Source organism: Arthrobacter sp. NPDC080031 (assembly GCF_040702485.1).
Classification (GTDB): Bacteria; Actinomycetota; Actinomycetes; order Actinomycetales; family Micrococcaceae; genus Arthrobacter.
Genome location: NZ_JBFBLA010000007.1, coordinates 1 through 57,671, shown reverse-complemented (window position 1 = coordinate 57,671; position 57,671 = coordinate 1). Strand labels below are relative to the sequence as shown.

Below are 57,671 nucleotides of genomic sequence, written 5' to 3'. Positions count from 1 at the left end.
CCCCGAGGAGGCACGTTTGCTCTTCGTCAGCAGGTTCTGACAGCCCGCGAGGTTAGACCATCGATATTACTAACGGGTGCTATGATCGCCTTTGTCCGCTCAGCGGACGGTTTATTGGGGGTCGACGGGGTTCTTTTCCGTCGCCAAAACGGAAAAGGAACCCAAATATGCGATTGCCCATGCCATTTCACGTCCCGGGGGGAAGCCGAGGCGTTTTAGCCCGGATCCTGTCGGTCTTAATAGTCGGATTTATTTTGTCCGGAGCGCTGCCGGCGGCCAACGCTGCGACAAACACCGGCAGCATCAGCGGCACGGTAGGCGGGGCGGCAGGCGTGACTCCGTCGTTAGCCGTCGTGGAATTGTTCTCGACGGCGTCCTTCGGTAGTCCGGGGAGCTTTACGTCCACCGCGTTCCCCGCGCAGGATGGAACCTATCAATTGGGCAATGTTGCTCCCGGGACTTACAAACTCCTCTTTGACTCGGGTCAGAGCAACGGATTGAGCCAGTGGTATGGGGGCTCTTCCTTTGTCACTGCCGCCACCATCACGATCGGTTCGGGCCAGTCACTGGCGGGTTTCAACGCGACGCTGCTCAAAGGTTCGATGATCAGCGGGACATTCACCCTTCCTGCTGGCGCAGACTACACGAGTAGTTCCGGCAGCCGGCTGTCCCTGTTCGACGCATCCTCCGGCACCGAGATCAATATCGGGACCGACGAAGGCTACAACGGCTCAAGCACCGTCCTTTTCGACTTCAAGGGTCTTACAGCAGGTTCGTACAAACTGCTGTTCCACGGCGGCGCAAGCGGGGCGAAAGACCAGTGGTACAAAAACGGTGACTCCCTCCAGGCAGCGGACACCATTCGCGTTTTAGCTGGCCAGGACGTGGCGTTAACTGACTGGACCCTGGGGCTGGGCGCAACCATTAGCGGGACGGTGACCCTACCCGCACGTACAGACCTGCCCGCGCCCGACCCCACCGGAGTCGCCGTCAGCGCCTACCCGGCCAACGGCACCGATCCCGAGTCCCAACCGGGTTCCGGGTTCAACCTGACCCCTCCCGTCCGTACCGCTATGGTCCGACCTGACGGAACCTATCAACTTAAGGGCCTATCCACCGCGTCCTACAAGCTGAAATTCACCGCCGACGCCAACACGATACCCCAGTGGTACAACGGGCAGGGATCCTTTGCCACGGCAACACCGGTCGCCATCACCGGTGTCTCGGACACCCCCGGCATCAATGCCACCCTGGCGCGACTGTCCACGGTCAGCGGAAAAGTCACGGTGCCTTCCGGAGAGGATCCCACCAACATCTACGTTGATCTTCGTCTGGCAAATTCCCCATCCACGTCCTACGAGACCGGCGTGGCAGCGGATGGCACCTACAAGTTCAACGCCGTCTCAGCGGGATCCTACACCCTTAGCTACAGCGACCGGTCCGCCGTGAGCCTGCGGCAGTGGTGGAGCGGTGCCCAGACATCTGACAGCGCCACAGTGCTCAAGGTGCCCGCAAGCCAAGGGGTAGCAGACATCAACGCAACGCTCATCAAGGCTGGAAGAATCAACGGGAAAGTCTCGGCCCCGGCGGGCACCAGCCTGTCCATGCGCTTCACGTTCTACAAAGACGATGCAACCCAAACAATGGCAGGCTGGGGATGGACCCAGAACGACGGGACCTTCACCATTGCGGGGCTGGTCGCGGGGAAGTACAAGATCGCCTTCGGATCCAACCCTCAGATCTGGTACCAGAACTCAAGCAATTTCGCGACGGCAACTCCCGTGACGGTGGTCGACGCGCAGGATACGAACATTGAGTTCACCGTGGCCCCGTCTGCGCCTTCTTTTACCGACGTTGCCACAGACAACCCGTTCTACAAGCAGATCAGCTGGCTTTCAGCCGCCGGCATTTCCACCGGCTGGACAGCAGCCGACGGGACAAAAACCTTCCAGCCCCTCAGCCCGGTGAACCGGGACGCCATGGCCGCGTTCTTGTACCGCCTGGCCGGAAGTCCAGTCTTCACTCCACCGGCCGTGTCGCCGTTCACCGACGTCGCCACCGACAACCCGTTCTATAAGCAGATCACTTGGCTTGCAGACAAGGGCATCAGTACCGGGTATGCCGGACCGAACAATACGAGGTCGTTTCAGCCTCTCAGCCCGGTGAACCGGGACGCGATGGCCGCGTTCCTGTACCGGTTCGCCGGTACACCTGCCTTCACCGCCCAAGCGGTATCCCCTTTCGCCGACATCCCCACGGCCAGCCTTTTCTACAAAGAGATCAGTTGGCTCGCATCGACAGGCATCAGCACCGGATGGACCGCACCCGACGGGACGCGCACTTTCCAACCCGTCACAGCAGTACACCGGGACGCGATGGCCGCTTTCATGTACCGGTACAATAACCTCCCCAAGTAATCCGACAGAACGAGCGCCTCTGCGGAGGCCCAGTCCTCGCCTTGCATCTGCCGGTCGCCGCAATCTGCGGCGGCCGGTATTTTCGTCGCGGAATTCCATCCACCGCGCGGTGATGATCGCACTGTGGAGGCGAGGTGGACTTCGTCCGCACCGCTCCGGCGCCGTGGCGGTTCCTGCGGTCTGCGCCGCTCACAGGGGGTGTCCCCATGTTTTTGGTCAAGCAGCCGGGGCGGGTTTCTCCTCGTAGAGGTTGCCGCGTTTGAGCATTGAGTAAATGACGTCACCACCGCCCAGCCGTGATGACTCACAGCGCGTGCCCGTGAGGCTACTTCGGCATGCCGGAGCCTCGAGAGAGGCATCGCTGCCCCCAATCGGGGACAATTCCGTACGGGTTATCCACCGCTACGACGGCCGAAGGGAGCTTCTTTGTTGCTCCCGAATTGCCCGCTAATCGTGGACACACCCGGCGCGACGAGTGCGCAGCGCGACCGGGGAGCGCTTGCATCAGTTGACGCAACCGCAACCCGAAAATCCCCTTAGACAACGAGCGTTCATGCCTGGACCGGATCAACAACAAAACCCGTCAAGCGCCTGGTCCGGGACTTAACTTATCGGGAACCTGCCGTTCCGACCTGGACGGGAGCGGCTGAATCGGTGGTGGTGCCGTTCCCGAGTTGACCGTAGTGATTGTTGCCCCAGGCCCAAACGCTGGTGTCGGCCCTCAATGCATACCCGGAAACAGCACTTGCACTCAAGGCCTGTATGCTGCTTAGCCCTTTGAGCTGTGTTGGCGTAGCCGAGTTGATGGTGCCGGCACCAAATTGGAGGGAGTTGCTGTTGTTGCCCCAAACCCAGATGGTCCCATCGGACTTCAGGGCTGTGGCGGAGGAACCTAGGGTCGTGACGCTTTGGATACCGGCGAGCCCGGAAACCTGGACGGGTGCGATTGCGCCGGTGGCGGTGCCGTTTCCGAGTTGTCCGTATAGGTTGTCGCCCCAGGCCCATACTGTTCCGTCACCTTTCAGGGCGGTCGCCCATGTGCCGCTGCTGGAGATGGAACGTACGTCGGACAAACCGGCCACTTGAACAGGGACTGATGAGTTTGCCGTGCTTCCATTTCCGAGTTGCCCGTAGGCGTTCCATCCCCATGCCCAAGCGGTGCCATCGGTTTTTACCGCGAACGCGCTGGAGCCATTGATCGAGATGCTCGCGGTGCTGGACATGCCCGTAACGCGAACCGGAACAGCGGAACTTGCAGTGGTTCCAATGCCGAGTTGGCCGGCGACGTTGGCCCCCCAGGCCCAGACGGTTCCGTCGGTCTTGAGCGTCAGGACACTTGATCCGTTGCTGACGAGGCTCTGGACGCCGGTCAGACCGGGCACCTGGACGGGCACCGAGGAACTGGTAGTGGTTCCGTTGCCGAGCTGACCGTCGGCATTCCACCCCCAGGCCCATACCGTTCCGTCGGTCTTGACTGCTAGGACGCTCGAACCAGTGCTGGCAATGCTCTGCACGCCGGACAAGGCAGCGACTTGGACGGGAACGCTGGAACTGGTGTTGGTGCCATCTCCTAGCTGTCCCGAGCTGTTGGAGCCCCAGGCCCAGACTGTTCCGTCGGTCTTGAGCGCATAGGTGGAGTTGCTGCCGGTGAAGACCGTTTGGACGCTGTTCAGGCCGTGGGCCTGAACGGGCATAGCCGAATCGGAGATGGTGCCGTCTCCCAATTGTCCGGAGCCGTTGTATCCCCAGCCCCAAACGGTTCCGTCTGTCTTCACGACAAACACCGAGTACACGGACGAACTGCTGGCTGTGACGCTCTTGGCCCCCATCAGACCCGCCGGAGCCGCTTGGATGTCGAGGTGGACGGTCCCTGTGGCGGTGGAGCCGGCACTGTCGGTCACGGCAACGGTGAGGTCGCTGCTGCCCGGCCCGGTCGGAATACCGGTGATGGCCCCGGTGCTTTGTTCCAGGCTGAGTCCGGCGGGAAGTGCCCCATTAACCCGCCAAAAATAGGGTGCAGTGCCCCCTGCTGCGGATAGCGCCGAACTATAGAAGGTGCCGGCAGTGGCCGGAAGGAGGCTGGTCGTCGTGATAGTCGGCGGTGTAGGGGTCGTTGACGGCGGAAGTGGTAGTCCGGGGAATTCGGTGGCGTAGTCCAGGGTCCAGGACCCGAGGCTCCATCTTGCGGTCAGGTTGATCAGGGTGGCATCGAGGAGGACTTTGTCGATGACAGGAGCGGCGAGTTTGACGCCAACGCTGATGCTTCCTTCGAGGAATGCGGTGATTTTGAATTCGGGTCCGGTTGGTGCGATCGTGGCTTCTCCGGTCGCGCCGACCTTGGCACCAATGGTGAAGACGGGGCCGGCGACGTCGTAGATCTTGGATGTCAGATCGATGGTCGGGCCCATTGATGCATCGATCTTTCCGGTGATTGACGCTCCGCTGTCCGGTCCGAAGAGCGGGTTGGACAGGGTTGTGACGGGTGCGGTGGTGGCGTCGTGGATGCCGTGGTCGGTGCTGTAGTGGAAACCGTAGTCCTGGGTCCGTTGGACGTTGGACTCGACGTGTATGGCGGTTTCGGCAGTGAGTTCAGAGTTGAAGGTGATGGTCGCGGTATTGAGCACGATGACCGGCACGGGACCGGCCAGGAAGTTAAGGGGCGGAAGGTGGATCAACGCGATGGTCTTTTTGATCTCTTCGGCGGTTTGGACTTTGAGGTAGGCATCGGCTGTGATGCCGGTCTTGGCGTTGGTTGAGAGGATCACCGAAAAGTCGTCGACTTTGACCGATGGGATGCCCCAGTTGAAGTGCATGCTGATCATGAGACGGAAGTGGATTCCGATCCCGATTTGGGATTTCGCTTCGGCTGTTACGCCGCCGGAGGCCCTGATCGTGGCTTTGGTCGTTGTGGTGGCGGCATCGTCGGCGCTGGAGTAGTCGGTCTTGTGCCCGTTGGTGTCGAAGGCGAATTTCGCTGCGATGGATAGTGTGCTTGTGTAGCTGCTGTCGACCCCTACGCTGTTCGCTGTCACTTTGGGTGGGGTCGTGAACGCGCTCATTGCCGCGGGGAGGGTCTGGGGGCTGCCGGGGCTCGGGAGCGGGGCGAGGTCAACGGCAGTGCCTGTTGCCGTGGTCACGGCAGGTCCGGTGCCGGCGACGGTGACATCGGGGGTGTCGTCGGGGGCCGGTGGTGTGTTTGTGCTGATGGCGGTGGGGTCGAGGCTGGTCAGGGGCACGGTCTGATCGATGCTTGCTTGGTGGATGGCATCGGTGAGCGCCGCCGGTGCGGTATCGGCGACCCATCCGGTTGAGGTTTTGTTTATCGCGGTGACTGTGCGCAGGATGCCCGCGGGGGCGGCGTTGGTCGGGGCGGAGACGATAACCTGCCCGGGACGGACGTCAGGGGCTTGGGCGAAAGCAACCTTATCGGCGGTGACCGTGGTGAGCTGCTGGCTGGGTCTGGTGTTGTCGAGGACGACTGCGCCCGGGGCGGTAAGGGCGGTGCTCGCAGACGGGAGGACCGCGTTGACCGTGACCGTGGCCGTGCCGGTGCTTCCGGCGCGGTCTGTTGCATTGACCGTGAAAGATGTGGTGCCGGACTGGGGAATACCTGTGCGGTATGACCAGGAAGTGCCGCCCGGGGTTTGCTTGACGACGGCGGATCCGATTACCGACCCTGCGGTGGAGATCGTCACGGATTTCGTGGCGACAGTAGCGTTGGTGAGGGTTCCTTTCAACTCGATTGTTCCTGTGGTGGACAGGTCCACGGTGGACCCGTCGGTGGGGGCGGTGATTTGCACTGTGGCGGGACTGGTGGCGGTGGGGGTAGCGGAAAGGATGTCACCGACAGGTTCCATGGTGACTGTCGTGTTTCCTGCTGCAAGGGACGCGGCAGGCTGGCTACTCTCGGGGATGAGGACGAGTTGGGGTCCTGCTCCGGCGGCCGCGTCGACAAGGATTCCCTGCCCGCGGGTTGTGGCACCGTTGTCCGTCCCGATAGCGAGCCGCGCAGTCGAGCGGGATCCGGTGGCTGCGACTAGTGCGAGGGTGTATGAGCGGTCGGCGAGACCGGGCATGTTGACGGGTGTCGGCGTCCCGGAGGCGATCGGGAGATCGGACGGGACCGGGGTGACGGCGGGCACGAAGCTTCCGGGGACGTTGACGTTGCCAGCATCCTGGACGGCGTCCGGGGTGTAGCCGCGCACGTCGAGACGGAGGGAGCCGCTTCCGGCGCCAAGACTCGCGCTGATGTTTCCCCCGTCGTCAGGAGTCACCACAGTGGTGACCGTGCTGCTGCCGGCCGGTATGGGTAGCGACTGCGCCCCGATGGCCAGGGTGGTGGGCGCGGACGCCTGCACGGTCGCGGTGGCATAAACGGCTCTGACTCCGGTAGATGGAACCCCGCCCGAGCCCGTGAGCCCGATGGTGATCGGGGTGGTGGAGAGCTGGTTCCCGCCCAGCCCGTTGGCGGTATCCGCCCGCGTGACGGGCTGGGGAAGGACAATCGTGGAGCCCGGAACGGCCGGTGTACCGTCGAAGGTGGCCAGAAGTTCCATTTTGACGGCCACCGCGGTGCTCGCCGAAACTCGGGCTGTTTCGCCGGCCAGGGGCACAAGGACCGTGGTGGAGGCTGCAGTCCCGGCCCGGGCGATAAAGGCCGGTGTTCCTGCCGCGGAGATGACGGTGTCCAGGGTAGGGGCCGTGGTGCTGAGACGGATCAATGCAGAGGCATGGCCGGCGCCGGCGGGTCCCACATTGATGGTGTTTCCGGTGGTGGTCACCTCCTGCGCCCTTCCGACGAAGCGGTACATGAATGCAGCCATCGCGTCACGGTTGACCGGAACCACGGGGCGGTACGTGTGATCCGCATAGCCGGTCGAAATGCCCGCACTGGCCAGCCAGCTGATTTCGCTGTAGAACTGCGAGCCGACCGGCGCGTCCGTGAAGGCACTGATCGCGGGGGGAGTGTAGGAGGGCTTGCCGGCGAGCCGATACATGAAGGCGGCCATGGCATCGCGGTTGACGGGCTGGATTGGTCGGTAGCTGCGTGACCCGTTCGCTTCTGTCCAACCGGTGGAAACTCCCTGGTCCGCGAGCCAGGTGATTTCCTTGTAGAACTGCGTGGTCGGTGTGACGTCCGTGAACGGCGAAACCGGCGGAGCGGTGAATTCCGGTTTGCCCGCAAGCCGGTACATGAAGGCTGCCATCGCGTCGCGGTTCACGGGAACCACTGGCCGGTAGGTGTGGTCGGTGTAGCCGGTGGACACCGCGGTGCTGGCCAACCAGCTGATCTCGGCATAAAAAGGGTTGGACGAGTCCACATCAGCGAACGACGGGGCTTGGACTCCTGCCGGCTGCGCCGCCGTGAAACCGGCGGTAGGGGTCGGGGACGGATCAAAGCCGGGCATGGCCGCCGCCGTGGAACCAGTGGGTGCGGCCATTGCGGTCCCGGCGGGCAGCAAGCCGAACAACAGCACCAGAGCCACGAGCAACGCGCCATGGCCCGTGAACGAGCCCCTCCGGAACGAAAAGCTCATTAGAGATCCCCCAAGTTGCACCGCGGCTAAACGATCCGCCCCCCAGTATCCGTCCACCATGGATGCGCTGATCATACTCAGACAGACCGGGGCCAAGCTATTGTGAAGATGCGACCCGCCGGGTTCGCGCGTGACCTTGCCGGTTTCTGCTACTTGCCCGGGAATGATTTTTCCGAAAAGCCGACCCCGGGACCAATCCCGGGCCCCAGATCAACTCCCCGCTCCGGGCATGACGCCGGGCAGCCAAAGCCCGCGCGGGAATACCAGCCGAGACGTCGCCCCCAGTGGCCGCCCCCAAGTCCCGTTTCTCGGATAACCAGCACCGGCGACCTTCCGGCAAGATTGCTGGCTATGTGCGGAAAGCCGATCCCGTCTGAGGTATCAAAGACGGTCTTCTCCTGTTCCGTCAGTTCCCTGCGGGGCACCCCGGAGACGTTTCCTCTGCGTCCAGCTAGCCGATAGTAGGGTCCCAGTTGCGTGGGCGCTTCTGGTTTCCGGCGTCTCCGCGGGTTGACATACTCAGGGGTCCCGGGGTGAGTGCAGTACTAGTGCCCCATTGCAATCAGCGCTGTGGGTTACGGCCAGGACGGGTGCGTTTCGTATCCATGCAGGGAATCAGCCGTGGAATACGGTGTGGAACCGGTACATGAATGCGGCCATTGCATCGCGGTTGACCGGCTGTAGCGACTGATAGGTCCCGTCCGTGTAGCCCGTGGAGAGCCCGCTGTCGTACATCCAGTTGATCTCTTTGTAGAACTTTGTGCCGGGTTGCACGTCCTTGAAATGGGAGACGGCAGGCGCGGCGTATGCGGGGCTGCCTGCAAGCCGGTACATGAAGGCTGCCATCGCGTCCCGGTTCACGGTTCCGAGTGGCTGATAGCTCTGATCGGCGTAGCCGGTGGAGACACCGACGGAGCCTGCCCAGGTGATCTCGTTGTAGAACTGGGTACCGGCAGATACATCAATGAAGGTTTTGGAGGAGGTGTAGGAGGGTTTGGCCATCAGCCGGTACATGAAGGCTGCCATCGCGTCCCGATGCACAGGCTCCAGGGGGCGGTAGGTGTAGTCGCTCCACCCCGTCGAGATACCCGCTTCATACATCCAGACGATTTCATTGGAGAACTGGGTGCCCGGCGGTACATCGCGGATGGACAGACCGGGCCGGACATCAACGGGAGCTGTAGCGGGAGAGACCGCAGTCCCGTGGTTGTATCCGGGCTTATATGTGAGCACCTGCAAGCTCAGGTGCTTCCCAATGTCCTCGACGGTTGTCACGTAGCCGGTACCGTGACTGATCGGCGAGTCAACGGGCATCCCGTCACGAAGCCAACTCAGGTGGGTGCCGTTGTTGAGATCGAAGTTTGTGCTGTCGGTGACGAAGAGAGTTCCGCCGACGGTCGGCGTCCCGAAGGTTCCGAGGCCTGTGGGTACGGGAGCGACGGGGATTGGAGATCCGGCTGGCAGGACCACGGTGCCGGCCTGGGAGGCTCCGTCGTACGAGTCGACGGTGGACGCCGGTACGGACGCGTGGACGCCGAGGGTGATCTTCTTGCCCTGTTCTGCGGCGGTGAGAGTGAAATGATCATCGACTGCGCCGGGAATATCGACGCTGTCGGCGCGCCACTGGTAGGTGATCGTTACGTTCACCGCTTCAGGCTCAAGTAACGTATTGGTATCACTGTCCCAGAGCTGGAATTGGTAACGGGGGAAGGGAACAGGGTGCAATGTGTTCCCCACTACCGGAGCCCCGTCAATCTGGGGGCTCTGCGAACCTACGAGAAGGAGCCCGACCCGGACGGGATAGTACGTCTTCCAGCCGTCGTTGCTGCAGTACTTCTCGAAACCAACCGGCTCGGTGCAGACTGAAGCAGCCAAGACAGGGGTGGCACACGCCAGTCCGGCGGCGGTAAGCGACGTGATAAGCGCCGCGGTCAGCGCAAGTTCCCTAATCTTCAATTTTCCCCCAATGTGTTCCCGCATGATGAGACCGGGTGCGGCCGGGCAGTCCACTCACTCCTCTGAATCCTAGCTCAGACATGCCTAAGCTTGATCCGGCACTTGACAACGCAGGCAATGACGAACCGTCACGGGATTGTGAGGCAGTGCCGTGTTCAACCGATCCCGATAGGCTTGTGATGTCTTGTTGAGTGATGGCACGGCCATTCCGGTCAGCTAGGCTGGTTCGTCTTCCTCCGCGATCCATCTCGTTGCTCAGACGCCGTCCCTGAAAAAATCCTGACGAGCGATGAGGCTGCCGAACGAGACTTAGCCAGAGGCTCATGGAGCAAGGTCTGGGCTTCTCCAGAATGCTTGGCCTCAGGTTTCCAGCCAGCGGAGTGCGCGGTCTTCAGAGGTGAAGAGAACCTTCCTGGCCTTGTTGCCGGGCGCCGTGAGAGGAAGGCGGCGGCGATGACACCGTCCACGGGGGTGGCACCGTGCAGGTCGCCCGCTTTTCCGTGGTCCCGGGTTGGTGAGGTTGGATTTCCGGTGATGTCGACCATCAAGGGAGTTTCCCTTCGCTGATGAGGGTGCCGGACAGCTTGGTCGGCCACCATTCCTGATTGCCGGCAAGGATGACTGGCGGGGGTTGTAGGGCGCACCCAAGAGCTGGTCTGGGGGGCAACTCCGGAGGTGCAGCACTTGGCAATCGCCGTGCACGGTCATCTCGCGGACGTCGATCACGTAGCTGTCGCGGACGGTGTCTGTGCGCGGGATGAGTCGGCAGTCGATCCGTCGTTCTTGTGGGTGGGTGTGCGCGGGCGAGCAGGTGGTCTTGCTGAAGACGCCGACCTGGATGGGTGTGTCGAGGATGTGCCACCGATTGCCGTTCGGTCGTTACATATCCGTTCGACTGGGACTCCGTTGACGTAGCGGAGTCGCGCTGTGCTTTGGTCGACCGCCACTCCTGAATGTATTCGAATATAGGTTCGAAAAGGAGGAGGCTCTCGATGTCCCGAAGTCGCACGCCATGGCAAGGACCTCCTGCGGTCGTGGCCATTGCACGTTGGGCCTCGCCAATCCTGCGCATACTCCGTAATTACCCGAGGGTCCCTCCGGTCGGACGTCGAATCTGTCGCCTGAATGAGGTCCTCAGGTCCGGGGACCGAGACTGTTATTTCGCGACCACGCCTCTTGCAGATCGAGGCAATAAGGTTCCTGGGATGGAGAATTGGCCTGTGTCTGATTCTTGTGCTTTCTGCGGTTCGATGGGTCCGTTGACTCGTGAGCATGTCTTCGGCCAGTGGGTGGGAAAGATCGGTTTGGACGGTGAGCCGGTTCCGCACGCTGCTGGGCCGCTGAATCGCCTGCACAAGCAGATGGGAACCCGCCCTCCGTACCAGCAGACGGTGAAGAACTTCTTCGTAGGATCGCGCTCCACGACGTCGCCAAGAGTATCGTCGATCAGTTCAAGCGCTTCGCGCCCTAGAACCAGCTCGGCAGCTTTGACTGTGTCGTCGAGCTGTTCGGGGCGGCTGGCGCCGACAATCGCTGCGGAAACGTTCGGGTTGGCCAAGACCCAGGCGACGGCAAGAGTGGCTAACGGTACGCCGAGATGCTGGGCTATTGGCTTGAGCTTCTCCACGCGTTCCAGCACCTCCGGCTGCATGAACTTGTGCTCGGTGTTCAGTCCGCCGTCATCGTCGCTGAAACGGCTGCCGGCTGGAACCGTGGAAGAACCGTATTTGCCGGTCAGCACGCCTTGTGCCAGGGGCGACCAGCACACCTGGGTGATCCCGAGTTCTTCGCAGACCGGCACTACCTCGGGCTCGATCACGCGCCAGAGCATGTTGTACTGCGGTTGGCTCGACACGAACCGTATGCCCAGTTCGGCCGCCAGCGCTGCGCCGGCCCGGATCTCTTCCACGGTCCATTCGGACACGCCTATGTAGTGGGCTTTGCCGGCATGGACGATGTCCGCGAAGGCGCCCATGGTTTCCTCCAGTGGGGTTTGGTAGTCGTAGCGGTGCGCCTGGTAGACGTCCACGTAGTCCGTCTGCAGTCGCCTCAGCGATCCGTTGATTGATTCCATGACGTGTTGCGGGACAGGCCGCGGTCGTTCTTGCCCGGTCCTGTGGAGAAGTACGCCTTGGTCATGATCTCGACGCCTTCGCGGCGGACTCCCTTCAGGGCTTCGCCGAGCATGGATTCGGCCTTGGTGCCTGCATAGGCGTCAGCGGTGTCGAAGGTGGTGATGCCAAGATCCAGCGCTTTGCGGACGCATTCCGTGGCGAGGTCCTGGTTCACGGTTTCGCCATGCGTGGCCCAGTTGCCCAGTGCTATGGCGCTGACGCACATGCCGCTGGTGCCGAGTTTGCGGTATTGCATGAAGTTTCCTTTCAGGGGGTGGCAGTTGAGCGCAGGGCACGGGGGGCTGCGGCAGTCTCCCGCACGACCAGGCGCGCCGGACGCACGAGGGTGGCAGGGGCCCGTCCATTCAGGATGTCCCGAAGGATCCGGGCGGCGCCCTGTCCTTGTTCGGCTACTTCGTGGTCCATGGTAGTCATGTCGACGACGTCATGTTGGGTGTGGTTCAACCTGATGGCAGCCCCGTGGGTACCCGCTCTACGCAACCTGTGTGATGTGCAGGTGGTTCACGGTTGCTGTTCCGCCGGTTGCGTAGACGGCCACGTCGGTACTGGTGTCCGCCGGAAAGATTAGCTCGGTCATGGTGACCTGACCGCCTTGGGCGAATATTTCAACAGAGCAGCGGTCCACGAAGATTGTGAGGTGATAGCCCCCGTCCAACGGTTGTATGGGAGCGGAGTCGCAAGAGGGGAAGGTTTCATGGAAATCTGTAATCCCTGATTCCCGGCGGTCCACAACCAAGGAGTCTTCTCCGGGCCGGATGCCCACCCGCGTCCCCTGCACGCCATCTCCCCGGACGATAAGACCGAATTCCTCCCCGCTTCCGGGCGCGAAAGTAGCGTCAATGCGCTGGACCGTTCCGGCCGCGCCGTCCAAAACCATCGTCATATCGGAAATGGTAGTTTCTGAAAGGGTGAAGGACTTGGACGGGTCGGCCAGCGCTGCCCAATCACCCACGGGTTGCTGTATCAGGCTCAAATTGCCGTCGCAGGCAGTGAGTGCGATTTCGCGGGCGAGGCTCATGGGGCTGCGCCAGGGTGTGGTGGGGATGTGGTTGGCGTATTCCCAGTTATTCATCCAGGCGATCATGAGGCGGCGGTTATCCGGGGCGTCGTAAAAGGAGGCGGCGGCGTAGTAGTCCCGGCCCCAGTCCAGCCACTGGTATTCGCCCAGCCGGTCAGGGTCCTGGAGGTTTTCGCCGACAGTGCTGGCCGAGATGAATGATTTCCCGTCGAAGTCGCCAACGAAGTATTGGCCGGCTGAGCCGTTGTTGGGTCCGCCGGGGTTGAGGTTGACGGTTAGGACCCACTTGAGGTTTTCCGGGTCGCCGTCCACAGGTAGGGGGAACAGGTCCGGGCATTCCCAGATGCCGCCGGTGGCGTTCGCCGGGCCGAAGGTACTCAGCAGTTCCCAGTTCTTCAGGTCGTCGGATTTGTAGAAGACCACCTGGAAGTCTTTGGCTTCGACAGCGACCATCACCCAGTAGGTGCCCGCGTCGCCGTCATACCGGATGACTTTGGGGTCGCGGAAGTCGGCGGACCCGCGGTTGAGCACGGGGTTGCCTGTGTGTTTGGTCCAGGTGTAGCCCCCGTCCAGGCTATGAGCAAGGGACTGGGCCTGGACACCCTCATGCTCGGAGCCAGGTTTGTAGGCGCTGGTGTAAATGGCCACAAGGGGGGCAACGGATTCGGTGCCGAATCCGCTGGTGTTGTCGCGGTCATAGACGATGCTGCCGGAGAAGATCTCTTCGTTCTCATCACAGGCGATGGCGACAGGGTGTTCGGTCCAGGTCAGCAGGTCCGTGGAAGTGGCGTGTCCCCAGGACATGTTTCCCCAGACGTTTCCCTGCGGGTTGTTCTGGTAGTAGAGGTGGTAGACGCCGTCATGAAAAATCAGGCCGTTTGGGTCATTGAGCCAGGTATTCCGGGCTGCGTAGTGCAGGGCCGGCCGGAAGGTCTCAGTTATCGTGTCGGTCGCGGCAGTCATGAAGTAAGGTCTCATTTCTTGGGCAGGAGGGCTCTCTGCAGGTCCCGTGGGAATGCCGGCAGGTGGATGAGTGGAGCTGGTGGGCGGATGGGGGAGACGCCGACTCACCGCTGAGGACAGTTAGGGGGGCACTTCTTGTCGTTGTCGTGGGCCGCTTGTAGTCCTCGACAATGTCGACGCCGACTTTCTCGGGCCGGGAGACGTAGCCGTCCCATTCCTGATCGTCTCTCTCCGGTGGGCGAAGGTGCCCTCCGGGTTGTACTGGTAGAAGAGGTGATAGGCGCCGTTCCACTGGCTTACGCCGTAGTGACCTTGGCGCCAACCGGCAGCGGAAACCAAGTAGAAGCGGTTGCGAGCGGGTGGCTCTTTTCTGTCATGGGGTTTGCTTGGCTGTAGGTTCAGTTGCCAGGGCGTGGCCGCCGGCTCCGGCCTGCGGGCGGTAGAGGTGGCAGCGCACCCAGTGGCGGTTTTCAGGGTCGCCGGCAACGTGGCGAACGGGTTCCTCGGCCGAGCAGGCCTGGTTTGGGTCGCCGTTGAAAGCGCAGGTGGTCGAAGCCATCACAGCCTGCCGCAGCTCGGCCCGGCGGATTGGATCGTACGAGCCTGCACGGGCGGGGTCCGGGACGGCTGAGACCAGAAGCTGTGTGTACGGGTGCGCAGGATTGGCCAGCAGATCCATGGACTCGCCCTCTTCGACGAGTTCACCGGCGAACATCACTGCCGTCCGGTCGGCCAGGTAGCGGGCCGAGGCAAGGTCGTGGGTGATGTAGAGCATGGAGATGCCCTGTTCGTCGCGGAGTTTGCGCATCAGGTTCAGCACACCGATCCGGACCGAAACATCCAGCATGGAGGTGGGTTCGTCGGCGAGGATGACCTGTGGTTCCACAGCCAAGGCCCGGGCAATGGCAACACGTTGGCGCTGCCCTCCGGAGAGCTCGTGCGGGTAGGAGTTGAGCATGTCCGCTTGCAGGCCGACGGTGGTCATAAGCTCCTCGAGTCGCTGCTCTGTCTCTGTCTGGGAGCTGCCGCCCTTCCGGTGGATCGTTAGCGACCTCCGCAGGAAATGCTCCACTCTGTGGGCAGGATTCAGGGAGCCGAAGGGATCCTGGAAGACCATCTGCAGTTGGGAGCGGAAGGCGCGCGATGCCTGGAAGCGGTCGCGCTTGAGGACGTCGACGCCGTCGATCAGGATCGCGCCTGAGCTCGGTCGTTCCAGCCGGGCGACGCACCGGGCCAGGGTGCTCTTACCCGACCCGGACTCTCCCACGAGGGCCACGATTTCTCCGCGGCCAATGGTCAGGTCTACCCCGTGCAGGGCCCGGACGGACTCCCGGGAGAACAAACCACCTATAGGGAAAGACTTTCCTAGTCCGCGGACCTCGAGGGCTGGAGCTTCGGTGTCAGCGGAGGGGCGCTGGGATGACAGTACAGCGTGGCTCATCGTGCGGCTCCTTCCAGGACGACTGCTTCAGCGTCGGCACTGACAGATGCCACGAAATGGCCGGGTGCTGCTTCGGTGAGGTCCGGGATGTTCCGGAACTTCACGCCGTCGGGCAGTCCGGTTAGCGGAACCCGCGGACCGGTGAGCGGCGGGAACGCACCCATGAGGGCCTGGGTGTAGGGGTGGCGCGGGTTTGCGTAGACGTCCTGGGCTTTTGCGGTCTCCACGATCCGGCCCCCGTACATCACGGCCATGCGGTGTGAGAGCTCCACCATGAGGGACATGTCGTGGGTGATGAAGAGGACGGAGAAGCCCAGTTCGCGTTGGAGTTCCTTGATTTGTGCCATGATTTCCTGCTGCACCACGACGTCCAGCGCGGTGGTGGGTTCGTCGAGGATCAACAGGGACGGCTTGAGCGCAACGGCCATGGCGATCACGGCGCGCTGCCGCATGCCTCCCGAGAGCTGGTGTGGGTAGGACTTGAGGCGTGCGGGGTCGATCCTCACCAATTCGAGCAACTCGCCGGCGCGCCGCAGCGATTCCTTGCGCGAGTGGCCCGCATGGGTAGTGAAAATATCCACGATCTGCTCGCCGATGGTCAGCACCGGGTTGAGCGAGTTCATGGCCGACTGGAACACCATGGCGACGTCCTGCCAGCGGAATCGCCGTAGCTCGTCCGGGCTCATGGCCAGGACATCCTTGCCGCCGAAGGAGACGCTGCCGCCGGTGATCTTCGCGGGATCCTTCAGGATGCGCATGATCGAGTTGGCGATGGTGGACTTCCCACAGCCGGACTCGCCCGCCAGCCCGAACACCTCACCGGTGCCTATGCTGAAGGAAACACGGTCGACGGCGGTGGTGGAGCGGGTGTCGCCGATGTACTTGACGCTGAGGTTCTTGATGTCCAGGACGGGCTCGTGGGAGCCGAAGGAAACTTGGGAGACTGTCACTTGGCGGCGCTCCTTTCGGTAGTCTTTGGGGTTTTGATGTTCCGTAGCCGCGGATTAGTGACCTCGTCCACGGCATAGTTGACGAGGGCCAGTGCGAACGCGACCAGCGCGATGCAGACACCCGAGGGAACGAAGACCCACCAGTTGCCGGTCAGTAGGGCGCCCTCGTTGCCGGCCCAGAAGAGGTTGTTGCCCCAGGAAACGGTGCTCACGTCGCCCAGGCCAAGGAATTCCAGGCCTGCCTGGGCGCCGATGCCGTAAATCACGCAGCCGAGCAGGGTTCCCATGACGATCGATGCCATGTTCGGGAGGATTTCCCGGAACATGATGCGGCCCGCCCGTTCGCCGGACACTACGGCCGCGGCCACAAAGTCCTTTGAGCGGATGGACAACGCCTGGGCGCGCAATACACGTGCCGACCCGGCCCAGCCGGTGACCACGAGCACCAGGATCACGGTTCCCAAACCCGGCGGCAGGAAAGCTGCAAGGATGACAAGGAGCGGGAGTCCGGGCAGGAGCAGGAAGACGTTGGTCACCAGGGACAGTGCTTCGTCAATGAACTTGCCAAAGTACGCCGACGCCAGGCCCACCAAAATGCCGATGAAGGTGGATGCGAAGCCCACCGTCAAGCCGACGAACAGGGAACTGCGGGAGCCATGGACAGTCAGGGCAAGCACGTCCTGACCTTTGGCCGTCGTGCCGAGCCAGTGCTCGGGAGACGGCTCCAGCGAGGCCATCGCGGTGATCCGCGACGGGTCTCCGGGGAACAGCACGGGGGCCAGCAACGCAAGCGCGATGAACACGAGCATCACGATCATGCCCACCAGGGCCTTCTTGTTGGTGACAAGTCCGTGGACGAAACTGCGGTTGGGCTTGCGGGCAGCTGTGGGCTGAGTGGGCTCAGTGGGCTGCTTGAGAATTGCGGTTGTCATGATGGGTCCCTCAGTTGCTGCGCACACGCGGGTCGAGGCGGACGTAGAGGATGTCCACCAGGAAGTTGGCCAGCAGCACGGCGGCGGTGATGGTCAGGAACAGGCCCTGCATAAGCGGGTAGTCGAGGCCTTGGACGGCGTTGAGGAGTTGGTAGCCGACGCCGGGATACGCGAACACCACCTCGGTGAGCATTGCCCCACCGACCACGAAGCCCAGGCTCATGCCGAAGCTCGTCACCGACGGGAGCATCGCGTTGCGGGCGGCGTAGCGGAGCATGATGCGGCCCGGCCGGAGACCCTTGGCCTCGGCCATGGTGATGTAGTCCTCGGCGTTCGTGGCGATCATGGTGTTCCGCATGCCCAGCATCCAGCCGCCGATGGACACCATGACGATCGTCAGCGCCGGGAGCACAAGGTGCGCGCCGACGTCGCCGATGAACTCCGCGGTGAAGGCGGGCTCCAGTCCATCCGTGAAAGCGTGGCGGATCGGGAACCAGCCAAGCACTACGCCGAACAGGTACAGGGCTCCCATGGCCAGCCAGAAGTACGGGAAGGATCCGATGAAGATCAGGAGCGGCGGCAGGGCGGAGTCGATCGCGCCGCCGCGTCGCCAGGCGGCCAGGATGCCGAGGAGATTGCCGATGATGGCGGCGAACACCAGGGCGGTTCCGCCCAGCAAAAGTGTCCAGCCGATCTGGCTGGCGATGACCTCGGTGACCGGGGTGGGGAAACGCGAGATCGAGACACCCATCTGTCCGGTCAGGATGTTGTGCATGTAGTCGACGTACTGTTCCCAGAGCGGCCGCGTATCCACGCCGAGCATCTTGCGCAGGGCTTCGATCTGCTCGGGCTGCATCTTGCCCTGGGTACGGGCGAACATGCGTGAGACGGGGTCTCCCGGCATGAAACGCGGGAGCAGGAAGTTCAGGGTGATGGAGGCCCAGAAGGCGATCAGGTAGAAACCCAGGCGGCGCAGGATGAAGCGCACGGTTGCTCCGTTCGGAAAGGGGGGCCGGGACGACAGTAGTCCCGGGCAGGAAAGATGAAAAGGTTCCCGGCCGGTGGGAACCGGGATATGGCAACGGCAGCCACCGGCCGGGAACTGGGGCCGGCTACTTGCGCGGTTCCAAAGTGGTCAGGACCAGGACCGTGGTGGGGGAGCGGTCAGAGAGCGTTGCGTAGGGGTTGTCCTGAGTGGGCCATCCCGTGAAGTGAACGTCCGTGTAGTCGCCCCATTCGGGGCCGGAGAACAGCGGAACCGTCGGGGCCACCGCGTTGTATTCTGCCTGAAGCTGGTTCGCGATCTGCTTCTGCGCGGCTTCGTCGCCGGCAGCAGCGAACTGCTGCAGGAGATCATCGGCTTTTGGATCGCCGAAACGGTGGTAGTTCTCGGTGGCCTTGGCGCCCACCGGCTTGACGGTGGAGGTGCCCATGGTGGAGTTGAAGTACTTGAACGGGCTGGGGTCGTTCGCGCTCCAGACGATGCCGGTGTCGAACGTTCCCTGCTCGTAGCCGGAGACGACGGAGGCCCAGTCAGGAGAGTCCACCTTGGCGGTCACGCCGATGGCCTGGAGGTTCTGGGAGATCACGTTGGCCACGGAGAGCCAGTCGGAGGAACTGGCGCCCACCGAGATCTTGAACTCGAAAGGCTTGCCGTCCTTGAGGGTGCGCTTGCCGTCCGCGCCCTTGGGGTAACCGGCGGCGTCGAGCATCTTGTTCGCTTCGTCGACGTTCAGCCTGGTCCAAGTGCAGTTGTTCGCCACATCGGCGTTCTTCCAGCTCGCGTAGTTGCCGGAGAGGCCTGTGCAGTCGGCCGGAGTGGCGTAGCCGCTCATGCCGATTTTGGTGACCTGGTCGCGGTCAACCGCCATGCTCAGGGCCTTGCGGACCGTCGCGTCATTGAACGGCGCCTTGCTGGTGTTCAACTGCCAGTTGATCATGGCGCCCGTCGGCGGGAACCAGAAGTGGCGGTGGTCCTTGTCCTTTGCGATGAAGGTCTTCTCGATGTTCGGGATGAACTGGGTGGACCAGTCCACATCGCCGTTGACGCTGGCCAGGTTGGCGGCATCGTTTCCGGACATCGCCAGCATCTTGATGCCGGCGATCTTCTGCTTCTCAGGCTGCCAGTAGTTCGGGTTCTTCTTCAGCACGAAGGACTGGGACTGGAAGCTGTCCACCTGGGTGTAGGGGCCGGTTCCCACGGGGTTGGCGTTGGTGTCCTTCGCCGGATCGGCGATGGATGACCAGATGTGCTTGGGGAGGATGGGGAGCTGCCCGATCTCATAGAGCGCGGGGGACCAGGGCTTGTTGAAGGTGAATGTCACCTTGTCGGTGCCGGCCGGGGTGACGGAATCCAGGTACTCGAAGCCGCCCTTGAGCTTCTTCTGCAGCTGGAAGGTGTAGGCCACGTCATCGGCGACGAAAGGCTGCCCGTCGGACCACTTCACTCCCTCACGCAGGGTGAAGGTGACGGACTTGCCGTCCTTGGCAGCGTCCCAGGAGGCGCCCAGCCAGGGGACGGTGTTGCCTTTGGTCGGGTTGAAGACCAGCAGTGGTTCGTAGATGGCCTGCTGGACCATGGGGTTCACAGTGGGGGCGAAGGGGTTGAAGCTACGGTCGAAGGTGCTCATGTCCTCACGCGGTATGGTCAGGAAGGCGTTCGCGTTGGCTCCGGCGTCGGTGCCTGCGGACTTGTTGACGGTGGCAGCGCAGCCAGTCAGCAGCATTGCACCCACGGCCAGTCCGGCCGCTGCAATGCGGGCAGACCTCAAGAATCGGGGTTGTGTCATGATGGGTATCTCTTTCCTATCTTCATCAGCAAGGTGAAGGGGTGGGTAAGGGTTTGCTCTTCGGCATTGATTTCGCGGTCAGACCGAAGAGCGTTCTAGCAGCGGACAGTCGACCAACTGCTGGTCGGCAGTGATCGGCTGTCCTGCTGTGAGAGCTGCGAGCGTCTGGACTCCCAGTGCGCCCATTTTTTCGAAGGGCAACGCAACCGTGGTCAGCTTTGGCCTGAGGTAGGCCGCAATCAGTTCCTGGTTGTCGAAGCCGATCACGGCGATGTCTCCGGGGATGGTCAGTCCCCGTTCCTTGATGGCGTCATAAGCGCCCATCGCCATCCGGTCATTGAGGCAGAACAGGGCGGTTGGCCTTTGATCTTTTGGATAGCGGTCCAGAATTTCGCAGGCCGCATCGTAACCTCCATCCGCCGTCGCATGCCCGGACACCACCAGCTCCGGATCCAGTTCGAGCCCGGCGCCGGCGAGTGCTTCACGGGCACCCTTCAACCGCCCGACGGCCGCGGGAATGTGCGGGTCCAGGTTGATGACTCCGATCCTGCTGTGGCCGGCCCGGAGCAAACGATCGACGGCAATCCTGCCGCCCGCGCGCTCGTCCGGGACGATCGAGGGCAGCTTCCCGTCCGCGTCGAAACAATTGATCAGGACGGTGGGAACCTCGTGGGCGCCTTCCGGAACATGCACGCCGCGGTGGTACGTTGCCGCGTACAAAAGTCCTTCCACTCGTTGTTCCAGCAGCTTTTCCGTTGCTGCATCTTCCAGGCCTTGATTGGGTCCTACGGCATCGGCCTGGTCGGAAGGCGCGATGAGCAGGAACCGGTGGTCAAGCCAGGCCTGATCCTGGGCGCCCTTGATGATGTCCACCGCAAACGGGGCCGTCACGATCTCGGTGACGAGTCCGTACCAATCACTGCGCTGGGAAGCCAGTGCGCGTGCTCCGGCGTTCGGGCGGTAACCCAAAGCCTGCACGGCGTCGTTGATGCGGGTGCGCGTTTCCTCGGAAATGCTGGCGTTTTCGCGGTTGCTCAGCACGAACGAGACCGCTGTACGAGAGACACCGGCGTGCCGGGCGACATCACTCATGGTGACGCCTCGCTGCCGCACAGCTGCGGCTTTCTGGGGAGTCGTGGTTTTCGCCATTGAATGCTCCGGTGGTCTTCGTTGGTCCCGGGTGTTGTGCCAGGGTTCGGTCTGAGTGTCCCGCGTTTTGCGGGTGAGTAACGCGAGTTACTTACTGCAATGTGAGCGAGGTTACACGCGTTACCTCGTAGCTGTCAACGACTTCCACCGACATGCCGCCCCACACGGGCACGCGTTGAACCTCGTGGGGGCTTGGCTGGCCGCTTGTTGGGCCAGTGTGTGGGCGAGGCGGTAGATCCGAAGGATCGGAGCATCCGAGTGGGAGATGACTCGTTGGATTAGGCTTGGGAAATTGCCGCTCTTGCTGTGGTCAGGGTACTGGGATTGATCTATCCACCAAGCGGTAAGGGCGCCGGTTGATGTGTCTGCATCGCATATCCTTCCCTGTGAGAGCGACAGCGAGGCCACCCCGGACTCGGCGGGCGATGAATGTCCGCCGGATGGTTTGTGATTCGCGGACTTGGACTCCGGGGCACACTCCAGGCAGCGGACGGTCTTCGTTCCGGTTTCGTAGATCGCTTCCTTGCGGGGTGGAGGCACCGCACATGCGGCATGCCCCGGCGCGCTCGGGGGAGGGACGTTCCGCGTGCAGGATCGCCTTCGCCGGAGGTCGGGCCGGCATGCGTGCCATCGTCGAGTGCCTCTCCTTTGCCATCCTGAACATGGCTGGGTAACCCGAAAGAATTGAGGCGAGACTCGGAAAACAATCTCGCAAGCGCTTGCGACATTGGAATTCGATCGTTTAGGCTCGACTCATGTTGCCTTCCGTTCAAGCTGTTGCCGAGCGTGCAGGTGTTTCTGTTTCGACTGTTTCCAGGGCGTTGCGCGGCGTTGCCGGCATCTCAGAGTTGACCCGCAAGCGCGTGCGGGACGCCGCCGATGAAATTGGTTATGTCGCGTCGCCGAGCGCCTCGCGGCTCGCCACCGGGCGCACCAGTACGGTCGCGGTCGTGGTCCCGCTGCTTTCCAAGTGGTTCTTTGCCGAGGTGATCGCCGCGGCAGGCCGGATCCTGAGCGGTGAAGGCTACGACGTCCTCCTGACCGAGCTCTCCACACCTGAGCTGCGAAGAACTTTCTTTGCCAGTCCACGGCTGCACGGCCGCTCGGACGGTGTCATCGTCGTCGCTCTCCAGCCCACGCAGGCGGAGATCGAGGTGCTCGAAGCCCACGGGCAGGCCGTCGCACTCATAGGCTCGGAGCACGCCGGAACGTCCTCCGTCCGCGTCGATGACCGTGCCGGTGGCCGGGCCGCGACCCGGCACCTGCTGAACCTTGGCCATGGACGCATCGCCTTCCTCGGAATCCAGGACGCACCCGGGTCACCGCTTGGCGGCGTCCCCCCGGCTGAACGTCTCCTCGGCTACCGGGAGGCCCTTGCCGAAGCGGGCATTCCGGCCGACCCGCTCTACGAACCCCGTGTCGAGAACACGGTCGACGCCGGCGCCGCGGCGATGGCGGAACTCCTCACCGCGAAGGAACCGCCGACAGCGCTCTTCGCTGCCTCGGATGAACTGGCTTTCGGGGCGTTGTCGACGTTGCGGAGCGCCGGCCTGGGCATCCCTGCCGATTTTTCCGTCGTTGGCTACGACAACCATGAACTGGCCGGCGCGATCGCGCTGACGACCATGGACCATGGCGTGGCCGCTCAGGGACGCCTCGCCGCTGAGGCACTCGTTGCCGCACTCACGGGTGGCAACGCGGCAACCGGACGTATCACACCCCGTCTGGTGGTACGCGGCACAACTGCCCCTCCCCGCAGTCTCCGGGCGCAGCCCCCGGTCCCGCACGACTGAACCATCCCTCACGGCTGAACCATCGAAAGGAACCCCATGGAATACCGCAAGCTCGGAAACTCAGGGATGTACGTGAGCGAAATCGCCTACGGCAACTGGATGACCCACGGAGAGCAGATCGACCAGGACGCCGCCACCGAGTGCGTCAAGACGGCACTCGACCTGGGCATCACCACCTTCGACACCGCCGACGCGTACGCCGGCACGCGTGCCGAGACCGCTCTCGGGGAGGCGCTCCACGGCGTGCGGCGCGAGAACCTCGAGATCTTCACCAAGGTCTTCTTCCCGACCGGGGAAGGGAAAAACGACCGCGGCCTCTCCCGCAAGCACATCATGGAGTCCATCAACGGTTCCCTTCGCCGGCTCCGCACGGACTACGTGGACCTCTACCAAGCCCACCGCTACGACTACGAGACCCCACTCGAGGAAACCATGCAAGCGTTCGCGGACATCGTCCACGCCGGCAAGGCCCACTACATCGGCGTCTCGGAGTGGACGGTTGACGAGATCCGCCGCGGCGCCGCTCTCGCGAAGGAGCTCGGCATCCAGCTCATCTCCAACCAGCCGCAGTACAACATGCTCTGGCGCGTCATCGAGCCCGAGGTCGTGCCGCTGAGCGCGGAGCTCGGGCTGGGTCAGATCGTGTGGTCACCCATCGCGCAGGGCGTGCTGACGGGCAAATACCTTCCCGGCGCAGGCGCGCCCGCCGCGTCCCGGTTCTCCACCGACGACGGCGGTACCAAGACCGAACACCGCTACATGCACCAGGCCGTGCTCGAGGCTGTCCAGGGGCTCAAGCCCCTCGCAGATGAGGCCGGCCTGTCGATGGCGGCATTCGCCGTCGCCTGGGTCCTGCAGAACCGGAACGTCGCCGCCGCGATCGTCGGGGCCTCCCGCCCGGAGCAGCTCAAGGACAACGCCACGGCAGCCGGCGTCGTCCTCGCACCGGAAGTCCTCGACCGAGTCGACGCGGTCCTCGGCGACATCATCGAGCGCGACCCGGCCAAAGTCGAATCCTTCCCCGAACGCCCCTGAACCCAGTGACCACCGAGGCCACGTCCGAGACGTCGGAGCCCAGACCGATCGTCCGGACGCCGCGCTTTGCGGCGATCCCGCCAGCTGCGGGATGATCGTCACGTAGCATCAATTGGCTTGGTCTGCCTGGAGATCGGGTTGGGCGCAGTCGGAGCCCTCCCAGCGTTTCGTCCCGCGCGGTGCACATGCTTACTGCCCGGGACGCAATGGAGCGGATCGGGGACACGATCGCGGGATCACTCGGCCCCCTTCAGGACAATCCGGCGGTGGGGGCCGCTCTTCTGAGCAAGCTGAAGACTGGTTGAGCGTGTGTCCCTCGCTGATACAGCTCTTGGGTTTGTATGACCTGTGGTTGCATCGTCGCTTTGGTGTGGAATGTTGACGTGGAGCTGGTGGAGGCGCGGCTGCTCACGCTCGATCAGGACTCGTACGAGCAGGTGGTCGCTGCGTTGGAGCTTCTTGCCGAGCGTGGTCCGCAGCTTGGACGTCCGCTCGTCGATACGGTGGGACTATCGAAGAGATGCTGGCCAAGCGGCCTGTTGACCGGGTAGCTGTGGACGCCCGTAAAAAGCACCTGCTCGATGAGGTCCGGGCGTACCGGCTTCGGGAGCTCCGCGAGGCCTCGGAACTGACGCAGGTTGAGTTGGCTGCACGGCTGCACGTGAGCCAGAACAGGGTCTCCCGCATTGAGCACGGCGACATCGACCGCGCCCAGGCCGACACGCTGCGGAAATACGTTGAAGCGGTCGGCGGCCGGCTTCGTGTCGAGGTCGAACTCGGCGACGAACGCATCCAGATCGCCTGACCGGCAACCCGTTCCGATACGTTTGAACAACTTGGTAGTGTTCGCGAGCGGGTTCAAAAAGTGGGAAAGAGGGTGTGTTGACAGTGTCAACACTTTTGCCGTCGGACTGGGCCGTACATCGGCCGGACTAGCCCGGATTCGGCATGTTTCCTGGACTTCCCTGTGTTTGGGGGCCCGGAATGCAGTTAGAGTCCCACCTCGGGCACGTTTTCCCACGTCAGGGGCCCTTTTGGGCCTCTGAGTGGGGACACATATTCACGAATGGGCCCCGTCGGGGGCCCTTTCTTGTGCCGGGGTTCCTCGCCTTCCTTGCGTTGGGTGGCAGATTCCGTGGTCTTGCTTCTTCATGGTAATTCCGGAGCCAAACGACATGACATAAACCAGGACACCTGCTGACGTCCGTGCCCGGGGCGCCGACCGGGGCAGTGGAAGCAGTAACCGATCCCGGCAATGTGCCAGATGAGAGCTGGTGGGCGCGGGCGGTCGAACCCATGGCGTGATTGCCCTGATCAGGGCTGCTCGAGACTCAAGAGAGAGGGGTGGCGTCTGCCGTTGCCACAGGGATTCCGGCGGCGAGACCGAGGACAGTCAAGAGGGTAAGGACTGGAAGATTGACGATTCCGCGGCGGGCGTAGCAGTAGCGCGGGGCGCGGCGAAGGGCGGTCGTGGAACATGGCGTGAGACCTCTCCGGGCAACCCGGTTTGAACAAAAAATATGACACATATATGATCGTTTACCGCCCTATCAAATACGTAGAGGTAGAGCTTCCCCCTTCTCAGAGGTTAAGGTCACCGCCACCGGGACACCATCGGCGGCGAGATCCGGGACCGGCGGGTAGGTCTGTGGTCTCCCTGAGACGGACCGGAGGCCTGATCCCCGAGGAGGGCGTGACTCGGGGTGTTTTCCGACCCGCGCGGTGGCTTGAAAATGACTCGTCCACACCGGTCCGCGGCCTCCTCGACCTACAGGGATGAGTTGATCAGAAGACTGTCCATCTTTGGTGCATCGAGTTACGTGTGGTTCTCTGAACGACCACAGCAGGCCATGCTAGGTTTGGCGATGGCTTGGACGCGGCGGGTCGGAGTCAGCATCGGTTTCGACGATGGTGCCATTGGATTTTAGCTGGGATGTACCCTGGCTCGTTTCTGCGGCCGCTCAAGGTGCAACCTCTCGGGTCCCAGTTGTGTCGGTAGGCAATGTATCCATCGCCGCGGCAGTTGGCGCGTAGACCACCCTCGAATGGAAACTGTAGCGCATGATGAAGGCCACAGTGAGGGTTCCGAACTGGGCCAAAGGGCTCGCGACACCCATTTTGTCCACAAGGAGCCAGAGAAACGGCACCCGGGCCAAGGTCTCAGCGTTGTTGAATCCGAATGAATGCAGGAACCTAATCGCCTTTGACCGCCCGAGCGGGCCCAAGCCAGCAAATACGAAACGCTCCTGCATCAGAAAGTTGGACACGATGGTGGTTTCCGTAGCAATCAGCGCCGCGATCAAATAATTGACACCCCAAGTTATCAGGACGGTCATAATGGCGACGTTCACCCCGGTGCCAAAGGCTCCGATCAAGGCGAACTTTGGCATACGTCCGCACAGTCTTTGCCTCGTGCGAATCAACCGATTGACTAGTGTCATGGTTGAACCCCGTCATGTGCTGGCACTGGTGGCGCTTCCTGGCTCGTGATGACCTTTCGGATATGCCATGCCCCGAAGGACTGGACGATTCTGGAATGGTCGAGGGTCAACCCGGCGTTGGTGAGGTTCAAAAATTTGATGTTCGGCTTCACGGTGGGGCCTTCGATAACCCATTGGACTTCTTGCCAACCGTGGGGGTGATGTACCGCGACGGCACTGTCGAGGTCCATCTTTTCCAAGGCAATAACCTGCCATGGGCCGTTCCATCCACTGGATCTGAGGTCCTGCCACATCGAATACGGCGTCAACACCGTTTCGCTCCTCGGCACGTTGGTCTTAGTCCACTCCAGGGCCAAGTACCAGTCCGAGTTGTTCTGGCTTGCCAGCAGGGTCGCATCCTGTTCGAACCACTGGGGCAGGGCCATCACCAGCAGACCGCCGACCATTGAGGCTGCGGTGAGCCCGCTGACAGTCCTGCGCAGCACGGATCCAGACGGTCCGACGCGGCGCGCGGCGCTCCAAAGAATGTCTGCCGCCATCGCGATGGCCAACACCAGAAGCGGGATGGCGGCGATGACATACATGGTGGGCAGGTATCCGGTGCCCAGCACGACGGGGAGCACAAAAAGCGCTATTCCAGCCGAAAGCCAGCGGGACCGCTGTCGGAACAAGGCGATGACTGCAGCTACCAGGCCCGCCACGATGAGGTACTTGTCGTAGTACATCCAACCGTCCACCAACTGCGCCCTGCCCGAGCCCTGCTCCCAGAGGTTCCCGGACCCGGACCGGGAGAAGAACTGGTAGACGAGCGCGTCTTGCAGGGATACGTGCCCGGCACCGGCCAGAAGCTCGCCGCGGAGCAACGCGACGAGGGGGTAGAAGGAAAGGGTCAGGGCGCCCACGGTCAGGAACCCCACGAGGGAGAACGCCCGGGTCCGCCACTGGGATCGGTGTAGGAGGGCAATCAGCAAGGCCGGCCCAAAGATGGCTAGCGTTTCCTTGGACAACACGGCAACAGCGAAGCACAGTCCGGCTCCGACGTGGAGCCAGAGCGAGAGGCGGGGGCTAAGTGCCAGGTAGAAGGCCAGCAGCAGCCACGGTGTACCAATGTTGTCCAGAAACACCTGGCGACCAAGTACCAGGGAAAGCGGGGAGAGGCAGCCGAGTGCGACCGCCAGAAGCGAGAACGCCATCCGGATCCGCAGCCTGCGGGCAATGAGGAAAATGAGAACGGAATTTACGACGAAGAAGATCGACATGACGTAGCGCATGTTGCCGATCTCTGTGCCCGAATCGAATCCGAATAATCGTTGGATCCAGGCCAATGCGCCCAGCTGGATCCAGCCGAGCGGCGGATGGTCGTACCAATAGGTGTACGGCGCCAGGCTGCCTTGGGTCGTCGAGATGGCCTGCGCGGTGTAGGTGCCCTCATCGTCCTGGTAGTCGGGGGCGTTGGTGACGTTCCACAGGCTCACAACAGCCGCTCCCAGCACTATGAGAACAACCGCGATACCCTCTGCGGACAGGAAAAACGCACGTCCACGGAAGCCCAACCACCTCAGCACTGAAGCGCCTCGGCGTGGGTGCGAGTCCGGCGTCGGAACGGCCCCAGCCGGCGCCCACGCGGCGCTAGCCAACGGCTGCGCCGTTCAGATAGCTGAGGTGGGCTCCGGAATGCCCTGTCTTCTCCCACTGGAAGTCGCTTCTGACGAATTTCGACAAGGCGCGCACCGCAGCGATCGCCAACAAGATCTGGTAAAAGGGCGTGCCGATCACCAGCCGGAGATAGTCGTAGAGGCGGATCCGGTAGCCGTGGTCCCGGCCGAATTCGCGGAGCATACACAGGTCAAACGCCATCGATGCAATGGTTGGCACCATGGGAACAAAGGCAATCACTGTCACCTGCAGCGGAAAATTTCCGTAAACGACGGTGAAGATCGCGACGGGGATGCACACTCCCGCGAAAGCCATGAAGTGCTGCTGCATCAGCGTCCACCATGCAACGGCACGTTGCCGGAAGGTGGGCAGAGCTCTCCAGTCACCTTTAGCAAAGACCTGCATGAAACCCAAAGACCATCGGGTCCGTTGCTTGATCAACGCGCGGATGGAGTCCGGAGTTTCTTCCCGGGTAACCAGGCGTGGTGAATACGCCACGACAATCCTGTGGTTGAGGACCGACAGCCGGACCCCTAGATCGCAGTCCTCCGCCAGGCAACTCGCATCCCAGCCGCCAACCGCCTCCAGCAAGTCATGTTTAATGAACACCGTGTTGCCGCCCAGGGGAATAAACCCTTGGTGTGCGTGGGCGTGCAGTCGGGAACGAAACCAGGTGAAGTATTCAAGGCAGTTCCGCAGCGAATACCAGGTGTCACGGTAGTTGATCAGCTGCACCGCGCCCTGGACCACATCGGCGTGTTTAGCTTGAAAGCAACTGTCAATGTTCACCAGCAGGTCCGGTGCTGCAACCGATTCAGCGTCAAACACGCCCACGATTTCGTTCCGGCATTTCGCCAAAGCGGAGTTCAATTGGCGCGGCTTGCTCTTGACTTTGCTGTAATCAACGATCACGCGCACAACGTCCGGCGTCTGTGCCGCTAGCTTTCTGGCGATTGCGACCGTTTCGGGGTCGTCATGGCCAACGGAAATGAGAATTTCCTGGCGCGGGTGCGATTGAGCGAGCAGGTGGCCGACAGTGGTCGCCATGACAAGTTCGCTTTCGTGGCGGCAAGGCACGATCAGCGAAAATGAGTGTTGCAGTGTGGGTTGCAGATCGGCATAGAAGGTTGATTCCTGGGTTCGCGGGTTCCACCATGCGTAGGTTGCCAGGCACAGGGTGGATGCGGCGATGGCAAAGAGTGCCAGAGCCGAGAATGTGGCTAGGGTGTCAACTACCGCGTCAATGAACATGATTGTCTCGATTCAAGGGAAGGGTAGGCCGCCGTTCGGCCAGGGTGGCTTGGGCTGTGTGAGTCTGTGGCCGGCTCTAATCAGCGATTCCGCAGGCAATACCGTCGCCATTGGAGTCCAGATGCTGCGGGTCTGCGCCTTTCTGTCGCACGGATATACCGTGGGGGAAGTACACACGCACCTCGGCGCAGGTCCAGTTGTGCGGCATGCTGGCAGGATCCAGTCCTGCATCTTTCATCTGCTGAAGGTGTCCGGCGAGGCTCGGCGGCACGACCGGCAGGCACTGCCCGGCGTCGCCGTATTGCTTGAGACATCCACCCAGCGACTGCGAAGCTGTGTCGAGGACCTGCGAAGGAGCGACAGTGCCGCGCGGGGCAGGCGCCGGGTTCGGCGCTCCCGTGTGAAGGCCCAGACCGTGCGGCTCGGCGGCAGCGTCGCTTAGTGATCGCTGACTGCTGTCCGCCGCCGCGCTCCCGCCGTCGGCCCGCGGACTGATAGGCGGCCCGTTGGGGCTCTGGCGGGACGATGGATTGAGGACGCTGGCTGAGGACCCCTTGTCTGGCTGCCCTGTTGGTGCTGCTCCGCTTTGCGTTGAGGCGCTCTGGCCGCCGGCAACCTTGGCGACAGCCAAGCCCGACGTAGCCGAGGAATGGATGTGTCCTCCTCCTGCTGCAGCCGAAACAGCTTGCGCACCGTCCAGCAACGACGCGTGGACCAGCAACGACGCGAGGGCAAAGCAGCATATCACGACGAAGGTGAGTCTCAGGTAGAAGAAGAATCCCTTGGGCGAGCTCTTTTTCATCGCGTCTCCCTGCGAAGTTTGTGCTGACGTGCCGGGACATATAGTGCTGTCGAGCTCATGAGATCCACACCCACTTGGCGACGCTTGGCACGTTGTTTGTGTCGAGCACGGTCAGCATGTAAGGGCCCGGTGGAAGTAGGTTTGAACTGGTGGGCACGGTCGCTGTGATCGAAGTCCCGCTTCCGGTGATGGGCAGGTCGACCAGCCTGGCGTTGGTATCGGTCTGATGCGTCGCGGACATCGGCGACATCAGCGAAGCCGACTTGATAGTCCCTGATACCTGGAGTCCGAAGGACTGCCCGTAGGTAGCAGATGCCGGCGCTTGGGTAATGCTTGGGCGCCCGTTCTGGAATAGATAGGACGGGCTGTAGACGGAGATCCGGAGTTCGAAGGTGTTATCCAGCGGGTTGGAGCCGAAGACGGCCACGCGTCCGTCTGGCAGCAGGATCGCCGATGAATGGTAGTTCCGTCCGACGGGGTCCGGGTCGATCGACAACCAGCTGCCGCTGCCGGGCTGGTAAATGGCCGCAGTGCTGACATTCCCCGATCGGTTGTATTGGGCGCCATCCGCGGAGAGAACTGTCCGGTCGGGCAGATTGAGTAGGTTCACGTACAGCTTCCCAGGACCCGGCAGGTCAGGCCCTGGAACGTAGGCAGGACTCGCCTGACTAAGGTCGATGATGTCCACGAGGTTGATCGCAGGCGTGTTGGTTTGGGTGTTGCCACCGCCGACGATCATCACCCGCTGGTCCTGGGCAGGCGGCAGAAGAACCGACCCCGCCTGGTCGCGGAGGTCCTTGTCCCGGAGACCTGCAACGTCCCACATTTGGGCGGTTTGCCAGTTGTAGAGCGATGCCCCCGATCCCGGAAGTCCGTTACCGAAAGTGTGAGCCCCTGAGTAGAACAACCGGCCATCATTGAGCAAATACATGTGCGGGTACAAGCCCCAGAAACTCCACGTTTGCGGAACGCTGTTCTTGTTCAACCACGTCATCGCAGAACCGCTGAACATCTCCGTGAGTACCGACCCGGTGGCATTCTCGTTGAGGCCTCCGGCGGACCAGATGTCACCGTTACCCAGTTTGGTCAAAGTGGGGTACCAGTGCGCCCCCTGCATGTCCGTCACCTGATGGAACTGGTTGTCCGCAGGGTCGAAGTAGTAGCTGTGCGCCGATCCGGTGAAGGTCGTCGGGCCTTGAGATGCTGTGGGATAGGCTGCGGTTCCGCCCGCAATCAGCACCTTGCCATCCCGGAGGGTCGCCTGGCCGGAGCAGAACATGTCATATGGCACGGGCACATTGGTGAACGTGTTGGCATTCGGGTCCCAGACCACGGCCTGGAATGTTCCGGCAGCAAACGCGCTGCCTTGGTTGCCGGAGCCCGCGATGAGCAAGAGCCTGCCGTCGCTGAGCAGTGTTGAGTGGATGTCCCTGACTGGCAACGGCGTGTTGAGCACCTGCCACGAGCCTACTTGGGAAGGGGTCCCGGCCGATGGCGGTGGTGCTGGCGGCTGCAACGAGTAGTTCGTTGTGAAGAGAGTGCCGTTGCCGGAGAGCGAAATACCGAAAGAGATACTGTCCACGCCGCTGGGGATGGGCGCAGTGGTCGCGGTCATCGTTGTCCATGAACTGGACGCGGGCAACGTTTTCACGTCCGTCCAGTACGACCAGCCGGTCGAGTCGTGCTTGAAGACCGTTAGCGCATTGCTGGCCGATGTCGACTTGTAATCGATCGAGACGTTGTACCGGGAGCCCGCAGTCACGGACGGAGCGCAGCCGGGGGTCTCTGATTCAAGGAGCTTGACGTCCCCCGAGACATATGAACTGACGGTGTAAGTGTAAGACCGAGTGCCTGCTGCCGAATTGACCGGCACGTCCGTCGACAGGCCTCCCGTCACCGTCCGGTTACCCCACCCGCCGGTTGTGAAGCAATCCGGCGTCGTCGTCCCCTGTGAGAGATTGCCGTTGGTAACAAGCTGTCCCGACGGAGGCGGTGTCGGCACCGCCGTCGCGAACAACGAGTAGTCGTCGGTGGTGAGCGTCCCGTTCGCGGCGATGGACAAACCGAAGACGACTCGATCAGTACCGCTCGGGATAGCGGGCGTGGTGCCTGTCGCCTGTGCCCACGTGCCGGACGCAGGTACCTGCCCAATATCACCCCAGTACGACCAGCCGCTGGAGGTGTGTCTGAACATTGTCAGCGAGACAGTAACCGTCGACTGGTACCAGACCCCCAGGTTGTAGACAGCCCCGGCCGAAACGGCGGGCGCGCAGGCTGTGGTTTCTGACGGCAGGAGTTTCCGGTCACCGCTCGCGTAGTTGGAAACCTGGATGGTGACGGCGCGCAACCCGGTGTGCCCGGCGGTTAGAGACCACACCCCTGCCGTGCCCCACCCGGCCTCTGAAAAGCAAGTGGGAAAGGAAGTGCCGTCCTCCAGCGACGGATTGACCACCAGGTTCGAACCAACGCTCGTAGCTGCGAACACCTCAGAGGCAGTGGAGGTCATGAAGCCGGCGACGAGGCACACCACCACAATGAGAGCGTGCACCCTAGACGGGGATCTGCGCTGTCCGGCAGACAGGAATCCCGTTTTATTGAGGACGGAATTGAATCGGGAATGGACGAAGCCCGACGGCGAAAGACTCAACACGGTACCCCCCAAACTTCAACTGCGGATCAGCCGAAAAGATGTCCTTACAGCACTTCTGTCCGATGGACTGAGAACATTGCGCTGCACCGGACCCCCGGTGGACACCCTCCGGCACGTCCTCGGCAACCGCTCGCGCAAATGCGACCTTGCTGAGGAACCTACTGGTCATCCACTGTGGTGAGCACGAGTAGCCAATACCCGAATTCGAAGGGTGCTCCACTCGGAAACACGCTAACCAGACGCCACTGTGGATGCGCCCTCTGAGTACCCGCAGTCCTTGTTCGATAAGACGGGTGAAGGTGACCGTCGACGCCCGGAAATGATTTCCGGGGCAGATTCCGCCTGGGTTGGCTTGATCGCTTACTGCGTACCCATAACCGAGATGTTTCCGCTGACGCACAATTCCGTTGGGACGAATGTATTTGTTTGGCGTCTGCAATCCGCCAAACAGCAGGGGCCTTCGGGCACTGAAAGCGATTTGATCTGCGGCGTGCCTCTAGGCGGAATCTGGGTGCTTCGGGGCCGCCGGGGTCCCGGCTCGACGGCGGAGGCGAGCTGCACGTGTTCCGAATCGCGGACGTGCGAGTCCGTGTACCGCGCACTGAACGCCCACTCAACAGAATCGTTAATTACGACAAATTCGATCAGGCAGTACTGGCCCGCACAAACGGACCCAGCAGGACATCGGGACTGTCCCGGATTTCGTTGACTCTCTGGCCAAGCAAACCCGGGGCAGACCCATCTGGTCTCTTATTGTCGTTCGTGGTCAAGAAGGGGCCTGCGGCGGGGGCGTGGGCTCACGACGGGGCAAGCCTTGGATCGCATGGGTGCAAATGGCCCGTATGAACTGCCGTCGCGGGTGTCAGGGTGTTCTTTTGTGGAACGGAGGACCCGTAGACGAGCCTTGCAGCGTCCGCTTCGCCTTTTGCAGCGATGCCGATTACGTCGGCACCATAGGGCCAACCGGCCACGCAGGTCGGGGGAGTGCTTGAGCGGATGGCCGTCTTCCCTTCCTCGACATCGTCCAGGAGCCCGGCGTGGGGGAGCCGGTGGGAGGGGAGGTCAGGGACTGAAACCTCCACGCCCATGTCCTGAAGCCGGCGCTGAAAGCCCCACGGTCCGTGAACGAGCACGACACTGTGCGGAGTGGATGGTTGGGTTAGATCCATTTTGTGCCTCAGCGTATTTTCATTTGGTCGCTGGCGTACCAACTCTGCGGGGAGCCGAAGATGTACACGTTCACCGACGCCTCGCCAGGGGTGAATGCGGGTCCGCCGAAGTTGCTTTGGACATCGACCGTGACGCGGACATCTTGACCAGTGCAGGTCAACGGGACTGTCCCGAACCCCTGATTCGGGCTTGCTTGGCTGACCACGACATCGAGGACGCCCGTTTCTCCGACGGGGCACCGATATGTAATTGGCACGGCCAGGTGAGTGACCTGCGGTGTTGAGGCCGCGGTGATATCAGCTGTTTGCCCGATTTTGACGTAGATAGGATCCTCGACTGCTGTCGCTCCCGCGATAGGGACGACGGTGAGGAGGCTGCACAGTGCCAAGGCAGCAGGAAAGCGCTTCATGATAAAACCTCTTTAGCTTGAAGTGAACTCGAATTGAATTGAATTTGACGGGATCGCCGGACTTCCGGTCGGGCGGGGAAACGCCACACATATAGGGCGGAGACCGGGCGTTGGAATTGACATCACGGGTATGGGACCCCGCCGATGGCAGCTATCCTGCCCGCATCCGCCCGGTAAAAGGTCCGGGGCGCAGCGACGGTTTCACCCGGCTGGAATGACGAGTATTTGTTAGCGCATCGCTGCCTCCGTCCGCCGTCGCTTTACGAAGCTCGGTCTTGGCGTGGCCACCCCCGGAATCAAACAAAGCCCGGCGATTTGGAACACTCTGGAGCGAGTTGCTCGGTCAGTGATAAGAAGCTCCGAACGGGTGAAGATCCGGACTGCCCATCTGTAGGCAGTCACCGGGTGGACGATTCCCGGTTCCAGGATCGCGGCTAGGTCGCCGTTGAATCATTTCGGCTTCGCCCACATTGAAGCCGAGAGTCAGCCCGGGATTACGAGAGGGCGGCGCAGATGTCTACGGACTGTCCTGAGGTGAAGTCCACGGAGAGGGTGTTGGAGAGAGTGGAGTCAGTGGTCACAACCAGCCTGCCCGTGTATTGGATTGCACGTGGTCCGGTGGCGTCTGTGTTGAAGTAGATGTAGCCGTTGTGGCCGGAGAGGTATCCGGTGTACGTGCCGTCGGCGTTCTGTACGAAGCGGTCCACCGAGCCGGCGGTGTTGACCGTGTAGATCTTTCCGTTGGTGGGATTGGTGTAAGTGAGCAGGACACCTTTACCGACATTGAAGAAGCTGCCGTTGTTGAAAGTCACTTGGGTTACCTTGCCGTTGGTGCCGGTAATGTCGAGGGGGAACGAACACGCGAGTCCGGCGGGCAGCGAGAAGCTGAACGACTGAAGCTGGGGCGGCTTGCTGGCGGCCGCAGACGCCGGTTGTACAACGAGCAGTATTGCCGCGATCGCGGCAAGAGGCGAAAGCCGACGTACGGTTTTACCAAACATGATTTTCTCCTTACATCCGTTGAAACGCGCACAGACAAAGTTGGTGCGCGGCTGAGGTGCGGGATTTACCCTTACGATCCAACCAGCTCTTCGATTTGACTGTGGCTGGCTGGCGCCGACTTGTGAATGTTAAGGGCGTAACAACAAGACGAAGTGAGTGGCCGCCTCTTGTCTTTAGCCTGAATGTCGTCATCAGGTACTTGAGCAGACACTTGACCAATTTGACGTGTTCTTCGAGGAGGCTTCGTGGATCCGGATCAGCTGGTTACATTTTCGATCGGGTGGGGCGGCAGAGTGAATACGCACTTGTGCATATTGCTACCCAGCAGGGAGTCCGCCGAGACACTCGGATAGTCCTGAGGATAGTTGCTGCACGCCGCTTCAAGGGTGGTCGCGTCGAATGACACCTAGCCTGCGCCAAGGCCCGGAAGAGCAGGCCATGAACCTGCCACGCGAGTTCCTGCGCCGGGTCCATGTTGTTCCCTCCCTTTTTGTTGGTCGGGAACTGTGCGAAAAGGTTAGAACCAGTGTTATTGGTTTGTTTTTGGTGCCTGCTGCGTTCGTCTGCGTGCCGTGGCTGGAGCATCTAAACGAGCCAAACCTGCAAGTTCTGGATCTTGAATTGCCGAGTCTCCTGTTCAACGGAGCTGCGCTGCTCACCGGTGGATTTTCACTGTTTCTGGCTATGAAGGAACCGAAGCTCGCCGGCGCCGGTAAGTAGCCGGTTCCGTCACGTTCATCGCGGCGAGTTCGGGTGGTGTTTCGATCGGATTCAATGTGGGCGCCATGCCGAAGTGTCGCGCTTGGGAGAAGCACGGCAATCGTTCGCTTCATGCAGCAAGAGGGCAAGAAAGGGGTGCGCACAATGTGCACATCCTTGCCGTCGGACTCGGCCGTACCGGTACCGGGGCCGGACCGGGCCGTACTCGGTATGTTTTCGGAAGTTCCCTGTGTTTCCGGGGGCTGGAACCCGGTTCGAGTCCCACCTCGGGCACAGCATTCCCCCTCGTCAGAGGGGGTTTTTGCTTTAACGTGCGTACAAAGCTTTGCGGTCAGGTCCCTCTCACGCTAGGTTCGCGGGCTGTGGCCTGGCTGCCGTGGCGGCCTATGAAGGAGTGGGTGGCGGGTCAGGGGTCCAGGACATAAGTGTGAACAGTGTCCACACTTATGTCTGCTTTGTGGATGTGCCTATGGCGGTCCGCCCTGAGTCTTCGACCGCACTCGGGTTCGGCCGGCGGCGATGGCAGCCGGCGGGCTGGCCGTGGCCGTTGCAGGGGGTTGCTGGGCTCCTGGGCCTATGCCCCGGCTCTAGGGTGGGCGGCCGGGTCGCTGATCTACCTGGTCTGGGTCTCGTCCGTGATCGGGCGCCTTGATGCATCGGAGACCTCTGCCCATGCGGTCCGGGAGGATCCCGGCCGGTTCGCCTCCGACATTCTCGTCCTGGCGGCCACGATGGGTAGCTTCGGGGGCGTTGCCCGCATCCCGCCCGAGGCAGCTCCTGCGGAGGGGGAACGAAAGCACTCATCATTGGCGTTGCCCTGGGCAGCGTGGCACTCTCCTGGCTCCTGGTCCACACCCTCTTCACACTTCGCTACGCCACTCTTTATTACCTAGCCAAGGACGGTGTGGACTTCAACAAGAATCCGCCCAAATACGCGGACTTCGCGTATCTATCCTTCACCATTGGCATGACATATCAGGTCTCCGACACCGACCTGACCACGGACGCCATCCGGTATCCCGCATTGCGTCAGGCCCTGCTTTCCTATGCGTTGGGAGCCATCGTGCTGGCCACGGCGATCAATCTCGTCGCGTGCCTCGTCCACTGATCGGCGCCAGGTCGGAAACCGAAGGCCCTGGCTGGGTTCCCGATATTCGGCAGGCGCCTTTGGCGGCGCCCGGCGCCGGCGTGAGGCCGCCCAACGGTGCCCTCGAGGAGTTCGGCTAACGCGGTCTATGGACGTCGGAGCGGTGCCCGATGCCGTGGACGAAGGCGACGGTGGGAGAACCGAAAAGCGGGCAGTCGGGGCCGTCTCGGGCAAAGCCGCCTCCGGCGGGGCCGGATTATTCGCCTGCGTCCATTGACTGGCGACGATGACGTTCTCGTTGGCCGTATGCTGCCCGGAGAATATCGTCCTTTGACTCGAATCCCGAACCCAATGCACCACCGATGAGCGCAGCCGACGTCGTCATCCAGGCGATTTCCGCAAAGTCCCAAACAGTCACCGGATGTTGCAGTGCCTGGGCCAATAAGGCGTCGTCGATCGCGAACGCCGCGGCCAGCAGCACTGCAACGTAGAGCAGGACGTAGCTGATCACGACGCCGATCATCAGCGACCATACGGTAGAGGCGTTATACAAGGAGGCCTTGTATCGTTCGAGGAGATTGTCCCGCCGGGGGCTTTCCCACAAATCGTGTTGGGCGATGATCCAGAACACCATCGAACTGATCGAAAGCACCATCAGCAACGTCAGCCTCGGCGCCCCCAACACGTCCGCGAGTTTCCAGATAGTGTCCGTGACCAGGGCAAAGGCTCCTGTGGCAATCGCGGCGGCCATCGCGCTTCTCAATCCGAAGACCAGCCGCCACGGACGATTCGCCCGCAGCATGCCCGCCAGCAAGCGTCCCCGGCCAAGGCGGGTTGCTGAGACGTAACGGAACCCGACCGGGCCTTCGTCAAGAACAGTGGTCTCAATATGCCGCGACTGGTGCAGCGACGGCGGACCGAATTCCCCTGGGTCATCGTCTGGATCGAAGTGGCGGTGCATCGCCCAGCCGAGGTCGGCGACCGCAGTGCGGACCCGGCGGTCGATGTTGACGGCACCGAGTGCCGGTAACGAAACCAAGGAGATCGGCTCCCCCAGCGCAACTTCCGCGACGACCGTCCGGCCCTCGAGACGAATCGGAAGATCGGTCAGACAGACCATGACATCCCATGCACGGCGGATCCTGTGCTTCGTCAAAGAGTCCAGCATCGGCGCCAACCCATCGCCTGCAGTGAAGTCCTGGTACTCGATCACCACGGACCAGTCGTGGCGCTCATCGGCAAGGCTGAGCAGGAGACGCACCTCTCGGCCGTTACGCTCAGCAAACTCGGCGGTGACCTCGGGCTCTGCGAGCACGCCCAAGGTGCGGGCACTGGAAGGAAATGCATCATCCGATCTTTCCGTCACGCCCGGCCTCCTACGATTCAGTGTCTGTGGCCAGCAAATTGGATGTCAGCGGCGCCGTTGGTCGTGCTGCACCGCGCTGGCGCGGCGATCCAACAGACCGCGGCTATCCAACGGGTTGAGGCCTGGCTATGGGACGTGGAAAGGGGCGCCGTGCGGACGAAGGCGCCACGCGCGCGTTGCGACATGCAGGTTCAGCCGGGTCTCGGGATCGGCGAGGTCGAAGCCGGTGATGTCCTTGATGGACTTCAAACGGTAACGCAGAGTGCTTCGATGGATGGTCAGGCTCTCGGCTGTACTGTCATAGTTGCCGCCGTGGTCCAGGTATAGGGCCAGGGTTCGCACCAAGTCAGAGCCCCGGTTCTCGTCGGCGTCCTGAAGGGTACCAAGCCACTCGTCGACATAGCCGGCCAGATCCGGCTCGCCCCCAGCTGTCTTCAAGATGCGGTAGATGCCTAGTTGATCAAAGCGGGTGGCCCCGTAGCGATCGATTGAACCGGCCCGAATGCGCAGGGCATGCAGGGCTTCCGAGAAGGAGCGCGGAATGTGGGCGACATCCAGGCTTGGACCGCCGATGCCCACGGCACCGGTGGCACTGCGCAGGGTCCTGGCGAGAACGGCAAAGACCTCGGCACCCAGCGGCTGTCCACGGACCACGGCGACAGCCACGTCGGAGCGCCGTGAAACGAGCGCCGACGAACGGAGTTCCAGGAACGTCCTGCGCAGCGCAACCTCGAGGCTTTCGTCAGTTCTCGGTGGCTGCCACTCCGCCACGATGACGTGCTGCGTACCACTGATGTCATATCCCAACGCCTGGGTACGAACCCCGGCGGTCGCGCTTTCCATTCCGGACACGAGCTCTTCCACGAGGTCGCGCCCCAACCGTAGTTCCAGCCGCGCCAGGCTCCGGCGGTGCGACAACTCGATCTCTAAAAGCCTCGTTGCGTACTTCAAAGCGAAGAGGGTGGCAGTTGTGACCGGCCTGTCGGTTTCCAGCATGCAAATAGCCCCCAAGACCTCGCCGTGTGACAGGGCTACGGTAACGAGCCTTCGCGGTTCGCGGACTGGCGAGCCGGAGGCAAGCCAGAGCTGCGCAGTCCGCAACCTGGCCGCCGCGTCCGGCCTGGGATAAGGGCGTCTGGACCCTATCCCAGCCGCCGCCCTAATATCCCCGAACGCGTCCTCGATACGGATGGACCTACCCGTCAGCCGTGCGAGGACTTCCGCTAGGAGTCCCTCCATCGAGTCGCGCTCCCCAGGCTCGGGATTGGCACACTGGTCCAAGGCGTCGCGGATCCTCACATTCTCTTCAAGCTCAAGTACCCTCGCCGACAGGGACCGGACACGCTGGTTCATGTCTTCACGGCGCAGCAGCTGAGCGATTGCGTCAGTCAGGAGTTGCCCGTGGGGTCCCTGGGCATAAGTCGCTCCCGTTGTCCCTGCAATTGTCCGGAGCTGCATTAGTTGCTCGGGATTCGGAGGGGCGGCGGCAGACAGGACAAGACACCCGTTTGGCTCGCCGCCGTCGCCGGCCGTGAAGAGCGCATATCGCCAGCCTGCGCTGGCGCCCTGAAGAACGGAATCCCTGCCGTTGAGGCGCCGGACGTCCTGGTCCTGAGGAGACGCCGCGCGTTCGGGGACGTGGCGCAACTCGCCATTCACCGCAACGTAACGGTCCGTGATCTCACAAAACGACATCTCCGACACCGCATGCGCCGCTGCGTCGAGGACTTCCTTTACCAAGCGTCGATCGAACATGGTAATTTTCACCTCTGTCCGCAGCAAAAGGGGCTTCTGCGCGGGAACAAGCGTGGGAGACCGTAGTCCGTTACCCTTTGTGATCGGGACCGCCCTTAAGCCGTTTGTACCCATCACGGGGTTTGGACCGACTTTCGTCGGTCCCGCCGTATTTTGTCCTGAACATGAACTTCGACGCGGGCTATTCCAACGCCGTACTTGGCCGGAATCTTGGGGACCCGGCCAACCCTACGGCCGATGCGGCAAGGCCGAAATCGGCTCTCCAACACCACTTCAAACTACGCCCGTATGGGAAGCTAAGCAACCTTATGGGACGTCATGCATACATCCACGGCCCGCTTCCACGGCTGTCCGGCTTTCACTGCCCGCCACTCCGACGCACACTGGCCGGCCCATCCCGGAGGAGGCGCAGGTGCTCGTGGATCATTGCAACTGCTGTTGAGCCTTCACCAGCGGCAGCCGTTACGCGCTTCACCGATCCGTGCCGAACATCGCCGGCCGCGAACATCCCCGGGACGCTGGTTTCCAGGGGTAGCCGTCTGCGGCCCAGATGGCTGAACCCGGCCGGGAGATCCTGGAGATCTGCCCCGGTGAGAACAAAGCCGTCGTCATCGAGGGCGACTGAGCCCTGCAGCCAATCTGTGTACGGCTTGGCCCCAATGAAAACGAACAGGTACCGGGAGTCGAAGACCCGTTGTTCGCCTGTGGCTCCCAGATCGACGACGATCCGTTCAAGGGCGCCTGAACCGTCTAGGCCCACGATGTTGGCCCCAAGCAGCACCTCTATGCCGGGGTCGGCTTCGATCCGTTCCGCGAGGTACCTGGACATGCCCGCGCGCAGGTCCGCCCCGCGTAGCACCAGCCGCACCGGCGCTGCCGTGCCGGCGAGGAAAAGCGCGGCCTGTCCCGCGGAGTTTCCACCGCCGACGACTGTCACCGGCTGAAATCCGCAGAGCCTTGCTTCATGGACAGTGGCAGCGTAGAAGACACTGATCCCCTCGAATTTCTCCAGCCCAGGGACAGGCAGCCTGCGGTAATGAACCCCGGTTGCGAGCAGCGCGGCCCGCGAGGAGGCAGGGCCGCTCTCAATGAACTCGGCGCGGATCCGGCCGTCCTTCAACTCGATGTTTCGTGCGCGGCAGGCGACGTTGATCTGGACTTTGAACTTGCGGGCCTGAATGATCGCTCTTTCAGTGAGTTCGCCGCCGGAGATCCCGGCGGGAAAGCCTAGAAAGTTCTCGATCCGCGACGATGTGCCGGCCTGCCCACCAACTGCAAAGCCTTCCTTAAGGACCACCGACAAACCGTCCGACGCCGCGTAGACGGCGGCCGCGAGGCCGGCGGGACCGGCACCGATCACCATGAGATCGTAGGTGGCAGAATGCTCTTTCACCGCCCGCAGGCCCATGGCAAGGGCCAGGTCTGCATTGGACGGGTTCTTGAGGACCTGCGAGGCGTTCAGCACCACTGCCGGCAGCTCATCCGCGAGTATCCCGGCCCGGTCCAGGATGCTCTGCGCCTGCTCGTCATCCTCCAAATCGACAAGAAGGTGAGGCAGGCGATTGGCGGCTGCAAATTCCAAGATGCGAAGAGTGTCACGGCTGAAGCGCGATCCAACGATGCGCATGCCCGCGCCTGCGCTGATCAGCAGTATCCGGCGCTGAAGATATGCCCGCAGGATGGTCTCACCCACTGCGGCGTCGGTCAGCACGGCGCGGCGCAGCTCGTCTCCGCTGATCTGAAGCACTTCACCCGCCTCGGCGGACATCGTGCTGACAAAGGCCGGTTGCCCCTCGACCAGGCCTAATTCCCCGAGGAAGCGCCCCGGGCCGTGAACTTCAAGGATCCTCGTGCCCGGGCCAAGCTCAGCAGCCTGCCGGCCATCGGAGGCATGCAGCCCCTCCACGACTAATACTGTGCCTTGCAGTATGACGAAGAAATCAGCGTCGAAGGTCCCCTCCTGGATGAGGACTTCTCCGGCCGAGGTAGCCCGGCTGGTGCCGGCACGACCCAACAATTCGATCTGGGCGCGGCCTAGCCGTGGATAGGCGCCGGAGACATCCGGCGTTTCAATCGGCGTCGATCCCGCCACAGGTTCCATCAGCTGCTTGCGCCCCGGTAGCTTAGGCGAATGCCTGATGGGGATAGCACCAGCGCCAGTTCTCGCCGGGCTCCAACGAACGAACGATTGGGTGCAGCTCGTCGGCGTGAGCTCGGGCGTGCCGCATGGGTGAGGAATCACAACACCCGACATGGCCGCAGGAGAGACACAAGCGCAGATGAACCCAGGGGGTGCCCAAAGCCAGGCATTCCTCGCAGCCCCGCGGTGTGCGAATCCGAACCGGCCGAATCTGCGCGAGGTGTGGATCAGGAATTCCTGGAATCATGTTGGCTCCTCCGTCGGCCCGTCCATGTTTCAACCCATCGAGAGACGTGTATGTGGGTTATGGCCCAGCCTGCGCAGTCCCACGCCAGAGGCGATCAAAAGGACTCCGAAGAGAATTGCGAAGGACGAGAGCAGCCCCAGGAGGCTGAGTATGCCCGCGCCGGGAAGAATAACAAGGAAGAGGCCGAAAAGAGTGGTGACAATGCCTGTGATCAGCCAGAGCCACCACGGCGATTCCGTCCTTTTGACTTCAAAGGCCAGTGCCAACTGCGAGGCCCCGAGAACTACCGCCCAGAGGCCGATGACGAGGGTCAGCGACAGGGCAGTGATCCCGGGCCAGACGAACGCGGTGAGGCCCGCGAGCACGGAGATTATGCCGCCCACTAGTTGCCAAGCGGACCGGCGCCTCTTGCGCGTGACGTACTGCACGATGTTCGTGGCGCCGTCAAAGAGCGCATAGATTCCGAAGAGGATAACCAGTGCGAGCACGGAGACACCGGGCCAGGCGACAACCAAAATGCCGAAAAGAACGGCCGCGACGCCCCGGATAATCAGTGCAGTTCCTGATCCCTTAAACAATTGTTGTACAACTGGGTCGGACATGCCCAGACCTCTGTTTCTGGAATTGGTTCATTCATGATCTTGTTGGTCGGGCCTACACCAATGGGTTTACCGGGTTGCAGTGCTGCCCAGTGTCACTTTCACTGATTTTGTGTCTTGCCCGCGGTGGAACTCGACGTCGGACTGCTGGCCCGGCTCCTTCTTGCGGATAGCGGCAAGAAGGTCCGTCACAGTGGCGATGTTCTGCCCGTCGAATTTGGTGATGATGTCTCCTGGCGCCAGTCCCGCTTGGGCTGCCGGTCCGCCCTGGGCAACTTCGATGACCAGCGCGCCCGACGTTGTCGGGAGCCCAAAGCGACTTGCGACTTCGGGAGTGATGTCGGTCGGAATGATTCCAAGGACCGGGTGCGTGGCCACTCCGCTCTTCAGTATCTGGTCCGCTACTTCGGTCACGGTTGCCACCGGAGTCACGAACCCGATGGACACGGCGCCCGAGCTGGGTGGCAGATATGCTTCTGAGAGCCCGACAATCTCCGAGCTGTTGTTGACCACGGCCCCGCCCGAATTGCCCGGGGAGATGGGCGCATCTGTCTGGATAAGGTCGATAAGCCCTTGAGGTGATCCCTCGGACGGTGGCATATTGCGGTGAAGTGCGGAGATGATGCCGGCCGTGACGGTCTGCTCCAGCCCGAGCGGGCTGCCGATAACAACCGCCAACTGCCCAACTTCGGGAAGCGACGTCGAGAACTTGGCGGCCGGAAGGTTGCCCCGGTCAGCCTTCAGCACTGCCACATCAGTAGGGTCGTCAACACCGACGACGGTCGCGGACGCCTGAGAGCCGTCCGCGAAGTGGATCCGGACGCTCGCAGACGGCTTCTTTTGCTGGTCCTCCACCACGTGGGCGTCCGTGACGATGGTGCCGTCACTGCGGTAAACCACTCCACTGCCAATGCCGCTTGATGTCTGGATCGTGACCACAGAGGGTTCGACTTCCCTAACGATCCCGGGAACCGCCGAAAGGTCCCCTGTGGACTTGGATCCTTCAGCGCTGGCGGATGGTGACGCCGGCGCCGGAGCCGACCCTGTGCATGCCGACGCGAATATGAGTAACGCGGCGCCGAGGACGGCGGTCCATGCCCCCCTGCGTCCCGGCACCGCGAACGGGGCCGTTCCCCCGGCGGGCGCTGTCCTGCTCGTACTCATTGGATTCCCGGAGCTTTCTCTGGCTGTCGAAGGAAACAGGTAACAAGTCGAGTCTCCTCCGCCGCTGTCGTGACCGCATGGTCCCGGGACCACCAAAAACCGCCGGCATTTGAATCCATCAGATCAACCTGATAGGTCAATTCACTGCAGCATATTTGGACCCTAGAGGATCATGCCGTCCCTCCCGTCCAAGGGGCAGACTCAGCACTATAAGACCCCATGCCAACGCCCTTCGGGCCTCACGGCCCAGCAGGACTGGGTGTAAGTCATGCGGTAAAACCTCGGGCGGACGTCGCCACAGGACCGGTCGCGCCCTCTAGGACCGGAGTGAGTCATGGCCAAAGCAGTAGGAATTGATCTCGGAACGACCAACTCGGTGATCGCGGTGTGGGAAGGCGGGGAAGCCCGCGTCATACCCAACGCGGAAGGAGCCCGGACCACTCCATCAGTTGTGGCGTATACGGACAGCGGTGAACGGCTTGTGGGGCAGCTGGCCCGACGGCAGGCGATCCTCAACCCCAAGGGAACCATCACGTCGGCCAAGCGGTTTATCGGCCGACACTATGACGAAATCACCGATGAGGCCAAGGCCGTAAGCTTCGACGTCGTGGCGGACGACAAGGGTGTGGCGCGTTTTCAGGTTCAGGGCAAGAAAGTCGCCCCCGAGGAGGTCAGTGCGCTCGTTCTCCGCAAACTCGCGGATGACGCCTCGAAACAGCTGGGCGAAAAGGTGACCGAGGCTGTCATTACCGTTCCCGCCTACTTCAATGACGCACAGCGCACGGCCACCAAGGATGCGGGCAGGATTGCAGGCCTCGAAGTCCTTCGCATCATCAACGAACCTACCGCCGCAGCCTTGGCCTACGGCATTGACAAACGTGAGCATGAGACTGTGCTGGTGTTCGACCTGGGGGGCGGAACCTTCGACGTGAGCCTGTTGGATGTCGGCGACGGGGTGGTAGAGGTCCGCTCGACCGCGGGCGACTCACACTTGGGCGGCGACGATTTTGACCGCCGTCTGGTCGACTACCTGGCTGATGAATTTCACAAGGAGAACGGAATCGACCTGCGCAAGGACCCCCAAGCGTTGCAGCGCCTGTTCGAGGCGGCCGAGAAGGCCAAGGTTGAGCTCAGTTCTGTCTCCCAGACGCAGGTGAATCTTCCCTTTGTTACGGCCGATGCAACGGGCCCCAAGCACTTGACCACCAGTATCCGGCGGTCCGTCTTCGAGGACCTCACGCACGATCTTGTCGAGCGCACCATGGGGCCGGTGCAGCAGGCCATGACGGATGCCAAAGTCACCGCCAATGACATCGACGAAGTAATCCTGGTGGGCGGCTCCACCCGCATTCCCGCGGTACAAAACCTCGTGCGGCGGCTGACGGGCGGCAAAGAGCCGAACATGAGCGTCAATCCGGACGAAGTCGTGGCGATCGGCGCGGCAATCCAGGCCGGCGTGCTCAAGGGCGACGTCTCCGATGTCCTTCTGCTCGATGTCGTGCCACTTTCGCTGGGTGTTGAGACCCGCGGCGGCGTCATGACCAAGATCATCGAACGCAACACGACCATCCCCGCCCGACGGAGTGAAGTCTTTTCCACAGCGGAGGACAACCAGCCCGCCGTCGACGTGGTGGTCCTGCAGGGTGAGCGTGAACTGGCGGCGGACAACCGGGTGCTGGGACGCTTCCAACTGGGCGATATCCGTCCGGCACCACGCGGCGAGCCGCAAGTGGAGGTCACCTTCGACGTCGACGCCAATGGCATCCTGAACGTCACCGCGCGCGACAAGGACACAGGCAAGGAACAGGGCATCACCATCAGTGAAGGCTCCAACCTCGACGCCAAGGAAGTCGAACGCATGATTTCCGAGGCCGAATCCCACAGGAACGAGGACCAGCAGAACCGCGAGCGGATCGACACCCTTAATGAGCTCGATGCGGTGGCTTACCGTGTTGAGCGGACGGTGAACGAACACGGTGACGCGGTCCCGGCGCACGATAAAGCCCGGGCGGAATTGCTGATCGGGCAGGCACGCGAAGCGGTCAGCAACCAGGCGGAGGTCTCCAGCGCGAGGGAACTCATCTCCGAGCTTCAACAACTGCAGGCGGCACTCACTGCACCGGCCGCCTCCGCGGCCACGGCGTCCGGCCAACAGTCCGGAGCGTCCAGCGACATGGAGGACGAGGACATCGTCGACGCAGATTTTGACCGCGGCTAGGGGGGACGATGAGCGACGAGACGGCGCCGGGCGGCCGGTCCGGCCCAGGAAGCGAGCAAACCGAGGCAGCCCCATCCACGAATGAGGAAGCGCAGGCCGCGGCGCAAGCGGATGCCTTGGCCAAAATGGAGGACCAGTGGCGTCGCGCATTGGCCGATAACGACAACCTGCGAAAGCGCGCCGCACGGGACAGTACGCAGCAACGGGCCCAGGAGCGCGCTGCGGTTTCCTTGGCGTGGTTGCCGATCCTGGACAATCTGGAACTGGCCCTGGCCCACGCGCCGGCGGGTGCGCAGGACCCCCTCGTGGAGGGCATAGCTGCAATCCGGAAACAGGCGATAGATACCCTCGCCCGGCTGGGATACCCGCGAATCGACGCCGAGAACGTCCCCTTCGATCCACGGGTCCATGAGGTTGTCAGCGTGGTGGAAACTGACGACGTTCCCCCGGGGACGCTGGTGAGCGTGCTGCGTCCCGGCTATGGTGGCCCGGACAATACTCTCAGGCCAGCCGCCGTCGTGGTGAGCCGGGCGGTGACTCCGGACCGTGGCTAAGGATCATTACTCGGTTCTCGGCGTCCCGCGCACGGCGAAGCCCGACGAAATCCAGCGCGCCTACCGCAAGCTGGCAAGAAAATACCACCCGGACGTCAACCGCGAACCCGATGCCGCCGACAAGTTCAAGGAGATCGGCGAGGCCTATGACACCTTGTCGGATCCCGAAACCAGGGCGCGCTATGACCGTTTTGGGTCCGACTATCGACAGTACGCCGGCAGCGGCGCCGGCCCGGGGGGCGGTGGCGGGCGTTGGGGTTCCGCCGGCCCACGGCCAGGTCCGCGGCCGGGCCCACGCCCGGGACGCGGCGGGTATGGAAACGTCGAAGCCGATTTTGGAGGCGACGTCGATTGGGAAGATCTTCTCGGTGGCTGGTTCCGGCAACAGGCAGGGGGCCCGGCCCAGGGCGCTGACCACGAAGCCGAGCTTTGGCTGACCCTGGCGGAAGCTGTCCGTGGCGGAAAGCGCACCGTGAGGCTGGCTCAGCCCGACGGTGCGACCAGTAATTATGACGTCGACGTGCCCCCTGGTGTGTTGGATGGGCAGCGTATCCGTCTGGCCGGTGAAGGCGGTCCGGGCCGGGAAGGGGGCCCACAGGGCGACCTCCTCCTGACCGTGCGGATCCAGCCCGACTCCAGGTACCGGCTAAAGGACCGGGACATCTACTTCGATCTTCCTGTGACGCCCTCGGAGGCCGCACTCGGGGCCAAGATCAAGACCCAGGCGCCAGCCGGGACTGTGACGATCACCGTGCCCGGCGGCTCCTCCAGCGGCCGCAGGCTGCGGCTGCGAGGACAGGGCATGCCAAACCCGCGGGGATTACCGGGGAACCTGTATGCCGAGATCAAGATCATGGTGCCCCCGAGCCTAAGCAAGGAGGAGCGCAAACTGTACGAAAAAATCGGCAGCGTCACCGAGTTCAATCCGAGGGAGGAACGATGAGCGGAGTGTATGCGCTGGCCTACCCGTGGCGCCTGAATCTCGAGGCCGTGGCGCGAAGCAGCGGTGTCCACCCCGACGTCGTCATGCGGTTCGTGGACCTGGATTTGATTCGGCCACTGGGCGATGGCCCGGGCGGACCCTGGTTCAGCCCGCGGGCCCCGGAACTCATAGCCCGCGTCATGAGACTCCATTCGGAGCTGTCGCTGAACTACGCGGCAATCCCGTTGGTTCTCGATCTGTTGGCGCGTGTCGACTCCCTTGAACGACGACTGATTGAAATCACGCAGGTGGAAGGGACTGCTTCACGATGAACATGGAGAGTTTGACGCAAAAGTCGCAGGAGGCCTTGGCGGAGGCCCAACGGATAGCCCAACGCAATGGGCACACCGAGACCGACGGTGAACACTTGCTGCTGGCCTTGCTGGAACAGGAGGGGGGCCTGGTCCCGCGTCTCCTCGTGAGCATGCAGGTGGACGTGGATGAGCTGAGGGCAGCCGTTGAAGCCGAACTAAGGCGCAAGCCGAAGGTCACCGGACCTGGAGCGGCACCGGGCCAGGTTTATGTGAGCCGCAGGCTGGGCGCACTCTTGGAGACCGCCGAACGTGAAGCCAAACGGCTGAAAGACGAGTATGTCTCGGTGGAGCACCTGCTGGTTGCCCTGTCGGAGGAAGGACGGTCCACCCCGGCCGGACGAGTGCTGGCAGACCACCGGGTCACCCGCGAGGGATTCTTGTCGGTCCTGACCCAAGTACGTGGAAATCAACGCGTCACCTCCGCAACACCGGAGCAGACCTACGAGGCGCTGGAGAAATATGGCCGCGACCTCGTGGCGGACGCCCGCACAGGGAAGTTGGACCCGGTCATCGGCCGGGACGCGGAAATCAGGCGGGTCGTCCAGATACTTTCACGGAAGACCAAGAACAATCCGGTGCTCATCGGCGAGCCTGGAGTCGGCAAGACCGCCATTGTCGAGGGACTGGCCCAGCGGATCGTCCGGCAGGATGTGCCGGAAGGGCTGAAGAACAAGACCATCTTCTCCCTCGACTTGAGCGCCCTCGTGGCCGGCGCGAAGTATCGCGGCGAGTTCGAGGAGCGGCTGAAGGCGGTGCTGGCCGAGGTGCTGGCGGCCGAAGGCAGGATTCTGCTCTTCGTCGACGAGCTGCACACCGTCGTCGGGGCCGGAGCGACCGAAGGCTCAATGGACGCAGGGAACATGCTGAAGCCTATGCTGGCCCGTGGGGAGCTGCACATGATCGGCGCCACCACTCTCGACGAATACCGCAAGCACATTGAGTCGGATGCCGCTTTGGAACGCCGCTTCCAGCCGGTCCTGGTTGAGGAACCCGACGTGGAGGATGCCATATCCATCCTCCGCGGGCTGCGGGAACGGCTGGAGGTGTTCCACGGCGTCCGGATCCAGGACAGCGCCCTGGTAGCTGCGGCCACCCTGTCCCACCGGTACATCACGGACCGTTTCCTTCCGGACAAGGCCATTGACCTCGTGGATGAGGCCTGCGCCAGGCTGCGGACGGAAATTGATTCGATGCCGGCCGAACTGGACGAGCTCACGCGGAGGGTCACCCGGCTCGAAATCGAAGAGGCGGCTCTCTCCAAAGAGACCGATTCGGCCAGCAAGGGCCGCCTCGAGGAGTTGAAGCGTGAATTGGCGGACCTGCGCGGCGAGGCCGACGCGAAGAGGGCCCAATGGGAAGCCGAGCGCCAGGCGATCCACAAACTGCAGGACATCCGGAGTGAATTGGAGCGGGTGCGGCAGGAGGCCGAGGAAGCCGAGCGAAACTACGACCTTAACCGGGCGGCGGAGCTACGCTACGGCAGACTTGCCGACCTCGAACGGCGGCTGGCCGCCGAGGAGGAACGGCTGACCGCGAAACAAGGCGAAAAACGCCTGCTCCGCGAGGTGGTGACGGAGGACGAGATCGCCGACATCGTCGCGGCCTGGACAGGCATACCGGTTGCAAGGCTGAAGCAGGGCGAACGTGAAAAGGTCCTGTACCTGGATGAAATTCTGCGCGCCCGCGTTGTGGGGCAGGAAGAAGCGATTAGCGCGGTGTCCGACGCCATCATCCGCGCCCGCTCCGGTATCCGGGATCCCCGCCGGCCCATCGGTTCCTTTATCTTCCTCGGTCCGACCGGCGTCGGGAAAACCGAGCTTGCAAAGGCTCTCGCTGCGGCCCTCTTCGACAGCGAGAACGCAATGATCCGGCTGGACATGAGTGAGTACCAGGAGCGCCACACCGTGAGCCGATTGCTGGGGGCGCCTCCTGGCTATATCGGTTACGACGAAGGCGGTCAGCTCACGGAAGCGGTACGCCGGAAGCCTTACTCGGTGGTGCTGTTCGATGAGGTGGAAAAGGCCCATCCAGACATTTTCAACACCTTGCTGCAGGTGCTCGACGACGGACGGATTACCGATTCGCAGGGCCGGACCGTCGATTTCCGAAACACCGTCATCATCATGACCTCCAATATCGGCTCCCAGTATCTTCTGGAGGGTTCGGCCGAAGGCGGGGCGATCACCGAGGAGGCGCGCGGCATGGTGATGGGTGAGCTCCGGGCGCATTTCCGCCCCGAGTTCCTGAACCGGGTGGACGATACGGTCCTGTTCGCGCCCTTGGGACTTCCGCAAATCGAACGCATCGTCGATCTACAGTTCCAGCAGCTGCGGCAGCGGCTGGCCGAGCAGCAGATAGAGCTGCACCTGACCGAGGAGGCGCGTCTTCTGATAGCCGAGCGCGGCTTCGACCCGGTCTACGGAGCCCGGCCGCTGCGCCGCTATATTTCCCATGTGGTGGAAACGCAGGTGGGCCGGGCGTTACTGCGTGGCAGCATCGCGGAGGGCGGAGTGGTCACGGTGACCGCAGCGGGAGGGGAACTCGTGGTTGACTACAGCACGGTGGAGCTGGAAGGGGCCGGAGCCGCATGAACAAGGCCATCATCAAGTGTCCGCATTGCGGCAAATCCAACCGCGTTCCGGCTGCCGCCGAAGGCCGGCCACGCTGCGGGAATTGCCATCGGGAGCTTCCCTGGGTGGTTGAAGCGGGCGACGACGACTTCGGCGAGATCGCCGAACGGTCCGGCGTTCCAGTACTGGTGGACTTTTGGGCCGTGTGGTGCGGACCTTGCCGGATGGTGAGCCCGGCACTGGACCAGTTGGCGCACGAACGCGCCGGGCAAATCAAACTTGTGAAAGTCGATGTGGACCACGCGCCGCAGCTCTCCGCCAGGTTCGCCATTCAGGCGGTGCCAACGTTGATGGTCATCGTCGACGGCAAGATCGTCGCGAGGCAGGCAGGCGCAGCTCCTGCCCCCGCACTGAGGTCCTGGCTGGAGGGTGCACTCACGACGTGACAAAGCCATAGGCGGCGGTTTCCCGCCACCGTCCACTCATGCCCTGGGGATCCCGGTCGCGTGCTCGCCGTGATTGGCAATGCGTGGGCATTATCGGGTGAGCAGGGCTCCGGGCACGCTAATGGGCCCGGAGTGAAGAGGAAAGTGAGGCAGCCCGACGGGAGTCGACGAGGTTCGGGACGCCTCCGAAGGAGGCCAGGGTCCGGGCGGTCTCGACGAACTCGCGTGCCAGCTCGTCGTTGACGTCAGTGCGCCAGGCAATCGACAGCGGAGAGGGCGGGACGTCTCTGACCGGGATGAAAGAGAGCCCCGGACGGTCATAGAAACGCTGGGTGGAGGCTTGAGTGAACGCAATTCCCCGCTCGCCCATGATGGCTTCGAAACACTCGTCGACGGTGGCTACCTGAGTGCCCAGACGGACCGGCGCCCCGCCGCGGGCCTGGGTGGCGAGCCAGAAATCCCGCCATTTATCCGGAGCCTTGCGGGCGACGAAGGGCTCATCGACGACTTGCTCCACCGAGACCTCGGACAACCCGGCAAATCGGGAACTGCTGGCAACTACAAGGACCCGCGGCTCAACGAACAGTGTCTCCATGGCGAGCCAGTCGGCCGCCGGCAGCGGAGGCCGCACAAATGCCACGTCAGCGCTTCCGTCGGCAAGCCCGGCGGTAGGGTCTGCGAAATCGAAGGACCTCATCTGGACGTGGATTTCCGGATGGTTGTTCTTGAAGGCGGCAAGGATCCGCGGTGTCAGTTCAGCTGCCGCGTTGGCCTGAAAGCCGACTATCAGGGTGCCCCTCACGCCGCTGGCAGCCTCACGGGTCAACGAAACGGCGCGCTGCGCAGCCGATATAAGGCGTTTTGCTTCACCCAGCAGAACATCCCCCGCGCTCGTCAGGGAGACGCTGCGGCTGGTCCGGATCAGTAGGGGAGTGCCCAGGGAGTGTTCAAGCTTCCGAATTTGGACACTGAGGGATGGCTGGGCGATGTGAAGCCGGGCAGCGGCTCGCCCGAAATGCAGCTCTTCCGCAACGGCGACGAAGTACTGCAGGACGCGCAGGTCAAGCTGTGGCAGCTGCATCGTTCAACTCTAAGCTCGGCCACAATCGGGGTCCAATAGTTTCAGGCTTTCGGTGGATAGGGGAGAAGTATTGGACCGTTCGGGGCAACGGGGGCTGCAATGGAAACCGCGAAGGGTTGCCAACGGACAGCCGCAAAGGAAGTCCAGAAACCCCGCTTTCGAGGCTCGGACAGGGAAGCCCGACCCTCCGCCAGACCAATGAGAGGAACAACGAAATGACGGTCGCAACACGTGCCCCTTCTGTAGAATTCTGGGTTCAGAGCTTCACTGAGGCCAACAACCAGGACCCGGAAATCCAGGCCCACGGCAAGTACTTCACGTGCTCCTACCTGCTGGACATGGAGGCTCACACCTTTGTTGCCCGGGTGGTGTCGGGCACCATCGCCCAGATCTCCGTGGACCCGGGACCCATCGAGGTGCCCTACCAGTTCGCCATCCGGGCCAGCGCCCACACCTGGGGGGAATTCGGCAAGCCCGTCCCGGCTCCCATGTACCACGGCATCTGGGCCGCCACTTTCCAGCGCGACATGAAGCTGGAGGGCGACGTCCTGGTCCTGATGCAGAACCTTCGCTGCATCACCCGCCAGATCGAACTGCTGCGCTCCACCGGCGCACCCGTCTAGACCATAGGAGTTCCTGACATGAGCAAAATTTCACCCGTCACCGGCCACTACGTCACCGTCGACGTGGACGGCCTCGAATACAAGGTCTTCTACCTCGAAAACGGCCAGGGCCAGCCCCTGGTCTGCCAGCACACCGCAGGGGCCCACAACCACCAATGGCGCGGCCTGCTGGAGGACCCCGAGATCACCGCCAACTACCGCGTCATCGCCTACGACCTCCCCCGCCATGGCAAATCAGACCCGCCGGAAAACACCCAGTGGTGGACCGAGGAGTACCAGCTCAGCGCGGACCACTACGCCAACTTCATCGTCGCCCTCGTCGATGCACTGGAACTGGTTGACCCCATCTTCATGGGATCCTCCTTCGGCGGCAACATAGCGCTGCAGCTCGCCCACCGCTTCCCGGAGAGGTTCGACGCCGTCATCCCCGTGGAGGGAGCGGACTACTCACCGGGGTTCTACCTCGACTGGTGGCAGCACCCCCACGCTAACGCCGCCCAGGTGTGCGGCAGCGGCACCTGGGACCTCATGGCCCCGCAATCGCCTGAGGCGGACCGCTGGAAAACGTGGTTCTACTACACCCAGGGTTCCGAGGCCTTCAAGGGTGACCTGTACTTCTACTCGGTAGACCACGATCTGCGCGGGAAACTGGGCGAAATCCAGACCGATAAGTGCGCGGTGGTTCTGATGACCGGCGAGTACGACTACCTCACCACCCCTGAAGATGGAGCCCGCACTGCCAGTCAGATCCCGGATGCAGAGTTCATCGAGATGAAAGCCATCGGACACTTCCCGATGAGCGAGAACTACCCGGTCTTCAAGGGATACCTCGTTCAGGCTCTGGACATGATCCGCAGCAAGACAAGCGTCCGAGGCTAACCGATTCTCACCTAAGGGTCGGTGCCGACCCAAGAGGGTCGGCACCGACCCCGCCACCCCAATGGTGAAAGAAACACAGAAGAGCTAACGTCCTGATGCCCTGGCAGCCGGACCGCATCATGACTGCTGAAGGTCGGGCTGCCGCCGCTACGACTTCCTTCAAACCCCTTGGAGATAGAACGATGTCAATATACGCCCAGCCTGAAGGCGCGCTGCTGGCCTCCGTGCCGAGGAACCTGTCTGATCAACGGCGAAGGGCGTCCGGTCGCGTCCGGGAAGACCTTCGACGTTGAGGACCCCCACCGGGAAGGTCCTGCTCAGCATTGCCGACGCCGGTCCCGAGGACGGCGTGGCTGCCCTGGACGCGGCCGTTGTCGCGCAGGAGTCCTGGGCCAAGGTCCCGCCCCGCGAAGGCGGGGAAATCCTGCGCCGCGCCTTCGAGATGGTGACGGAGCGCGCGGAGGACTTCGCGCTGCTGATGACCCTCCCTTGTAGGGCAGCAGTGCCGACGGAGGTCGAAATCAGCCGCCAGGCCCGATCTTACCCACTGCTGTCAGACGGGTGAAGGACGGCGTCCCGGCCGGCGGCTTCGTGCGGGGGACGGCGTCCATCCACGCTCAGGCGGCGTTGTAAAGTAAGTAAGGTGACTAATGCGATCAGCCCGTCCGAAGCCTGGCATCGCCTGTGTGAAGGCAACGCGCGTTTCGTCTCCGGAGGCGCGCTTCACCCGAACCAGGGCGCGTCGCGGCGCGGCGAACTAGTGAACACGCAAAACCCCTTCGCGGTCATCTTCGGCTGCTCGGACTCCCGTCTCGCCGCGGAGATCATCTTCGACCTCGGTCTCGGTGACGCATTCGTGGTCCGCACGGCCGGCCATGTGCTCGACGACGCGGTCCTTGGCTCCCTCGAGTACAGCGTTTCCGTGCTCAATGTCCCGCTGATCGTCGTCCTGGGACATGACAGCTGCGGCGCCGTGACCGCCACCAAGGACGCGGTGGAGACCGGACAGATGCCTCCCCGCTTCATCCGGGATCTGGTGGAACGCATTACCCCCTCGGTGCTGACGTCGCTGCGAGAGGATAAAACGGAGGTCAACGACATGGTCGTCGAGCACGCCAAGCAGACCGTGGACCGGTTGCTGGAAAGCTCCCAGGTGATTGCCTCCGCTGTCGCCGATTCCTCCACCGCCGTGATCGCCGTTGCGTACCGACTCGAAGAAGGCCGTGCCCAGCTCATCTCGGATTCCAGCCTGGTCTAGACTCCGGCCCGGTCTAAAGGGAGGGGCACCAGGCTGGCATCACTGCCCTCAACGACTACGCTGGCCGGGGTCCGGGCCGCGGAACTTCTCAATGTAGTTGGCGACCGTAGGAATTCCGAGTGGAGTTAGTCGATGTAGTCCTCCTCGTCCGCGTGTCGTATAACCATGGTTCCGTTGGAGGTTTCCTCGCGGATGGAGCGCACGATCTGTGCCCGGGCCTCTTCGACTTGCGAGGCCGCACTGGCCCCGAATTGGCCATTTCGAATTCCAGGATTTCTCTGTTCCGATCGGAGATATTGTTTCGGACGGCTTCAAGGGCGACGGCGGCAGCGCCTTTGAGGGCGGTCGCCAGCAATTCCGGGCTGACGCCACGCAGGATCTGCTGGAGATCGCGCCGTTCGAGCCTGACGATGTCTTTGAGCGTCAGCATTTGGGCGCGGACCTCGCCGGCGAGTTCGGAGTCAAGGATATCCAGCCCGTCCAGGACTGTGCGCTCGGTCCTGGTATCAGAGCGGGTGAGGATGTCTACAATTGGTTGGATGCCGCCAACATTTTCGGTGGACTTCCCTGGCGATACCACCGAACCGGCGCGCTCTTTCAGGACTTCGGCCACGATGGACACGACTTCGGGTGCCACCGGCCCCATCGTGGCGATGCAGCGCGCCACTTCGCTGGCTTGCCCGTCGTCTAGGCCGCCCAGAACGGCTGAGGCCTTGCTGGGCCGCAGGTGCGCGAGGATCAGGGCCATGGTTTGTGAAAGCTCCCCGTCAACCGCGGACGGGAATGGGCCGGGAGGCGCCGCGTCTCCAGCCGGTCTTCCGGTCCATGATGACCGCCCTGGTCAGCTCGCTGCTCGAAGTCCCCGCCGAACCGGGTGACCTGAAACTGGCCCGCGTCGCCGCGATCAAGAAGTTTATACGCAAGAACTACCGGAACCGGGCCCTTGCTGTGGACGAGGTTGTGGCCTACTCGTTTCTTTCACGCCGGGCCCTTTACTACCTCTTCGAAGAAGAAGAATTCCAAGTCAGCGGATACATCCGCGCGCTGAGGACCCTGGAGGCCCTTGAGCTCCTTAGCAACGCAAACCCGTGGAAACGCTCCCTGACGGACATAGCGAACGCCAGCGGATTCACAAGCCTGCCAGCCATGCGGCGCGCTGTCAGAGAGTCAACCGGTATCGCTCTTAGAGATGTGCAGGAGAACCCGGAGGTACTTCGCATTCGAGCAGCTGAACTCAGAAAGCTGATCGGGCTGTGAATAAATGTAACGGGCAGGAGCTGGCCTAGCAGCAGCCCTTCCGGAAATCAGGGATTCGACCAAGCCGAAGGGGAGATCGACGGGCGATGCCGCGCCTTGCCGGTCTGCCGCGGGGGTGAATTCCTCCACGGTTTGGCCCAGCTCGCCTCTTTCGCTTGGCGGTCCGGTGGCGAGGAGAATGTTTGACCTGATGGGGTGACGGGCAGCACTGCCGGACCCATTTCCCCAGACACTTTTCGAGCGTTTAGACGGTTGTCGGGGGAAGGAGAGGGGGTGTGCACAATGTGCACATTCTTGCCGTCGGACTCAGCCATACCGGGGTCGGACGGCGCCGTGCTCGGTAGGTTTTCGGACAGCCCCGGCGCTTTCAACGCCCGGAATGCGGTTCGAGAGTCCTGCCTCGGGCACAGTGTTTTCGCAGGTCAGGGGCCTATTCGGCCCCTGACTGTTGACAAAAACTCCAAAAGGCCAGCATCCGCAAACGCGTGAAAAAGTCCTTGAAACCGCCCTGGAGGCGGAGATGGACGACCACCTGGCTACGAGAAGCACGATATAGCCGGGCACGGGAGCGGAAAATTCACGCCACGGCACACGCACGAAGACGGTGCTGACGGACGGATACGTCGGATGGCCAAGTGGGTCATGGAGCACCACCCCGAGATCGAGGTTCTCCGCCGATAACGGACGGCGACCTTCCCCCTAGGCTCCGGTGATCGTGGAGGTCATGAGCCCTCTGTCGCGGCGGACAGTTCAGATCCAGCCATTCAGTGGGTGGTGAGGGTGAGGTCGTCGAGGTACATCCAGGTGTCGTCGGCGGGGGTGGAGCCGTCGAGGTGGACGTTGAACCAGAGGGTGATGGTCTGGCCTTTGTAGGCGGTGAGGTCGGCGGTGAGCTGGGTCCAGGTGCCGTTGTTG

43 protein-coding genes and 3 pseudogenes are annotated in these 57,671 nt (G+C 62.5%); 19 read left to right on the top strand and 27 right to left on the bottom strand.

The genetic code is table 11. The features are described from left to right. Positions 1-254 precede the first annotated feature (254 nt). Complete coding sequence (locus tag AB0323_RS07615) at positions 255-2,417, top strand: S-layer homology domain-containing protein (RefSeq protein ID WP_366176784.1); 2,163 nt, start codon at positions 255-257, stop codon at positions 2,415-2,417. 608 nt (positions 2,418-3,025) lie between these two features. On the opposite strand, the gene AB0323_RS07610 is transcribed toward AB0323_RS07615, so the two are convergent. From AB0323_RS07610 to AB0323_RS07560, 11 genes and pseudogenes are all read right to left on the bottom strand, one after another. Then, the gene (locus AB0323_RS07610; RefSeq protein WP_366176783.1) at positions 3,026-7,954 is read right to left on the bottom strand and encodes an S-layer homology domain-containing protein; all 4,929 of its coding nucleotides are present in this window, start codon (positions 7,952-7,954) and stop codon (positions 3,026-3,028) included. Between the two features lie 615 nt (positions 7,955-8,569). Further along, positions 8,570-9,910 carry an S-layer homology domain-containing protein gene (locus AB0323_RS07605; protein ID WP_366176782.1) on the bottom strand — a complete coding sequence of 447 codons (1,341 nt, stop codon included), beginning with the start codon at positions 9,908-9,910 and terminating at the stop codon, positions 8,570-8,572. A 1,402-nt stretch (positions 9,911-11,312) separates the two neighbouring features. After that, positions 11,313-12,280, bottom strand: a pseudogene (locus AB0323_RS07600) (aldo/keto reductase family protein); the annotation flags it as partial. Between the two features lie 11 nt (positions 12,281-12,291). Next, positions 12,292-12,459: a hypothetical protein gene (locus AB0323_RS07595; RefSeq protein WP_366176781.1), complete on the bottom strand. Its 168-nt coding sequence runs from the start codon at positions 12,457-12,459 to the stop codon at positions 12,292-12,294. Positions 12,460-12,517: 58 nt separating this feature from the next. Then, entirely contained in the window at positions 12,518-14,026 is a 1,509-nt protein-coding gene (locus AB0323_RS07590) for a glycoside hydrolase family 32 protein (protein WP_366176780.1), read from the bottom strand. 373 nt (positions 14,027-14,399) lie between these two features. Then, positions 14,400-15,467: an ATP-binding cassette domain-containing protein gene (locus AB0323_RS07585; RefSeq protein WP_366176779.1), complete on the bottom strand. Its 1,068-nt coding sequence runs from the start codon at positions 15,465-15,467 to the stop codon at positions 14,400-14,402. Continuing rightward, positions 15,464-16,417 (bottom strand): ABC transporter ATP-binding protein, encoded by a 954-nt coding sequence (locus AB0323_RS07580; RefSeq protein ID WP_366176778.1) that lies wholly within the window; start codon positions 16,415-16,417, stop codon positions 15,464-15,466. The genes AB0323_RS07585 and AB0323_RS07580 overlap by 4 nt, the downstream gene beginning before the upstream one ends. Then, on the bottom strand, positions 16,414-17,349 hold the full coding sequence (locus tag AB0323_RS07575) for an ABC transporter permease (protein WP_366176777.1): 936 nt from the start codon (positions 17,347-17,349) through the stop codon (positions 16,414-16,416). Before AB0323_RS07575 ends, AB0323_RS07580 begins: the two co-directional genes overlap by 4 nt. A gap of 10 nt (positions 17,350-17,359) precedes the next feature. Next, positions 17,360-18,337 carry an ABC transporter permease gene (locus tag AB0323_RS07570; protein ID WP_366176776.1) on the bottom strand — a complete coding sequence of 326 codons (978 nt, stop codon included), beginning with the start codon at positions 18,335-18,337 and terminating at the stop codon, positions 17,360-17,362. A 124-nt stretch (positions 18,338-18,461) separates the two neighbouring features. Next, the gene (locus AB0323_RS07565; protein WP_366176775.1) at positions 18,462-20,138 is read right to left on the bottom strand and encodes an ABC transporter substrate-binding protein; all 1,677 of its coding nucleotides are present in this window, start codon (positions 20,136-20,138) and stop codon (positions 18,462-18,464) included. Positions 20,139-20,216: 78 nt separating this feature from the next. Beyond that, positions 20,217-21,287, bottom strand: coding sequence for a LacI family DNA-binding transcriptional regulator (locus AB0323_RS07560; RefSeq protein ID WP_366176774.1), 1,071 nt, complete (start codon positions 21,285-21,287; stop codon positions 20,217-20,219). A 755-nt stretch (positions 21,288-22,042) separates the two neighbouring features. Between AB0323_RS07560 and AB0323_RS07555 the strand changes: the two genes are divergently transcribed. The 4 genes from AB0323_RS07555 (at position 22,043) to AB0323_RS07540 (ending at position 24,920) form a co-directional block, all read left to right on the top strand. After that, entirely contained in the window at positions 22,043-23,080 is a 1,038-nt protein-coding gene (locus tag AB0323_RS07555) for a LacI family DNA-binding transcriptional regulator (RefSeq protein WP_366176773.1), read from the top strand. Positions 23,081-23,116: 36 nt separating this feature from the next. Then, the gene (locus AB0323_RS07550; protein ID WP_366176772.1) at positions 23,117-24,115 is read left to right on the top strand and encodes an aldo/keto reductase family protein; all 999 of its coding nucleotides are present in this window, start codon (positions 23,117-23,119) and stop codon (positions 24,113-24,115) included. Positions 24,116-24,483: 368 nt separating this feature from the next. Further along, on the top strand, positions 24,484-24,666 hold the full coding sequence (locus tag AB0323_RS07545) for a hypothetical protein (RefSeq protein WP_366176771.1): 183 nt from the start codon (positions 24,484-24,486) through the stop codon (positions 24,664-24,666). Then, entirely contained in the window at positions 24,636-24,920 is a 285-nt protein-coding gene (locus AB0323_RS07540) for a helix-turn-helix domain-containing protein (RefSeq protein WP_366176770.1), read from the top strand. The genes AB0323_RS07545 and AB0323_RS07540 overlap by 31 nt, the downstream gene beginning before the upstream one ends. A 1,156-nt stretch (positions 24,921-26,076) precedes the next feature. Here the strand turns inward: AB0323_RS07540 and AB0323_RS07535 are convergent. From AB0323_RS07535 to AB0323_RS07500, 8 genes are all read right to left on the bottom strand, one after another. Further along, positions 26,077-26,505, bottom strand: coding sequence for a GtrA family protein (locus tag AB0323_RS07535; RefSeq protein WP_366176769.1), 429 nt, complete (start codon positions 26,503-26,505; stop codon positions 26,077-26,079). Positions 26,506-26,552: 47 nt separating this feature from the next. Next, positions 26,553-28,031: a glycosyltransferase family 39 protein gene (locus tag AB0323_RS07530; protein ID WP_366176768.1), complete on the bottom strand. Its 1,479-nt coding sequence runs from the start codon at positions 28,029-28,031 to the stop codon at positions 26,553-26,555. Between the two features lie 154 nt (positions 28,032-28,185). After that, complete coding sequence (locus AB0323_RS07525; RefSeq protein WP_366176767.1) at positions 28,186-29,463, bottom strand: glycosyltransferase; 1,278 nt, start codon at positions 29,461-29,463, stop codon at positions 28,186-28,188. A gap of 76 nt (positions 29,464-29,539) precedes the next feature. Further along, on the bottom strand, positions 29,540-30,265 hold the full coding sequence (locus AB0323_RS07520; RefSeq protein ID WP_366176766.1) for a hypothetical protein: 726 nt from the start codon (positions 30,263-30,265) through the stop codon (positions 29,540-29,542). A gap of 55 nt (positions 30,266-30,320) precedes the next feature. Then, positions 30,321-32,813 (bottom strand): galactose oxidase early set domain-containing protein, encoded by a 2,493-nt coding sequence (locus tag AB0323_RS07515; RefSeq protein WP_366176765.1) that lies wholly within the window; start codon positions 32,811-32,813, stop codon positions 30,321-30,323. A gap of 899 nt (positions 32,814-33,712) precedes the next feature. After that, complete coding sequence (locus AB0323_RS07510; protein WP_366176764.1) at positions 33,713-34,084, bottom strand: hypothetical protein; 372 nt, start codon at positions 34,082-34,084, stop codon at positions 33,713-33,715. Between the two features lie 8 nt (positions 34,085-34,092). Then, positions 34,093-34,494 carry a hypothetical protein gene (locus AB0323_RS07505; protein ID WP_366176763.1) on the bottom strand — a complete coding sequence of 134 codons (402 nt, stop codon included), beginning with the start codon at positions 34,492-34,494 and terminating at the stop codon, positions 34,093-34,095. 494 nt (positions 34,495-34,988) lie between these two features. Next, positions 34,989-35,495, bottom strand: coding sequence for a hypothetical protein (locus AB0323_RS07500; RefSeq protein WP_366176762.1), 507 nt, complete (start codon positions 35,493-35,495; stop codon positions 34,989-34,991). A 400-nt stretch (positions 35,496-35,895) separates the two neighbouring features. On the opposite strand from AB0323_RS07500, the gene AB0323_RS07495 reads away from it, so the two are divergent. Both AB0323_RS07495 and AB0323_RS07490 read left to right on the top strand, forming a co-directional pair. After that, positions 35,896-36,216, top strand: coding sequence for a hypothetical protein (locus AB0323_RS07495; RefSeq protein ID WP_366176761.1), 321 nt, complete (start codon positions 35,896-35,898; stop codon positions 36,214-36,216). 446 nt (positions 36,217-36,662) lie between these two features. Beyond that, positions 36,663-37,324, top strand: a pseudogene (locus AB0323_RS07490) (DUF1345 domain-containing protein). A gap of 235 nt (positions 37,325-37,559) precedes the next feature. Here AB0323_RS07490 and AB0323_RS07485 read toward each other — a convergent pair. From AB0323_RS07485 to AB0323_RS07460, 6 genes are all read right to left on the bottom strand, one after another. Continuing rightward, positions 37,560-38,669 carry a hypothetical protein gene (locus tag AB0323_RS07485; RefSeq protein WP_366176760.1) on the bottom strand — a complete coding sequence of 370 codons (1,110 nt, stop codon included), beginning with the start codon at positions 38,667-38,669 and terminating at the stop codon, positions 37,560-37,562. Between the two features lie 126 nt (positions 38,670-38,795). After that, positions 38,796-40,424, bottom strand: coding sequence for a helix-turn-helix domain-containing protein (locus AB0323_RS07480; RefSeq protein WP_366176759.1), 1,629 nt, complete (start codon positions 40,422-40,424; stop codon positions 38,796-38,798). Positions 40,425-40,782: 358 nt separating this feature from the next. Beyond that, positions 40,783-42,525, bottom strand: coding sequence for an FAD-dependent oxidoreductase (locus AB0323_RS07475; protein ID WP_366176758.1), 1,743 nt, complete (start codon positions 42,523-42,525; stop codon positions 40,783-40,785). A 22-nt stretch (positions 42,526-42,547) separates the two neighbouring features. After that, entirely contained in the window at positions 42,548-42,811 is a 264-nt protein-coding gene (locus AB0323_RS07470) for a UBP-type zinc finger domain-containing protein (RefSeq protein WP_366176757.1), read from the bottom strand. 29 nt (positions 42,812-42,840) lie between these two features. After that, entirely contained in the window at positions 42,841-43,413 is a 573-nt protein-coding gene (locus AB0323_RS07465; RefSeq protein ID WP_366176756.1) for an HdeD family acid-resistance protein, read from the bottom strand. A gap of 66 nt (positions 43,414-43,479) precedes the next feature. Further along, entirely contained in the window at positions 43,480-44,349 is an 870-nt protein-coding gene (locus AB0323_RS07460; protein WP_366176755.1) for a trypsin-like peptidase domain-containing protein, read from the bottom strand. 49 nt (positions 44,350-44,398) lie between these two features. On the opposite strand from AB0323_RS07460, the gene AB0323_RS07455 reads away from it, so the two are divergent. The 7 genes from AB0323_RS07455 to trxA all read left to right on the top strand — a co-directional run bounded on the left by AB0323_RS07455 (position 44,399) and on the right by trxA (position 51,658). Then, positions 44,399-44,617 (top strand): hypothetical protein, encoded by a 219-nt coding sequence (locus tag AB0323_RS07455; RefSeq protein WP_366176754.1) that lies wholly within the window; start codon positions 44,399-44,401, stop codon positions 44,615-44,617. A gap of 291 nt (positions 44,618-44,908) precedes the next feature. Continuing rightward, positions 44,909-46,792, top strand: coding sequence for a molecular chaperone DnaK (gene dnaK, locus AB0323_RS07450; protein ID WP_366176753.1), 1,884 nt, complete (start codon positions 44,909-44,911; stop codon positions 46,790-46,792). An 8-nt stretch (positions 46,793-46,800) separates the two neighbouring features. Beyond that, positions 46,801-47,346: a nucleotide exchange factor GrpE gene (locus AB0323_RS07445; protein WP_366176752.1), complete on the top strand. Its 546-nt coding sequence runs from the start codon at positions 46,801-46,803 to the stop codon at positions 47,344-47,346. Further along, positions 47,339-48,289 (top strand): J domain-containing protein, encoded by a 951-nt coding sequence (locus AB0323_RS07440; protein ID WP_366176751.1) that lies wholly within the window; start codon positions 47,339-47,341, stop codon positions 48,287-48,289. Before AB0323_RS07445 ends, AB0323_RS07440 begins: the two co-directional genes overlap by 8 nt. Beyond that, positions 48,286-48,600 (top strand): chaperone modulator CbpM, encoded by a 315-nt coding sequence (locus tag AB0323_RS07435; RefSeq protein ID WP_366176750.1) that lies wholly within the window; start codon positions 48,286-48,288, stop codon positions 48,598-48,600. Before AB0323_RS07440 ends, AB0323_RS07435 begins: the two co-directional genes overlap by 4 nt. After that, the gene (clpB, locus tag AB0323_RS07430; protein ID WP_366176749.1) at positions 48,597-51,233 is read left to right on the top strand and encodes an ATP-dependent chaperone ClpB; all 2,637 of its coding nucleotides are present in this window, start codon (positions 48,597-48,599) and stop codon (positions 51,231-51,233) included. Before AB0323_RS07435 ends, clpB begins: the two co-directional genes overlap by 4 nt. Beyond that, positions 51,230-51,658, top strand: coding sequence for a thioredoxin (trxA, locus tag AB0323_RS07425; protein WP_366176748.1), 429 nt, complete (start codon positions 51,230-51,232; stop codon positions 51,656-51,658). Before clpB ends, trxA begins: the two co-directional genes overlap by 4 nt. A 118-nt stretch (positions 51,659-51,776) precedes the next feature. Here trxA and AB0323_RS07420 read toward each other — a convergent pair whose 3' ends face one another. After that, on the bottom strand, positions 51,777-52,739 hold the full coding sequence (locus AB0323_RS07420) for a LysR family transcriptional regulator (protein WP_366176747.1): 963 nt from the start codon (positions 52,737-52,739) through the stop codon (positions 51,777-51,779). Between the two features lie 215 nt (positions 52,740-52,954). Between AB0323_RS07420 and AB0323_RS07415 the strand changes: the two genes are divergently transcribed. From AB0323_RS07415 to AB0323_RS07400, 4 genes and pseudogenes are all read left to right on the top strand, one after another. Further along, positions 52,955-53,362, top strand: coding sequence for a hypothetical protein (locus AB0323_RS07415; protein WP_366176746.1), 408 nt, complete (start codon positions 52,955-52,957; stop codon positions 53,360-53,362). 18 nt (positions 53,363-53,380) lie between these two features. After that, entirely contained in the window at positions 53,381-54,241 is an 861-nt protein-coding gene (locus AB0323_RS07410) for an alpha/beta hydrolase (protein ID WP_366176745.1), read from the top strand. A 182-nt stretch (positions 54,242-54,423) separates the two neighbouring features. Further along, a pseudogene (locus AB0323_RS07405) lies at positions 54,424-54,728 on the top strand (aldehyde dehydrogenase family protein); the annotation flags it as partial. A 156-nt stretch (positions 54,729-54,884) separates the two neighbouring features. Continuing rightward, complete coding sequence (locus AB0323_RS07400) at positions 54,885-55,499, top strand: carbonic anhydrase (protein WP_366176744.1); 615 nt, start codon at positions 54,885-54,887, stop codon at positions 55,497-55,499. Between the two features lie 88 nt (positions 55,500-55,587). Here the strand turns inward: AB0323_RS07400 and AB0323_RS07395 are convergent, their stop codons facing one another. Then, the gene (locus tag AB0323_RS07395; RefSeq protein ID WP_366176743.1) at positions 55,588-56,247 is read right to left on the bottom strand and encodes a FliG C-terminal domain-containing protein; all 660 of its coding nucleotides are present in this window, start codon (positions 56,245-56,247) and stop codon (positions 55,588-55,590) included. Between the two features lie 77 nt (positions 56,248-56,324). Between AB0323_RS07395 and AB0323_RS07390 the strand changes: the two genes are divergently transcribed. Beyond that, a complete protein-coding gene (locus tag AB0323_RS07390; protein ID WP_366176742.1) occupies positions 56,325-56,756 on the top strand; it encodes a helix-turn-helix domain-containing protein in 432 nt (143 codons plus the stop codon). The last annotated feature ends 915 nt before the right edge of the window (positions 56,757-57,671 follow it).

What these genes read in the sequence shown, in the direction of transcription:
- AB0323_RS07435 (WP_366176750.1), top strand. Translation starts at nt 48,286, where the DNA reads ATGAGCGGAGTGTATGCGCTGGCCTACCCGTGGCGCCTGAATCTCGAG.
- AB0323_RS07390 (WP_366176742.1), top strand. Translation starts at nt 56,325, where the DNA reads ATGATGACCGCCCTGGTCAGCTCGCTGCTCGAAGTCCCCGCCGAACCG.
- AB0323_RS07590 (WP_366176780.1), bottom strand. Translation starts at nt 14,026, where the DNA reads ATGACTGCCGCGACCGACACGATAACTGAGACCTTCCGGCCGGCCCTG.
- AB0323_RS07495 (WP_366176761.1), top strand. Translation starts at nt 35,896, where the DNA reads ATGACACCTAGCCTGCGCCAAGGCCCGGAAGAGCAGGCCATGAACCTG.
- AB0323_RS07540 (WP_366176770.1), top strand. Translation starts at nt 24,636, where the DNA reads ATGCTGGCCAAGCGGCCTGTTGACCGGGTAGCTGTGGACGCCCGTAAA.
- AB0323_RS07500 (WP_366176762.1), bottom strand. Translation starts at nt 35,495, where the DNA reads ATGTTTGGTAAAACCGTACGTCGGCTTTCGCCTCTTGCCGCGATCGCG.
- AB0323_RS07445 (WP_366176752.1), top strand. Translation starts at nt 46,801, where the DNA reads ATGAGCGACGAGACGGCGCCGGGCGGCCGGTCCGGCCCAGGAAGCGAG.
- AB0323_RS07550 (WP_366176772.1), top strand. Translation starts at nt 23,117, where the DNA reads ATGGAATACCGCAAGCTCGGAAACTCAGGGATGTACGTGAGCGAAATC.
- AB0323_RS07525 (WP_366176767.1), bottom strand. Translation starts at nt 29,463, where the DNA reads ATGTTCATTGACGCGGTAGTTGACACCCTAGCCACATTCTCGGCTCTG.
- AB0323_RS07470 (WP_366176757.1), bottom strand. Translation starts at nt 42,811, where the DNA reads ATGATTCCAGGAATTCCTGATCCACACCTCGCGCAGATTCGGCCGGTT.
- AB0323_RS07610 (WP_366176783.1), bottom strand. Translation starts at nt 7,954, where the DNA reads ATGAGCTTTTCGTTCCGGAGGGGCTCGTTCACGGGCCATGGCGCGTTG.
- AB0323_RS07505 (WP_366176763.1), bottom strand. Translation starts at nt 34,494, where the DNA reads ATGAAGCGCTTTCCTGCTGCCTTGGCACTGTGCAGCCTCCTCACCGTC.
- AB0323_RS07565 (WP_366176775.1), bottom strand. Translation starts at nt 20,138, where the DNA reads ATGACACAACCCCGATTCTTGAGGTCTGCCCGCATTGCAGCGGCCGGA.
- trxA (WP_366176748.1), top strand. Translation starts at nt 51,230, where the DNA reads ATGAACAAGGCCATCATCAAGTGTCCGCATTGCGGCAAATCCAACCGC.
- dnaK (WP_366176753.1), top strand. Translation starts at nt 44,909, where the DNA reads ATGGCCAAAGCAGTAGGAATTGATCTCGGAACGACCAACTCGGTGATC.
- AB0323_RS07510 (WP_366176764.1), bottom strand. Translation starts at nt 34,084, where the DNA reads ATGGATCTAACCCAACCATCCACTCCGCACAGTGTCGTGCTCGTTCAC.
- AB0323_RS07575 (WP_366176777.1), bottom strand. Translation starts at nt 17,349, where the DNA reads ATGACAACCGCAATTCTCAAGCAGCCCACTGAGCCCACTCAGCCCACA.
- AB0323_RS07395 (WP_366176743.1), bottom strand. Translation starts at nt 56,247, where the DNA reads ATGGCCCTGATCCTCGCGCACCTGCGGCCCAGCAAGGCCTCAGCCGTT.
- AB0323_RS07420 (WP_366176747.1), bottom strand. Translation starts at nt 52,739, where the DNA reads ATGCAGCTGCCACAGCTTGACCTGCGCGTCCTGCAGTACTTCGTCGCC.
- clpB (WP_366176749.1), top strand. Translation starts at nt 48,597, where the DNA reads ATGAACATGGAGAGTTTGACGCAAAAGTCGCAGGAGGCCTTGGCGGAG.
- AB0323_RS07555 (WP_366176773.1), top strand. Translation starts at nt 22,043, where the DNA reads ATGTTGCCTTCCGTTCAAGCTGTTGCCGAGCGTGCAGGTGTTTCTGTT.
- AB0323_RS07560 (WP_366176774.1), bottom strand. Translation starts at nt 21,287, where the DNA reads ATGGCGAAAACCACGACTCCCCAGAAAGCCGCAGCTGTGCGGCAGCGA.
- AB0323_RS07415 (WP_366176746.1), top strand. Translation starts at nt 52,955, where the DNA reads ATGACGGTCGCAACACGTGCCCCTTCTGTAGAATTCTGGGTTCAGAGC.
- AB0323_RS07475 (WP_366176758.1), bottom strand. Translation starts at nt 42,525, where the DNA reads ATGGAACCTGTGGCGGGATCGACGCCGATTGAAACGCCGGATGTCTCC.
- AB0323_RS07520 (WP_366176766.1), bottom strand. Translation starts at nt 30,265, where the DNA reads ATGAAAAAGAGCTCGCCCAAGGGATTCTTCTTCTACCTGAGACTCACC.
- AB0323_RS07585 (WP_366176779.1), bottom strand. Translation starts at nt 15,467, where the DNA reads ATGAGCCACGCTGTACTGTCATCCCAGCGCCCCTCCGCTGACACCGAA.
- AB0323_RS07535 (WP_366176769.1), bottom strand. Translation starts at nt 26,505, where the DNA reads ATGCCAAAGTTCGCCTTGATCGGAGCCTTTGGCACCGGGGTGAACGTC.
- AB0323_RS07480 (WP_366176759.1), bottom strand. Translation starts at nt 40,424, where the DNA reads ATGTTCGATCGACGCTTGGTAAAGGAAGTCCTCGACGCAGCGGCGCAT.
- AB0323_RS07595 (WP_366176781.1), bottom strand. Translation starts at nt 12,459, where the DNA reads ATGACTACCATGGACCACGAAGTAGCCGAACAAGGACAGGGCGCCGCC.
- AB0323_RS07465 (WP_366176756.1), bottom strand. Translation starts at nt 43,413, where the DNA reads ATGTCCGACCCAGTTGTACAACAATTGTTTAAGGGATCAGGAACTGCA.
- AB0323_RS07410 (WP_366176745.1), top strand. Translation starts at nt 53,381, where the DNA reads ATGAGCAAAATTTCACCCGTCACCGGCCACTACGTCACCGTCGACGTG.